This is a genomic window from Fusicatenibacter sp. (genome assembly GCF_050872605.1).
Classification (GTDB): domain Bacteria; phylum Bacillota; class Clostridia; order Lachnospirales; family Lachnospiraceae; genus Fusicatenibacter.
This window is the reverse complement of sequence record NZ_JBNMHD010000022.1, coordinates 1-49,444: the sequence shown is the minus strand read 5'-3', so window position 1 is coordinate 49,444 and position 49,444 is coordinate 1. Positions and strand designations below refer to the sequence as shown.

Here is a 49,444-nt window from a genome sequence, read left to right as displayed (position 1 = left end):
GGGCATCTTTCGATGCGGGCGAAGGAGCAGAAGGTGAAGATGACGGTGCGCGGAGAGAGCTGCCGCATCAAAGGAGCACGGCAGGTGCTTTATGAGATGATTTATAATCTTTGTGATAATGCGATTAAGTATAATAAAAAAGACGGTGAGGTTGAGGTTACGGTTTCGCGCGGAAGAAACGGACGGGCGATTGTGGCTGTGGCGGATACTGGAATCGGAATCGCAAAAGAAGACCAGGAGCGGATCTTCGAGCGCTTCTATCGCGTTGATAAGAGCCACTCCCGCGAGACGGGTGGTACTGGACTTGGACTTTCCATTGTGAAGCATGGAGCGATTCTTCATGATGCGAAGATTAAAATTGAGAGTACACTTGGAACCGGAACAAAGATTATTCTGGAGTTTTAAGTGAAAAACAGATACCGCAAAAGACAGCATGCGGGGACAGAACCTATATGGGAGGCTTGAAAAATTCATGATTTTTAAGTGCCCAGAGCGGTTCCGTCCCCGCATGCTGTCTTTTTAGGTATGGCTTTGCATCGTTACAAAAATGCAAATTCGTTGTTTTGAATAAACAGAGTATTCAATATTTGGTAAATATGATAAGAGGGTTGGGGGTTGTTTTTTGATGCAGAGTATGGTATGTTAAATATAACGAGTTCCGGAAACGTTACCGACACCGTTTCCGGAAATACAGACGAGATACCGACAGCCCTGTTTTTACGAAACAAAATGAGCTGGCGATAGGGGTTGCATAAGTTACAATTTGCTGCGTATCCGTGAACAGAAATGATGTATTTGTGGGGTCGGATGGATAGAAAAAACGACAAGGAGAAAGGGTTTAAAAATGAGAGAAAGTGGTATTTTACTTCCGGTAGCTTCGCTGCCGTCCCGATATGGTATCGGATGTTTTTCGAAAGAAGCGTATGAATTTGTGGATCGCCTGGAGGAGGCCGGCCAGAGCTACTGGCAGATTCTTCCGCTTGGACCGACGGGATATGGAGATTCGCCGTACCAGTCGTTCTCTACTTTTGCAGGAAATCCATATTTTATTGATCTGGAGACCCTGGTAAAAGAGGGACTTCTGACAGAAGAAGAGTGTGATGCGTGCGACTTCGGCGACAATGCAGAGTATATTGATTACGAAAAGATTTATCTGTCCCGTTTCAAAGTACTCAGAAAAGCATTTGAAAGATTTGCGGCAGATGACGTATATGATGCATTTGTATCGGAAAATGGTTACTGGCTGGAGGATTATGCGCTGTATATGGCGATTAAGGATGCACTCGGCGGAATCAGCTGGAGTGAGTGGCCGGCAGAATTAAAAGACAGAGAAGAAGCAGCACTGGATCAGAAACGGGAAGAGCTTGCCGGGGAGATTGCATTTTACAAATTCCAGCAGTTTATGTTCCTGAAACAGTGGAAAGCACTGAAAGCTTACGCAAATGAAAAGGGTATCCGTATCATCGGTGATATTCCGATTTATGTGGCATTTGACAGCGCCGACACCTGGGCAAATCCGGTTCTGTTCCAGTTTGATGAGGACAACCAGCCAAAAGCAGTTGCCGGATGCCCTCCGGATGCATTCTCTGCAACCGGACAGCTCTGGGGCAACCCGTTATACAGATGGGACTACCATAAGAGCACAGGTTATGCATGGTGGCTGTTACGTCTGGCCCACGTGTTCAAACTGTACGATACTGTCCGCATCGACCATTTCCGCGGATTTGATGAATATTATTCCATTCCGTTCGGTGATCAGACTGCAGAGCGCGGCCACTGGGAGAAAGGACCGGGCATGGATCTGTTCAACACCGTCAAAGAAAAGCTCGGCGATGTGGATGTCATCGCAGAGGACCTGGGATACCTTACCGAGAGCGTGATCGAAATGGTGAAAGAGTCCGGCTATCCGGGTATGAAGGTTCTGCAGTTTGCGTTTGATTCCCGTGAGGAGAGTGATTACCTGCCGCACAACTACGAGAGAAACTGTGTTGTCTACACCGGAACACACGACAACGATACGATTCTTGGATGGTATTATGTGATGAGCGAGGAAGACCGCGAATTCTCCAAAGAGTATATGGGAAATGCAAAGAGCACCGATGAGGAACTGCCGTGGGATTTCATCCGCATGTCTATGGAGAGTGTGGCAGATCTGGCTGTCACTCCGATGCAGGAGTTTTTAGGCCTTGGCACGGAGGCGAGAATCAACTATCCGTCTACGCTTGGAAATAACTGGAAATGGCGTCTGCTTCCGGGACAGTTTACACCGGAGCTGGCGAAGAGAATTAACCGGCTGACGAAAATTACAGCGCGTATCGCAAAATAAAGCGGTACCTATTGGGAGAACAGGCCGGAAGCACAGAAAGAAGCTAAAGGAGTGGCCTGGAACATGGAACAGGTAACGATTAAAGATATTGCCCGCAAATGTAAGGTAGGTGTGAGCACGGTATCGAGAGCGATGAACAATCACCCGGACATCAATCCGGAGACGAAAGAGATGATCTTGAAGGTGATTGCCGAATCGAATTACGTACCGAACAACAGTGCCAGAAACCTGAAACGGTCGAATGCAAAAGCGATCGCTATTCTGGTCAAAGGTATGGACAACATGTTCTTCAACAATATGATCAGTGTGATCGAAGAGGTTGTGAGCAAAAAGAAATACGCCTGCATCATTGAGCGAGTAGAGGAAAAGGCAAATGAGGTGGACTCCGCGATTGAAATCGTCAAAGAGAAGCGGCTGCGCGGCATCATTTTCCTCGGCGGAAACTTCACACACCCGCACGAGAAAATGGCGCAGATCCCGGTTCCGTACGTGATCAGTACGATCGGGGCAGTTTCGGACGGAGGAAAACCGTGCGCGAGCGTATCGGTTGACGACTACAGGGAAAGCTATAAGATGGTAGATTATCTCTGCAGCCTCGGCCACCGGCGCATTGCCATTATCACCGCCTGTGAGGACGACATCAGTATCGGACGGCTCCGGCTGGATGCGTACCGTCAGGCTTTACTGGATCACGGGATACCTTATGACCCTGATCTGGTATTTCACATGACGAAGGATGACACGTACTCCTTCGCCACGGGATACAAGATAACGAAAGAAATTCTGGAAAAGAAGACGGAATTTTCCGCGCTGTATGCCACCGCGGATACGCTGGCGATCGGTGCCTGCCGTGCCTTAAAAGAGGCCGGGCTTACCGTGCCGGACGATGTTTCCGTCGCCGGATTTGACGGAATCGATGCAGGAGAGTATTATATACCAAGCATCACAACGATCCGCCAGCCGGTGGAGCAGCTTGCCGCAGAGACGGCGAAGATGCTGTTTTCCTTAATTTCGGGGAAAGAAGAACCCTGCAGCAAAGTGTACGGCGGTGAACTTGTCGTGCGAGAATCCACAAAACCATACTGCGGAAAATAATGCCGCAGCAGTAAGGAGAAGAAAACAATGGAAGAAAGAATTCAGGCAATCTTAAAAGAGCGTTTTGGAAGAGATCTGGACAACTGCACAAAGAGCGAAATCTTTGAAGCCCTGATGGTGATCACCAAACAGGAGATGGCAGGTCGCAAAAGAAACACCGGAAGTAAGAAGCTGTATTATATTTCAGCAGAGTTTCTGATCGGAAAACTGCTGTCCAATAACCTGATCAACCTTGGCATGTACGAGGAAGTAGAAAAAGCACTTGCCGCTCATGGAAGAGAGCTGACCGAGATCGAGGAGATGGAGATGGAGCCGTCCCTTGGAAACGGCGGACTTGGCCGTCTGGCAGCATGCTTCCTTGATTCCATCGCAACACTGGGACTTCCGGGAGACGGTATCGGCCTTAATTATCACTTCGGTCTGTTCCGCCAGCTTCTGGTAGACCACAAACAGAAAGAAGTCAAAAACCCATGGATCACCAATGAGAGCTGGCTCGTAAGACAGCCGGTATCCTTTGCGGTTCCGTATAAAAACTTTACGATGCATTCCACTCTGTACGATATCGACGTTCCGGGCTACGACAGCGGCTGCAACCGTTTGCACCTGTTTGATGTGGATACCGTTGACGAGAGCATCGTTCCGTCCGACAGCATCAACTTTGATAAACATCAGATTCAGAAAAACCTGACTCTGTTTCTGTACCCGGATGACAGCGACCGTGCCGGACAGCTGCTTCGTATCTATCAGCAGTATTTCATGGTAAGCAACGGCGCACAGTTCATTCTGATGGAGTGCGAGCAGAAGGGCTACGATCTGCACAAGCTGTATGACCACGTTGTCATCCAGATCAACGATACCCACCCGTCCATGGTGATTCCGGAACTGATCCGTCTTCTGCAGGAGAGAGGTTTCACGATGCAGGAAGCCATCGATGTTGTCAGCAAGACCTGCGCTTACACCAACCATACCATCCTTGCCGAGGCACTGGAAAAATGGCCGATCGATTACCTCGAGGAAGTAGTTCCGCACCTGCTGCCGATCATCCACGAGCTGGATGCACAGGCAAAGAAGAAATACAAAGACGAGAAAGTAGCGATCATCGACAAAGATCAGCGTGTCCACATGGCACATATGGATATCCATTACGGATTCTCCGTCAACGGCGTTGCTGCCCCACCGAGATCCTGAAAAACTCCGAGCTGAAACCGTTCTACGATATTTATCCGGAGAAATTCAACAACAAGACAAACGGTATCACCTTCCGCCGCTGGCTGCTGCACTGCAACCGTGAACTGGCACAGTACATCGAGAGCCTGATCGGACCGGGATTCAAGAAAGATGCCGACGAGCTGGAAAAACTGCTGAAATTCAAAGACAACAAGAAAGTCCTTGCAAAACTCGAGGAGATCAAACACAACCGCAAAATGGACCTCAAACAGTTCCTGTATGAGACCCAGAACATCGCACTGGATGAGAACTCCATCATCGATGTACAGGTAAAACGTCTCCATGAGTACAAACGTCAGCAGATGAACGCTCTGTACGCTGTATACAAATACATGGACATCAAGAGCGGCAACAAGCCGAAAACTCCGATCACCATGGTATTCGGCGCAAAGGCTGCACCGGCTTATATCATCGCAAAAGACATTATCCATCTGATCCTGTGCCTGCAGGAGCTGATTGAGAATGATCCGGAGGTAAGCCCGTACTTCAAAGTCATCATGCTCGAGAACTACAACGTATCGAAAGCTGCAAAGGTGATCCCGGCAGCGGACATCTCCGAGCAGATCTCCCTGGCTTCCAAAGAGGCTTCCGGAACCGGAAACATGAAATTCATGCTGAACGGCGCTCTGACCCTCGGAACTGAGGACGGTGCAAATGTTGAGATCGGCGACCTCGTTGGAAAAGAGAATATCTACATCTTCGGAAAGAGACCGCAGGATGTCATCGACCTGTATGCAGACGCTGCTTACTGCTCCAAAGACATCTACGATGCTGATCCGCAGATTGCAAAACTCGTTGACTTCATCGTAAGCGACGAACTGCTCGCCATCGGCGACAAGGTCTGCCTGGAGAGACTCTACAACGAGATTCTGAACAAAGACTGGTTCATGACCCTGCTCGACCTGAAAGAGTACATCAAGACAAAAGAAAAAGTATACAAAGATTATGAAAACAGAGATGCATGGAACAAGAAGTGCCTGATCAATATCGCAAAAGCAGGCTTCTTCTCCTCCGACCGTACCATCGCACAGTACAACGAGGATATCTGGCATCTGGCATAAGTGCAGAACATGCATACAAAACGCCGCCGCAGACGATTCGGTTCGTCCGCGGCGGCGCTTTTTCATGCAATTTTTAAGAAAGATTCAGCCGTCTGCTTAAGATATAGCGGCAGATCAGGAACAGAACAACACAGAGCACCACGGTGATAACAAGCGTGGAAACTGAGGATGTGGTAACCACAGCGGCTGGTGTGGAGTCCTGGAAAACCTGGACAATACTGATTCCGCCGAAGATCTGGATTACGGTGGTCATGCCGATGTAAGAAAGGACAGCTGTCAGAACTTTATGGCTGGATACCAGGCTTCCGATGCTGATAGCGGCATAGAACAGAAGGATGCCGAAGAACAGCGAAGCGAAGAAGCCGACGATGGAAAACAGTGCCATGCCGATGTGGTTCGTGATGCCGATCAGGGAAAAAGCAGCATCGGCAACACAGGTAATCTGTGCCCAGAGATAGGACAGAAAATCGGAAAAGGTCATGGCCTTGTTGGAAAAAAGCAGGGTGTTTGCGGTAAAATACCGGATTGCGGACGGCAGAAGCAAAAAAGCGAAGGAAGCGAGAACGGAAAGTGCGTTTAAAATGCTCCATGCGCCGAAAACCAGCATTTTTGAGAGAATATGGTCCGTTGCCGATACCGGAAGGACGTTGGTCAGATACCCTTCGTCGGTAAAGAGATTTTTATAGTAGCGCTGGATCATCAGCACCTGCGTCATGACGGATGCGGCGATCACAATCAAAACGTACGCAAGCAGATAGAGGACGATCAGCAGATCCGGCAGCTCATAAAGGTGGGAAAAGAGGAAGCCGAAGCCTCCGAGAGCGCCCATGAAAATGGCAGCGCCGTTCAGCAGCGCCATGTTTTTCCAGCATGCTTTCCACTCATGTTTCAGACATTTTTTTAACATTTGAATACCTCCCTGAAATAAGAATCAATCGATTCACCCTCCTGCATCCGGATATCCTCAACGGAGGCGTGCAGTTTTAACTGGCCTTCCTGGATAAAGATAACCTCATCGAGAATGTTTTCAACATCGGAAATCAGATGCGTTGAGATGAGGATGGATGCGTCCGGTTCGTAGTTATTTAAAATCGTAGATAAGATGTAATCGCGCGCTGCCGGATCGACGCCTGCAATCGGCTCGTCGAGGCAGTAGAGCTTTGCGCGGCGGCTCATCGTGAGGATGAGCTGGACTTTCTCTTTCGTTCCCTTCGACATCGTTTTCAAACGGTCCTTCGGGCTGATTTTTAAGGATTCCAGCATGGCGTTGGCACGGGACATGTCAAAGTCCTCAAAGAAATCGCTGTAATACGTTAAAAGATCCGAGACGCGCATCCAGTTTCCGAGATACATTTTGTCCGGCAGATAGGAGACGATTTTTTTCGTTTCGACGCCTGGCTGATTCCCGTCGATGAGGACTTCACCTTCGCTTGGAGTCAGCAGTCCGTTCAGCAGCTTTAAGAGCGTTGTCTTTCCACTTCCGTTGGGTCCCAGCAGTCCGATGATTTTCCCGGAATCCAGGGAAATGTTGAGATGATCGAGCGCGGTGTGGTTTCCAAAGCGCTTCGTCAGGTTTTTACACGTTACAAGTTCACTCATGATTTTCTTCCTCCTCAATCGTTTCGGCAAGTAGCTGCCGGATTTCCTCCGGGGTTATGCCGAGCTGTTTCATATGGGCAACAAAAGCAGAGACTTCTGCGGCGGCAAGTTCTTTTTTCATTTGATGAATCAACTCCTTGTCTTCGGTAATAAAGCGTCCGCTGGTCCGCTGGGAATAAATCAGTCCGCTGCGTTCCAGTTCGGAAAGTGCTTTCTGCATTGTGTTCGGGTTGACAGCGGCCTCCTGTGCGAGATCGCGGACGGACGGAAGCTTATCGCCCGGCTGATAGCGCCCGGTGATAATGTCCATCTGTACCCGCTCGATGATCTGCAGATAGATCGGCCGCGAGGAATCAAGATTCCATGGCATATAGCATTCACTCCTTTTGTACTGCTGTATTAATTTGATAGTACAATCATACAATCGGTTTATGGATTTGTCAACAATTTTAAGAAAAAATTTTAGATTTAAAGATCAAATTGTGGTAAACTAAGCGTAAGTGCGGCACATTAAGATTAGAAGAAAAACCGCAGAAATTGTTTCGCCTCTGAAGGTGAATGAAGGGAGAATTATGGCAGAAATTAAACTGAAAAAAAGAGAAGAGATGGATCCGGCGTACTGCTGGGATCTTTCGAGTTTGTTTGGTAGTGATGAAGAATTTGAAAAAACAGAGCAGGAAATCGAGAAAAAAATAGAGGCGTTCCGTTCTAAACAGGGAACGATGAAAGAGAGCGCAGAAGCGCTGTATGACGTTCTTTCCGGTCTGGATGACATCAGCCGCGTCTTTTCCCGTCTGTATGTCTATGCAAGCCAGAAATATCACCAGGATATGGGCAATCAGAAGTATCAGGGCTATGCCGGAAAGATGGACAGCATGATGGCCGTTCTTGCGGATGCATCCTCTTTTGTGGAGCCGGAGATTCTCGAACTCGACGAAGAGACTGTAGCGAAGTTTGAAGAAGCGTATGAGCCGCTCCGCCTGTATGATCGTGTCTTAAAAGAAAACTTCCGCAAGAAAGAGCACATTCTCTCGCCGGAGATGGAGGCTGTTCTTGCAAAAGCCGGAGAGATGGCATCAAGCCCGGATCAGATTTTCTCTGCATTTTCGAACGCAGACCTCAGATTCCAGCCGGTCACGGATGAAGAGGGAAATCAGGTTCCGTTAAGCCACGGCACCTTCATCGGTTTTTTACAGTCGAAGGACCGCCGGGTCAGAAAAGAAGCGTTTGAGAAGTATTATGCGGAGTATGAAAAACACAAAAACATGCTCGCCGCAACGTTCGGTGCCAATCTGAAACAGGCCGCATTCTTTGCGGATGTGCGTAAATATCCATCTGCACTTGCCGCATCGCTGGACGGCGGAAATATCCCGGTTTCGGTTTACGACAAGCTGCTCGAGGCGATTCATGCGAAGATGCCGGCGATGTACCGCTATGTGGCACTGCGCAAGAAGCTGCTCGGTGTGGATGAGCTTCATATGTACGATGTTTATGTTTCTTTGACGAAAGAGTATGAGCAGAAGTATACGTATGAGCAGGCGACCGAGATCGTGAAGAAAGCGCTTGCCGTGCTCGGGGATGATTATGTGGCACTGCTGGACAAGGGCTTTTCGGAGCGCTGGGTGGATGTTTATGAGAACGAAGGAAAACGGAGCGGCGCTTACTCCTGGGGATCTTACGATTCCCATCCGTATGTGCTGATGAGCTTTAACGGAAATATCGACTCCGTTTTCACACTGGCGCATGAGATGGGCCATTCGCTGCATTCCTGGTATTCGAACCATACACAGCCGTTTACGTATGCGGAGTACCGCCTCTTTGTCGCTGAGGTGGCATCAACCTGCAACGAGGCGCTGCTGATCCGCTATCTGCTGGAGCATGCGAAAGAAAAAGAGGAGAAGATTTTCCTGCTGAATTATTTCCTGGATCAGTTTAAGGGAACGGTGTTCCGCCAGACGATGTTTGCGGAGTTTGAGAAGCGGATTCATGAGAAGATGGCAGAGGAAGGCACGCTGACGGCGGACGGTATTTCGGAGCTGTATCTGTCGATCAACAAGGAGTATTTCGGACCGGATATGATTTCGGATCCGCAGATTGCGCTGGAGTGGGCGAGAATCCCGCATTTTTATACACCGTTCTATGTGTATCAGTATGCAACGGGATTTTCGGCGGCGATTGCGATCAGCAGCAAGATCCTGGCAGGGGAGCCGGGTATCGTGGAGAAGTACAAACAGTTCTTAAGCGGCGGCTGCTCGATGGATCCGATCGACCTTTTGAAGATCTGCGGCGTCGATATGACGAAGCCGGAGCCGGTGGAAGAGGCGCTGGATGTGTTTGCTTCTTATGTGGAGGAGCTGGAGAAGCTGACCGCGGAAGCGTAAGCACAGGTTTTAAAGTTGCATAAATTTGATGGGAAATATGTGTGAAAAATATACAAAATTTGGCGCGTTTTTCCCTTGAAAAAGTTTTTGGATATGTTACAATATTATTACAGAGTAAAAATGGATGAGCTGGAAATTGAAAAATATTTGCGATTAAGAGGGAGAATTTCCGTATTTCTGTCGAATGCGGAAGATTAAACGTAAATTTTTCGGAATGCGGCTTTGCTCCTGGAAAAATGGGGAGCGGGCCGCGGCCGGCTTGATGGAAAAAACAGACGGATAGCAGATGAAGTAAGGGTGAGAGTATGAATTTATATGAGGCTATTTTTGTTAGAAAATCAGTAAGGAATTATTGTTTTGATACGCTTCCGCCGCAGACTTTGGATAAGATTTGGGAGCATTATAAGGAGATGCCGGCACTGTTTTCGGGCATCGGTGTGGATATGGCGATTCTGGACAACAGAAAAGGGCAGGAGAGAATGCTCAGTATGTTCAGTGTGAAGGCGCCGTATTATATGGCTTTTTATTCGGAGGAGTCGGAGCGGTATCTGATGAATGTGGGTTATATTATGGAGCAGATGGTGCTGTATCTTTGCAGTATCGGGCTGGGGACCTGCTTTATCGGGAGCAACCGGGTGAGAAAAACGGAGATGGAAAAGGACGGAAAGCGGCTGGTGGGGATCGTCGCTTTCGGAAAGAGCCATGGGGCGCATACGAGACGGCAGAGTGAGGCGAAGAGACTGCCGCTGGATGATCTTTGTGTGTTTAAAGAGGTGCCGCGTCAGTGGATGACGCAGATGCTGGAGGCGGCACGGCTGTCACCGTCGAGTATGAACAGCCAGCCGTGGAGATTCGTGGTGTATGATAACAGGATTCATATTTTCTCGAAGAAGCATAGTGTGGAGAAGCTTCGGAAGTGGGATGAGGTGAATTTTGGGATTATGTTTGCGAATATGATGGTGGCGGCGGAGGAGCTGTGGCTGGATGTCGACCTTATCCGGTTGGGAGATATTTCGCAGAAGAATTTTTCGAATAATCAGTATGTGTTGAGTGCGATTCTGAAGGCGTGACGGACGACCTCATGGAACTTCGTGTCTGCAGTGCGGAGGGCGAGAAAAAGAGGACGGAACTGTGGCATGGAATGGGCACGGAGAAACGGGAACCAACGCAATTCGCCAGGAAATCTTGATGATTTCCCGGCTCAGTGCGTTTTGAGATCTGGCGTTGAACACCCGATCTCATCCCGTTTCGCCGCACCCATTCCACGCTCACAGTTCTCGTCCTCTTTTTCTATGCCCTCCACCCCGCAGACACGAAGTTCCATGAGGTCTGAGCCTGGGGACGGACGGCACGGCGCCTGGGAGGGCAGCGTGACTGGGATAAAAAGAAAAGTTTGTTGGGGCGGGGAGGGTAAAAATGGGAAAATGTGGGAATTGTAGATGTTTTTGAAATTTTTTTGAAAAAAGTTGAAAATAGGTGTTGACAAATGGGGGAAGTTCGTGTATATTATCATTTGTAAGGTGTAGCGAGCACTTAACAAGATAAAAACTTAAAAATGCGCGAGTGGCTCAGGGGTGGAGTACAACCTTGCCAAGGTTGGGGTCGCGGGTTCGAATCCCGTCTCGCGCTCTACTGAAACCGGAATGTGTATGCATTCCGGTTTTTGCGTTGTGGAAAAGTGGAAGGTGTGAAATTATGTGGATACACGGAACGGACGAAGTATCTGCCATCGGTCTTGGCTGCATGGGCATCACCCACGCAAGCGGCGCACCGATGTCGATTGAGGATGGTGCAAAGGTGATGGAAACCGCACACGATCTCGGCTACACCCTGTTTGATACCGCAGAGTGCTACACCGGTGTTTATCCGCAAAAAAATACCGTTGATCCAAACACAAAAAGGATCAACGGTATTTTTTGACCGTAAAAGTTCCAAATTAATAATTGGCTTTATAGGAATTTCTCTTTTCCGCCGTCACACGGTGCATCCGCTCCGCCATTACAACCATGAGAATCAGAATGGCCAGCAGGAACACCGGATACAGTCCAAAGGAAATATGCTGTCCAAGCACACCGAAGATCGGCGGCATCAGGCAGGTTCCGACATAGGCGAAAGCCATCTGGATGCCGATGATTCCCTGACTTAAGTCAGCACCGAAGTTTGCCGGTGTCTCGTGAATGATGGAAGGATAAATCGGCGCACAGCCAAGTCCGATCAGGATGAGGCCGATAAACAGAATTGCGTCGCCGAGCGGCAGAAGCATCAGAATGGCACCAACTGCGATCACAGCCTGTCCGAGACGGATCATTTTCTGATCATTTAACTTCATGGTGATAAAGCCGCAGAAGAATCGTCCGATGGTGATGCCGACGTAGAACAGACTCGCCCAGCTTGCCGCGCGTTTTGCGTCGATGCCGCGGAACAGCGTACAGTAGCTTGCGGCCCACATGCCGGCGGTGGATTCTACGGCGCAGTAGCAGAAAAAGCAGATCAGAACCTCTTTGACGCCGGGAACACGGATCAGGCGGGAAAAACTTCTCTGTTCCGGAACAGATGTCTCATCGGCGGAAGCATCCGCAGACGGTTTCTGCCAGAGTGGAAGACTGAGAAAAAGAACGAGTGTCAGCACAATCTGAAACAGTGCGATGGTACGATAACCGTTGTTCCAGGTGGAATGATTGATGGCATATCCCATTACAACCGGGCCGGTGCTGCAGCCGACACCCCACATGCAGTGCAGCCAGCTCATGTGGCGGGCTTTGTAGTGCAGTGCAACATAGTTATTCAGTGCAGCATCAACACTTCCGGCGCCGAGTCCGTACGGAATGCCCCACAGACAGAGCGCGATAAAAGAGTGACTGATGGAAAAACCAAACAGTGCAACTGCCGTTGTGAGAACGCTCACTGCGGTGATTTTTCCGGTGCCGAAGCGGGTATTCAGACGGTCGCTGTTGAGGCTCGACACGATCGTTCCGGCGGCAATGATCATGGAGATGATACCGGCGGAAGAAACGGAAGTTCCAAGCTCCTGATACATGACCGGCCACGCCGAGCCGAGCAGGGAATCCGGCAGTCCAAGGCTGATGAATGCCAGATAAATAACGGGCAGCAAAAGTGAAACCATGGTAAAAACCTCCTCTTAAAAAAGATAACATAAGAATGGAGCGTTTGCTGCGTTTAACGCAAAACTAACGTCCATAAACAGCTTTACCGTATCATAATCGACAAAAAGAATCAATACTTTCTTTTCAGATCAAGGAAAAAGAGATATAGTATAGTTATAGAAGAAAAACGAAAGAGGAAAAAACATGGAAACCAGAGTATTGCGCTATTTTCTTGCGGTTGCGCGGGAGGAGAGCATCAGCCGTGCCGCGGAGGTACTGCATATCACACAGCCGACGCTGAGCCGCCAGCTGTCCCAGCTCGAGGAGGAGCTTGGCGTTACGTTATTCGAGCGCGGGGCACGGCGTATCCGCCTGACGGATGAGGGGATTCTGCTGCGCCGCCGTGCGGAGGAAATCATCGGACTGATCGATAAAACAGAGAAGGAGCTGACAGAGCAGGAGGCGCTGATTGACGGGCGCGTGTCGATCGGATGCGGTGAGACGAAAGCCGTAAATGTGCTGGCGGATCTGATCGAATCGTTTCATAAAAAATATCCCAATGTGACGTTCGATCTGCTGACCGGGACAGCGGATGTTGTGAAAGAACAGATGGACCGCGGACTCATTGACATCGCACTGCTGCTCGAGCCGGTCGACATTGGAAAATATGAGTTTGTGCGGCTGAAAGAAGGCGAACTGCAGCAGGTTCTGATGCGGGCGGACGACCCACTTACGCAGAAAGAAGCGGTGTGCCCGGAGGATTTGAAAAATCTGCCGTTGATCCTGCCGCGCAGACGCAATGTGCAGAATGAGATTGCCAACTGGTTCGGTGCGTACTATCAGTCACTGAATATTCTGTTCACCAGCAACCTGCCGACAAACGGGGCCAAAATGGTGATGAAGGGACTGGCTTATCAGATTACGGTGCAGGGGGCATCGGAGCTGTGGAAAGAAGAGAAAATCGTCGGAAGACCGCTTACCCCGCCGATCGTCAGCAACAGCGTCTTCGCGTGGAAGCGGGAGCAGCCGTTCAGCCTTGCGGCGACGAAGTTTATCGAGCATATCCGGGAATCTTTGTGAAAAAAGCTGTAAATTTATTTATTAATGTAGATTATTTTTTATATCAAATTTATTAGTTATACTTTACAGTACGGAGAAAAACGTGTTACACTAAACAAAGAGTCCCGGTCAGCCGGGAGATTCATTTTTATGGCACCAAAGGGAGAAAAAAATACATAAAGAGAGGTAGACAAGAAATGGGAGGCTTTTTTGGAGTTGCATCAAGAAAAGACTGTACACTGGAACTGTTTTACGGAGTAGACTATCACTCACATCTCGGCACAAGAAGAGGCGGTATGGCGACTTATGGAGCAAATGGCTTTTCGCGCGCCATCCACAACATTGAAAATTCCCCGTTCCGTACGAAATTCGAGCGCGACGTGGCAGAAATGGAAGGAAATCTCGGCATCGGCTGTATCTCCGACTACGAGCCGCAGCCGCTTCTGATCCAGTCGCACCTTGGAAGCTTTGCGATCACAACTGTTGGAAAGATCAACAACATGGATCAGCTCTTAAAAGAGGTTTACGGCAACGGCCGCACCCATTTCCAGGAGATGAGCACCGGCCAGATCAACGCGACTGAGCTTGCTGCATCCCTGATCTGCAGTGAGAAGACGATTCCAGAGGGCATCCGTCATCTGCAGGATGTCGTGGACGGCTCCATGACGCTGCTGCTTCTGACAAAAGACGGCATCTACGCCGCGCGTGATAAAAAGGGGCGCACCCCGCTCGTGATCGGTAAAAAAGAGGGAGCCTACTGTGCATCGTTTGAAAACTTTGCGTATCTGAACCTGGGTTACACCGATTACCACGAATTGGGACCAGGAGAGATCGACTTTATTACGCCGGAGAGCGTCGAGATGCTTGTGCCGCCGCAGGAAGAAATGAAGATCTGTTCGTTCCTCTGGGTTTACTATGGATACCCGACGGCGTCGTATGAGGGCATCAACGTCGAGGAGATGCGTTACCACTGCGGAGCGATGCTGGCGAAGCGCGATGCGGGAAGCGATGTCCACCCGGATCTCATTGCAGGCGTGCCGGATTCCGGAATTGCCCATGCAATCGGTTATGCGAATGAGTCCAAGGTTCCGTTTGCAAGACCATTCATCAAATATACCCCGACCTGGCCACGTTCCTTTATGCCGACGAATCAGGAGCAGAGAAATCTGATCGCCCGCATGAAGCTGATTCCGGTGCAGGCGCTGATTGATCAGAAGAAGCTGCTTCTGATCGACGATTCCATCGTGCGCGGTACCCAGCTCCGCGAGACGACTGAGTTCCTGTATCAGAGCGGTGCCAAAGAAGTCCATGTCCGTCCGGCATGCCCGCCGCTTCTGTATGGTTGTAAATTCCTGAACTTCTCCCGTTCCAAATCCGAACTCGATCTGATCACGAGACGGATCATTCTGGAAAAAGAAGGGGAAAATGCAGAGAAGACGCTGGAAGAGTACGCAGATCCGAAGAGCGACCGCTACGAATCCATGTGCCAGGAAATCTGCCGCCGCCAGAACTTCACAAGCCTCCGGTATCACCGTCTGGACGATCTCGTAGAGTCGATCGGACTGCCGAAATGCAAAATGTGTACCTATTGCTTTGACGGAAAAGAATAAACAGGTTACAATGGTTTTTAAACAGGCCAGCTGACAGAAAAATAAGAGTCTGTCGGCTGGCTTTTTTCTGTAGGAAAAAGAAGAAAAACAGAAAAAATATATTGGAGGCTTACCTATGGGAATTAGTATTCTGATTGTAGATGATGATAAGCTTCTGGTGGAAAAGCTGGAAGAAACCGTCAACTGGAGCGGAATTGGAATTGATATGGTATTTACGGCGAACAACATCCGCCAGGCGCAGAAGCTGCTGGAAGAGTATCCGATTGAAATGCTGCTGTGTGACATTGATATGCCGCAGGGCAACGGGCTGGAGCTTCTGGAATGGATCCGGTACAAAAAGCTGGATATTGAATGTACCTTCCTGAGCAGCTATGCAAATTTCGCGTATGCGCAGATGGCGCTGAAGCTGTCATCAAGGGAATATCTGTTAAAACCGATTTCCAATGCGGATCTGGAAACAGCGCTGCGCAGAATTGTCGGGATTGTGCAGGAAAAACAGCAGAAGCAGAAGAAACAGGAGCGCACAGGGGAGAAGGAAAAGCAGCTCTGGGAGGATCTTCTGGTTCAGTGTCTGCAGGAGGAGTATTGGATTGAAAGGGCAAAAAAGAGAGGATATTGTACTCCGGATGAGACCTTCCGTCTGATTTTGCTGCGGGTACTGGAAATTCCGGATAAGGAACATTATAAAAAAGAGATCAGCTTATACAATTTTGTGATTACAAATGTTCTGACGGAATATGTGGAAACAACAGAAATGAAACTGGAAACCGTGGTACATGTCAGCGATCTGGAATGGGCAGTTGTGTTGCGAAATCACGGAAGTGCGATGGGAACGCAGGAGGAACTGGCAGGACTGCGCACTTGTCTGGCGGGTGCGTTTCCGGCAAGATTCTGCATGTACATGGGAAAGCCGGCGGTACTGGATGAGATTTCAAAGAGCCGCGATCAGCTCGAAGAGATGGAAAAGTATGCGGTGCCGGATGAAACAGGGATTCTGTATGAGACACGCTGGTCCTTCGTAGAGCGTGATTACCAGGAAGTGCCGTGGAAAACGTATCTGGCTGAGATGGAGCGATCCGATTCCCTTGCGGCTGTGCGGGAAAAGCTGCAGCAATATCTGAGAAAGAGTGAGAAAAGCGGCGGTCTGCGAAAAGATTTCACGAGCCGTTTTTTTGAAGAAATGATACAGAATATATATGTTTATTTAAAAGAGAGCAATATCGTTTTCGGACAGGTTTTTGACAGTGAAGAGTATGAAACGAAACGGAGAGAGGCAGTTCTCTCTGTGGTAGGTGCCCATGCGTTCATCGATTATCTGTTTGATGTGCTGGAAGGTCAGAAAAAGAACGAATCCCGCAGTGACAATGTGGTGGAGCAGCTAAAGGACTATATCGAACAGAATCTGAACGAGGATCTTTCAAGATCCGTGCTTGCAGGAAAAGTGTTTCTCTCAGAGGACTACGTTTCCAAAATTTTTATGAAAACAACGGGAATGTCGCTTCCGAATTATATTGCTGAGCGGCGCATTGAGCGGGCAAAGGAGTATTTGCGCAGTTCATCGCTTCCGATTAGCAAAATTGCGATGGAAGTCGGCTATGGAAATTTTTCTTATTTCAGCAAAACATTCCGGGAGCTGGTCGGATGTACGCCAAATGAGTACCGGAGCAGGCAAAAATAACAAAAAAACGATGTCAATAACAAAAAAACGTTTTACTTAAAAAAGAGATGTGAAAAAAACATCTCTTTTTTAATATACAGACTGCCGGAAAATGATAGAAATACGCCCCTGATTTTTGTATAATATGTTCATCGGTTGAAACGAGAGCATGAAAAAGAAAAATGGTAACTGTTTCAGAGCCATGCGAAATGAAAGAAAGATCGCGATGGAGATCTGAATCGTTACAAAAAATCTAAAGGAAAGAAGGGATGATATGTGAGCACCAACCATAGTAAAACCAAAAAGAAAAGCTCCATAGGATTTGTAGAGGAAGTGAGAAGAAGCAGGCCATTATATTTACTGATGCTTCCTTCCATTATCATTTTTGCACTGTTTACGTACTATCCGATGTACGGAATTGTGATTGCATTTAAAAACTTTACACCTGCGGAAGGCATTATGGGAAGCAGCTGGGCAGGACTGAAATACTTCAAACAGTACTTTAACTCCTATCAGTTTGGTCTGACCATCAAAAACACAATCATCATCAGTCTTTACACCATTGCGGTAACATTCCCGCTTCCGGTTATCATGGGACTGCTGGTTAACCAGATGAAGGCACAGAAGTTTAAAAAGTTCTTCCAGGTATCAACCTACCTGCCGCACTTCATCTCTACCGTTGTTATGGCCGGAATGCTGATCCTGTTCCTCTCCCCGAGTACAGGTATTATCGCAAAGCTGGTCGGACTGCTTGGATTCAAGCTCCCGAACCTGATGGGAAGTGCAAAAGCATTCCCACACATTTATGTATGGTCTGAGGCATGGCAGCATGTAGGATGGGACAGTATCCTCTATATCGCAACACTTTCCTCTGTAGACCCGACCCTGTATGAAGCGGCAACAATGGACGGTGCCAACAAATGGCACAAAATGATCCACATCGACGTTCCGGCTCTGCTGCCGACGGCAACCATCATGTTTATCATGAGAATGGGAAGCGTGATGAGCATTGGATTTGAGAAGGTTTACCTGTTGCAGAATACACTGAACAGTACTTCAAGTGAGATCATTTCCACCTATGTGTATAAGATGGGTCTTGTGAGCAGCCAGTACAGCCTTTCCGCTGCAATTGGCCTGTTCAACAACATTATCAACCTGATTCTTCTTCTGGCAGTCAACTTCATTTCCAGTAAAATGAGTGATACCTCGCTGATCTGACAGAATTTTGAGCCTACATAGGAATGGAGAGCAAAAATATGAGTAAAGCAAAAGCAGTATCAACAAATAAAGTAAAGAAATCCAGAGAAGACTGGATTTTCGATATCATCCTGTATACGATCGGCGTGCTTCTGATCATCATCACCCTGTATCCGATGTACTTCATCATCATTGCATCGTTCAGTGATCCGGCAGCCGTATCCAACGGACAGATTATGTTCCTTCCGAAAGGAGTTAACTTCAAAGGATACAAACAGCTGGCGAGCTATGCAAAGCTGTGGACCGGCTACCGTAACACGATTGCTTACGTAATTATGGGAACACTTGTGACAATTGTTGTCAATATTCCGGCTTCCTACGCGCTTTCCAGAAAGCATTTATATGGAAGAAAATTCTTCACGGCATTTTATCTGATCCCGATGTTCTTCACCGGTGGTCTGATCCCGACCTACCTGGCAGTACAGAGATTTCATCTGCTGGATACCTTCTGGGTTATGGTTGTTCCGTTCTCCGTTGTAACGTATTACATCATCGTAGGACGAACGTTCTTCAACAACAGTATCCCGGAGGATCTCTGGGAGGCGGCGCAGCTGGATGGATGTGGATACCTTGGATTCTTCTTCAAGATTGTGCTTCCGCTTTCCAAAGCCGTTATCGCTGTTATTGCCCTGTGGGCAGCAGTAGGACAGTGGAACTCCTACTTTAATGCATTGATTTATATCCGAAGCGAAAGTCTGCAGCCGCTGCAGATTGTCCTTCGAAGCATTCTGGTCGGCAATCAGACCATGAGTGCCATGAGTACCGGCGCTGCAGCCGTTGAGGCAAAGCAGATGGCCGATCTTATCAAATACGCGATCATCGTGGTTTCCTCCGCGCCGATCATGTGTATGTACCCGTTAGTGCAGAAATACTTCAATCAGGGTGTTATGCTCGGATCACTGAAAGGCTGATCCTGCGGACAGGAGAGAAGTATTGCAAATAAAAAAATCATAAAGGAGAGATGATGATGAGAAAGAAAACAAAAATGGCCTGGAGCGTTGCTCTTTCGGCCGCAATGGCAGCCGGACTGCTTGCAGGATGTGGAAGTAATGGAGGAGCGGAAAGTACGAGTGGAAGCACTGCAGCAAGTTCTGCCAAGACAGAATCTTCTGCCGGCGATACAGCAGATACCAGTGACCGCCCAACCTACAAAATTGCAACGGTAAGATGGACCGATACCTGGCCGACCGATTTCCTGCATGAAGGCGTCATGAAAGAAATCGAGGACAAGATGAATATCAACATCGACTGGCAGGTTTATTACAACAGTGACTGGTCCGAGCAGAAATCTCTGCTGCTGGCTTCCGGAGACCTCCCGGATGCATTTCTTGGCTCCATCTGCTTAACACAGGCAGATATGGCACAGAACAAATCGGCATTCCTGGATCTGACAGATCTGATCGAAAAAGATATGCCGAACCTGAAAGCAGCCTTTGAGGCTGATCCGGAACTGAAAGCAGTCTGCACCAGCCGTGACGGAAGAATCTACAGCTTACCGAAGAAGCTTCCGCTTCGTCCGAAGGTTTGCGGCGATGTTATGTGCATCAACCAGGAATGGCTGGATAACTTAGGACTGGAAACACCGAAGACCTATAAAGAGCTGGAAGAGGTTCTGGTTAAATTTGCAACAGAAGATGCTGATGGTGACGGGGATCCGACCAACGAAATCGGTATCACAAATTCAGCAGGCAGCGGACTGTTAAGCGGTGATCTGCGCCACATTCTTTCCCCGTTCGGAACCATGGTAAGCCGTGACGGAAACTACATGGGACTGAATGGCGAAGGAAAACCGGTCTTCATGCCGATGGAAGAAAATTACAAAGAAGCAGTAAAATGGATGCGTCAGTTATGGGAAGAGGGCGTTGTTGACCCTGAGTACTTCACACAGGATGGCTCCATGAAGACAGCAAAACAGCAGGCAGATGGAGGTTCTCAGGTAGGTCTTATCTTTGGATGGACTGCAGATGCTGAGGCTGGCCCGAACGTAAATCAGTTTAAGACCCTTGAGGCAGTAGAAGGCTACGATGGAAACCACTACGTAGAAGCAGCAACCAATTACCTTGATATCTCCGACCGTGAGCTCATGATCTCCAAAGACTGTAAAGATCCTGACACCCTGCTGAAATGGGCGGATGAATTTTACACCGATCTTGCATCGTTACAGACCTTCTATGGTACGATCGGAAGCCAGATCACAGACAATGGCGACGGAACCTACAATGTAGATGTGCCAAGCGATGGATCTTCTCTGGATACTTCCGCATGGTCCAACTCCTTACGTGACTTCGGACCAAAATACATGAACGAGGATTTCTATGACAAAGTTTCTCTTCCGGAAGATCAGGGTGATGGTATCAAACTGGCAGACGATGCAATCAACGAGAAATATGTTGATACTGAGAAAAACTGCGGATTCCCGATGGTTCAGTATACAGACGAAGACCTTTCCAGAATCACTGCAATCGGAACCGATATCTACAAATATGTAGAAGCACAGTATGCTCACTGGGTAGTAGACGGCGGCATCGATGATGAGTGGGATTCCTACATTGATCAGCTCAAAGCTATGGGCATTGACGAGTTCCTCCAGATTCAGACAGATGCTTACAATGCATACAAAGAAAATCTGGCAAAATAAACAGAAAAAAAATATTACCTGTAAGAAGCAGGTGTTGATCCGGCGGGTCAATGTCTGAGGTGCAAAACAGCAGGAGAAACGGCAGGTCAGAAATGACCTGCCGTTTTTGACAAAAGGAGGATTTTTACATGTTTTTGGAAAAAGAGGGTAAGTTAATTTATTCTTACGATGGCGAGACCGTCTGCATCGAAGCGTGGGGGAAAGATGCACTGCGTGTGCGTGCGACAAAAAATCGAAGCTTTACCGGCCGTGACTGGGCACTGGAAGCAAAGGACGCGCATGCGGGAGAGGTTGAAATCTTTGAGGATCCATCAGCAAAAGGCGGAGCCTTTGCCAATATGTACGAGGGAACGGATACTTCCTACGGAAAAATCACAAACGGAAAGCTTCAGGCGGTGATCGATTCCGGCAGTGTCATTACGTTCTATCATGAGGATGGAAGAGTTCTGCTAAAGGAGCATTTCCGCCGCCTGCGCGACGAGGAAAGCATGCCGCTCAACATCATGGGACGCGAGTACAGCAACGGTGTCGGGGATAATTTCCGTATTGTGGCGCGTTTTGTGGCAAGAAAAGGCGAGAAAATCTTCGGAATGGGACAGTATCAGCAGCATGAGCTGGATCTGAAGGGCTGCATGCTGGAGCTGGCACAGAGAAACTCTCAGGTCAGTGTTCCGTTCTATCTTTCCAGTATCGGCTACGGCTTCTTATGGAACAACCCGGGTGTCGGCCAGGTGATGTTTGCTAACAATGGAACGGAATGGGTAACGGAATCCGGGAAAGAAATCGATTATCTTGTGATTGCCGGTGATACGCCTGCAAAGATCGAGGAGAATTATATGACGCTGACCGGAAAACCGCCGATGATGCCGGAATACGGCATGGGCTTCTGGCAGTGTAAGCTCCGCTACTGGAATCAGGAACAGCTTCTGTCTGTAGCAAGAAAATACAAAGAGCTTGGCGTACCGCTTGATGTGATTGTCGTCGATTTCTTCCACTGGACGAAGCAGGGCGAGTTCAAATTTGATCCGAAATACTGGCCGGATGTGCCGGGCATGTGCCGCGAATTAAAGGAGATGGGAATTCAGGTTGTTGTGTCGGTATGGCCGACCGTTGACATTTATTCCGAAAACTTCGAGGAGATGAAAGAGAAGGGGTATCTGGTTCGCACGGAGCATGGTGTACCGCTGACGATGCTCTGTGGTGGAAATGAAGTTTTCTTCGATGCGACGAACCCGGATGCAAGAACATATGTCTGGGAGAAGATCAAGAAAAATTATTACGATCAGGGCGCCAAACTCTTCTGGCTGGACGTGGCAGAGCCGGAATACAGCGTTTATGATTTCAAGAACTACCGTTATCAGCTCGGAAGCGTACAGGAGGTCGGAAATATTTATCCGAAATATTATCTGAAAGCGTTCTATGACGGCATGACGGCAGAAGGCGATACCATGCCGATCAGCCTGATCCGTTCTGCCTGGGCAGGCAGCGCGAAATATGGTGCACTCGTATGGTCAGGCGATATTGTAAGTACCTTCGAGTGCTTCCGGCGCCAGGTACAGGCAGGTCTTAACATGGCGATTGCCGGTATTCCGTGGTGGACCACCGATATCGGCGGTTTCCACGGTGCCAGAACCGATGACCCGGATTTCCATCGTCTGTACATCCGCTGGTTTGAGTACGGATGCTTCTGCCCTGTCATGCGTCTGCACGGAAACCGCAACCCACAGGAGGGCTACGGTGCAGAACAGATCGGATCCGGCAGTGACAATGAGATCTGGAGCTTTAGCGATGAGGCATATGAGATTTCAAAGAAATACATTTTCCTGCGTGAGCGCCTGAGAGATTATATCCGGGTACAGATGAAGAAAGCACATGCGGACGGAACCCCGGTGATGCGGCCTGTTTTCTATGATTTCCCGACAGACCCGGAAAGCTGGAATGTGGAGGACGCTTATCTGTTCGGACCGGATCTCTATGTTGCACCTGTAATGGAGGATCACGTAACGGAGCGTGAGGTTTATCTTCCGGCCGGAACGGCATGGTTTAATGCATGGACCGGAGAGAAGTATGAGGGAGGACAGAAGGTAACGGTTGCTGCTCCGATGGATACCATTCCGGTATTCGTAAAGGAAGGAGCAGATACCGAACATTTGCTGAATATTTTCTCTGAATAAGAGAATGTTCCCGTTCACCGGTACCAGGCGAACAGGAACAGAGAATCCTGTTCTTGCCATGTGAAACACGGACTCTGCATGGACAAAGCCGGAAAATATGGTATAATGGGCTGTGTTACAAAGAACATAGCTGCAAATACATTCCGAGAGTGTAAAAGGACTGCCGGAGCTGCGAGATAAGGTGCGGCGTCCGGCAGTCGCTCTGCAGACAGAAAAAAAAGGAGGGGTGGATGCGCTTATGAATCTCTGGCAGAAAGGAAAACGAAGGATGCTGCGCAGCGTTCGAATACGCAGTTTGAAGGATACGTCCCTGCGGCTTGGAACTCCGGTTTTTCTGGTTCTGATGGGGCTTGTTGTCTGTCTTCTCTGGGGCGTTTGGGAAAACCGCAAGCTGGCAGATAAATATATTGCCGATACGGCAAAGCTCTATGTCGATCAGATCAACCGTGATATGTCGCAGATCAACAGTGAACTGATCTATCTGCTGGATTCTGACAGCAACATCAAAGAAATCCCGGATCAGATAACATCGACAGATGCTCAGTATTATGAAATGGAGCAGACGCTGCGGGAGCGAAACCGTGTGCTGAAAATCCGTTACCATGAGGTGCAGACCTTCTTTGTCTACGGTCAGAAAGCCAATGTTCTGATTACGGACAGCGGAACTATGTTTACCGAGAGTAAGGGAATGACAACACTGAATCAGATGCTGATGTCATATCTGCAGATTATGACATCAAAGGATTCGATCAGCACACAATGGACTGTGATTACGTTTGGCGACGACGACTATATTGTCGGCTGGTACGCGAAAAACAAAAAAGTTATCGGCTGTGTCATCAATCTGAATCTGATTTTCCGGACCATCCGCGCCAAAACAGAGGAGTATGATGTCATTCCGTTTATGGTAGATGCCAGAGGTCGTGTCATGACGCAGGCAGATACATCGGAAAAATATAAAAATGAGATTATCGATTTTTCCAAAGCGGGAAAGAAAAAGGAGAAAAATGCGACGGTCTATTCCTACCAGCTTGGCACGGTCGGAAAGATCAACCTCATGGTTCTGCCGGGAGGCGGTATTCTTGAGAATGTGCTGATTATGCAGATTGCATTCGTCATCCTGATCGCAATTCTTCTGATTGTCTGCGCACTGGAAATTACAGCATATTACCACCGGATTCTGGAACCGCTGGAAAAATTCGGACAAAAACTGGAGGAGCTGGAAAAAGAGCAGAGTCTGAATGACGATGGAAGCAATAATCTGTTAGAGCTGGAGTCTGTGAGTGGTAAATTTAAGGAACTGTTGCGGAAAATACAGGGATTGAAAATTGCGATTTACGAAAAAGAGCTTGCCGAACAGAAAGCAGAGCTGGAATACACGCAGGAACAGATCAAGCCACATTTTTTCCTGAACTGCCTGAGCCTGATTCATGGCATTGCAGATAAGAATAATGAGGGAGAGATTGTGGAAATTACAACAGTTCTGTCGGCTTATATGCGCTATATTTTTCAGGATTCCAAAAAACAGCGGAATGTAGAGGAAGAACTGGAGCATATTGAGGCATATATCCGCATCCAGAAGCTGCGGTACGGGGAAGAAGCCTTTTCCTTTGAAGCGACGACGGACGGTGATATCGGAGAATGGAAGGTTCCGTCTCTTCTGCTGCAGACACTGGTGGAAAACTCCGTGGTACACGGTGTATCCCTGGACCGGAAGAGTGAGATTTCCCTGTATCTGACAAATGAAACGTATGAAGACGGTGAATATCTCTACATCTGTATTTCCGATACCGGAAACGGGTTCTCAAAAGAAGCATTGGATGCGATCGAACATGACACGCCGATTATCTATCACGGCCGCCATCATGTCGGCATTTCCAATATCAAACGCCGTCTGGCACTGATGTACGGCGAACGGGCAAGTATTACGTGCTCCAATATGGATGAAAATTACGGAGCCGTCGTAGAGGTGCGGCTGCCGAAAACAGAATAAAGCGAAAAGAAAAAAGGCGGGAACCCGGAGAAACATAGAGGGTTCCCGCCTTTTTGCGTGAAAAAACTGTTTTCTGTATTAGATACGGGAAACTCCGTCATCGGTATAGCGCTCGTAGGAAGCACCTTCGTATCCGATCATCTGGATTGTGCTCTCGTCGATTTCTGGTACGGACTCTGCGAAATCGGCAACCGGGATTGCGCAGCCTTTGCGGATGAAGAGCGGAACCTCGTTCAGGGCAACTTCTACATAGCGGATGCCTTTTTCCAGAACTTCCTGATGGATCGTTCCGTCGCCGAGGAATTTTACGAAGATCATCTCTTCCGGCAGGTATACGTAGCGGCCGATCGCATTCTGGGTGTAAACCGGTGCAATCATGATCTCGTTACCGATCATCAGCTGATCTTCTGTATTTCTTGCCAGCTTGTCATCCGGATAAACGAAGGCAAGCGGTTTAAAGTACATATCATCGTTTAAAGCAGCCTTCATGTACTCGCTGTACAGATACGGAACAAGGCGGTAGCGGACACCGATGACATTGCGGAAGTCCTCGATATGCTCAAACTGGTAAGGTTCCTGCTCGCGTGTTCCGAGTGCGGCATGGTTTCTCATCAGAGGAGTGAAAACACCAAGTGCCAGCCAGCGGAGCAGCAGGTCTCTTGTGGTATTTGCACCGAATCCGCCGAGGTCGGCTCCGGTATAGAGGAAACCGCACATGTTGAGGGACGGCATCATCTTCAGGTTCAGCAGGATGTGTGACCACCACGAGCAGTTGTCTCCGGTCCAGATTCCGCCGTAACGGTGCATGCCGATGTAGGAAGAACGGGAGAACATCAGGATTCGCTTATCCGGGGAAATTCGTTCAAAAGCTTCACCGGCAGAACGGGTCATGTTGTAGCCGAACAGATTGTGTACCTTGTCGTGGCGGACCTGTTCGCCGTTTACGTTGTGATAGAAGCGTTTATAGTCCTCATGGTTATTTGCAAGTGCCTGGAGTTTTCCGCCTACCATAAAGTGCGGAACCTCCGGGTCACCTTCCACATATTTCTTTGCAGTCTCCCTGAAATCAGCAAGGCCTTCCTGGGAATAGAAGATGGATGGCTCGTTCATGTCATTCCAGAAGGCATCGATTCCCCTGGAAACGAGAACATCGTATTTGTCGCCAAACCATTTTCTGGCATCTGCATTTAAGACATCCGGGAAATGAGTCCAGCCCGGCCATACAGTAGCTTCGAAGTAGGATCCATCCTCACGGCGGCAGAAGTAGCCTTTTTCACAGCCCTCTTCGTAAATGTCATAACCCTTTTCGACTTTCACACCGGCATCGATGATCGGAACGAGATGGATCTTTTCTTTTTTCATATCCTGTACAAATCCCTCGAAATCCGGGAAACGTTCTTCATTTACGGTAAAGTCCTTGTAATCCTGCATGTAGTCAATATCCATGTAAACCATATCGAGCGGTACATGGTTTTCGCGGTATTTTTTTACTACCGTGCGGAAATCATCCTCTGTTTTGTAGCCCCAGCGGCTCTGGCCGTAACCGAAAGCAAACTTCGGAGCAATGTAGCTGCGTCCGATGATGCCACGGAACTGTTTTACGATATCAAGATCGGAATCACCGGTGATCATGTAAACGTAGAGATCGGCGTTTTCGCAGGAAACGGTCATCGTATCGGAAGTTGTGTAGCCGATATCGAAACGCAGGGTGCCCGGATAATCGAAGAAGAATCCTACGTGTGTCTTGCCGGAGATGATGATGAAGTTGTGTGCTGCATACAGAGAGGTTTTGCTCTCTACGTGATTCGGATCATCGGCGCAGTCACTGATGTAAAGAAAGCCGCGTTTGTTGATACCGCGGTTGGCTTCACCAAGTCCGAATACCATGTCATCGTCAGCAAGTTTGGTGGTGAAGGAGAAGCCGTTCTCGGTGGAGAAGGTACCGTAATCCGGGTTTCCTTCGGAAGCCGGGATCTCTTTTACAACAGCTTCGGTCTCAAATGGGGTTCCGTAGACAAATTTTTTAATCATGTCATCCTCCTTATAAAATGAAATTAAAAAATATGATGTTTTGGTGAGGTTTAGCGCAACACCTTGGTAACTTTATTATAACAGAGATGGGAAAAATGTCTAGCACAATTCCTGTCTTTTTTTTACAAAAAAGCGTGAAATAGAAAAATTAAGTTTCGTCGGAAGGTTCCGCTGTCTTTTTCTCCTCTGCCCGCTTCCGGAAATCCCGTGGTGTGCAGTTGTAGGTACGCAGGAAAATCTTGGAATAATAGCTCTGGTGATTAAACCCGCATGCCGTACAGATTTCCGCGATCGACAGCTTTGTGGTGTTTAAAAGATGACAGCTCACCTCGAGCCGGTAGTGATTCAGAAAATCGATCGGGCTCTGGTTCAGATAACGGCGGAAAATCTGGCAGCATTTGTTCCTGCAGACTTTTCCTGCGGCGGCAATCTCGTCGAGGTTGATGGATTCGCTGTAGTGGTTGTAAATATAGGAAACCATATCGCGCTGCACGAGAAGGTCTGGCTCCTGCGGTTTTGCGGCCGTTTCGTCTGGCATCATCGGATGGCTGCGCAGAAGACGGCACCATAAAAGTGACAGAAGTGCGGCAGCTTCCATTTCATAGGCCGCCGGATGATCCTTTTTGATGCGGAGAATTTCAGGCAGAAGCTGCAGCGCTTCGCTATCCTCCGGGTGATATGGCTTTAAGTGAAGATATTCCAGCGACGGATTTGACAGAACCGGTGTGATGTACGACTGGTACAGGACACTGTTCGTTGTAAAAATTTTCGGATGGCACAGAATGCAGATGAAATCACAGTCCTGCCCGCTCTCGGAGTACCCGTAGTGCATCTGGCGGGAATTGACCATGATGGCTTCGCCTTCTTTTAAGAGGACACGTTTTCCGTTAATATAGTAGTTCATCTGACCGGAGCGGACATACAGCCACTCAATATCTTCGTGCCAGTGGCAGAGTGCCCGGTGGTCCGGGTAGGCGGAAAGGAGTCCTTCCTGGATATAAAGCGGAATGCCGACCTCGTCGTAGCGGACAACTTCGGACGCATCCTGCATGATTTTTGTAATAGGATCATTGACCATAAATACATCCTCTTTCGTTTTGTCTAAAAAGTACAATAATGATAAAAAATAAGGAATATTGTCGTAGAAAAAACGCTAAACCTAAGATAATATGATTATAACATATACGTGTATGGAATAAAACAGGAAAAAGGGGAAAAGCATGAAAAATCAGAGAAGAACGAGGGAAAAAGATCCGGAATTTTATCCGAAACTGCTGGCGCTCCTCGTTCCGATGGTGATCCAGAATGTGATGAATGCGCTCGTCAGTGCATCCGATGCCCTGATGGTCGGCACGCTGGACCAGAGCTCGCTGTCGGCGGTCTCTCTTGCCACGCAGATCACGTTTGTGCTGAGCCTGTTCTATGCGGCCATCACCATTGGAACGACCGTCATGGCGGCGCAGTATTGGGGCAAAGGGGATAAAACAGCCGTGGAAAAAATTATGGCGCTCGCTTTCCGGCTTGCAGCAGTCATTTCCGTCATCTTCTTTCTGGCATGTTTTTTTGCCCCGCAGCTTCTGATGCGGATTTTTACGAGTGAGGAGGATCTGATCCGGCTTGGCAGCAGCTATCTGAAAATTGCCGGCTGGTCCTACCTGCTTTCCGGAATTTCACAGGTTTATCTGTGCATCATGAAAAATACGGGAAGAACAACGCGGAGCACAATTTACGGCACGAGTGCCACCGTGCTGAATCTGATCCTGAATGCGATTTTTATCTATGGCTTGTTTGGGGTTCCGAAAATGGCGGTTGCCGGAGCGGCAGTGGCAACTCTGCTGGCACGTATCGTGGAGTTTGGTCTCTGTTTCATCGAAAATATGCGGACCGATACGGTAAAGGTCAGAGTGGAATATCTGCTGAAAAACAGTGGGCTTCTCGGAAAGGATTTTGCACGCTACACAACGCCGATCCTTGCCAATGAGCTCGCCTGGGGCTGCGGGTTTACCATGTTTTCCGTCATCCTCGGCCACATGGGAAGCGATGCGGTTGCAGCGAATTCCATTGCCAACATCACAAAGAACATTCTTCTCTGTGTGGCGTTCGGAATCAGCGGCGGAAGCGGCATCCTCGTGGGAAATGAGCTTGGCGACGGAAATCTGGAAAAAGCGAGAGAGTACGGCGACCGGTTATGCCATCTGGCACTGGCAACGGGAATTATTTCCGGCCTCATTCTGCTGGCGGTAAGTCCGTTGATTGTCCGGGCATGTACGACGATGAGTCCGACGGCAAAAGGCTATCTGCAGGGGATGCTGTTGATCTGTGCCTACTATCTGATCGGAAAGACGATGAATGCGACGGTGGTCGGCGGAATCTTCTGTTCCGGCGGAGACACCCGGTTTGGCATGATCTGCGACACGATCACTCTGTGGGTGATTGTCGTACCGATCGGAGCGCTGGCAGCGTTTGTGTTCAAAGCGCCGGTCATGGTCGTATATTTCTTATTAAATCTCGACGAGATGATCAAACTGCCTGCCGTTTATAAGCATTATAAAAAATATCAGTGGGTGAACAACATTACCAGGGAGGACATGGAATCATGAAAAATGTAGACAGAAGAGATCAGCAGTTACCGTATATTTCCGATGCAGAGGTGATGGAGCAGCAGATGAACGCAAGAAGACTGACCCAGAGGCTCAACACGATCGACCGTTCCGATTTCGACGGGATTGCGGCAATTGTAAAAGAACTGTTTGGAAAATCGGAGGGCGCTTTTGTTAATCCGCCGTTCTACTGCGATTATGGTTCTCATATCGAGGTTGGCAAAAACTTTTTTGCAAATTATAACTGTACGATTCTGGATGTGGCAAAAGTAAAAATCGGTGATAATTGTCAGATGGCGCCGAACGTAGCAATCTATACGGCAGGTCATCCGGTTCACCCGGCGGCCAGAAATTCTGCATATGAATATGGCATTGAAGTGACGATTGGAGACAATGTATGGATCGGCGGAAACACCGTGATTCTGCCGGGCGTGCATATCGGAAATAATGTTGTCATCGGCGGAGGAAGCGTTGTAACAAAAGATATTCCGGACTGGACAATCGCGGCAGGAAATCCGTGCCGTGTCATCCGGAAAATTACAGAAGAGGATAAAAAGTATTATTTCAGAGACCGCAAATTTGATGATGAGGCATGGGAGGTCATCAAAGATCTGTAGGAATCTGAGAGGAAAGGATTTCTTATGGCAAAAACAATGAAAGACAGAATCCGTGAAGGATATCTGTTTACGGATATGTGTGAGGGAATGCCCGCAGAGCGGACGAAAGCAAAACTGCTGATGAAAGCGTTCAATGAGACATCGGCGGAGGAGATTGACAAACGGTTTGAACTGATGGAGCAGATCTTCGGAAAGAAAACAGGCGCATGGATTGAGCCGCCGCTGTATTTCTGCTATGGCACACACATTTCTATTGGGGATGGATGCTACATTAATTTCAACTGCAATTTCGTCGACGACGGCCAGATCACCATTGGTGAACGTGTTATGTTCGGACCGGCGGTTACGATTGCAACAGTTGGTCATCCGATCAATCCGAAAATGCGCGAGTACATGTATACGGATCCGGTGACGATCGGCAATGACTGCTGGATCGGCGGAAACGTAACGATCTGCCCGGGGGTGACAATTGGAGATAACACCGTGATCGGCGCAGGAAGCGTTGTGACAAAAGATATCCCGGCCAACTGCGTGGCAGCCGGAAACCCGTGCCGCGTGATCCGCGAGATCAACGAAAATGATGAGAAGTATTACTACAAAGACCGCCCGATTCTGGCAGAGGATCTGGCGGAAGAGGCGGAACTTCGGAAGAATCCGTAAGTGCTGTCCGGGCAGTGATGCTGATAAAAGAAAAACTCTGTACCGTATTCGGATAAAAATCCGGTGCCGGTGCAGAGTTTTTTGACGTGTATGCTGATTTTGAGCAACAAAAAAATGCCCAGAGCCGGAATCGAACCAGCGACACGAGGATTTTCAGTCCTCTGCTCTACCAACTGAGCTATCTGGGCATTTTGATTTCCTGTTGGAAACCTTTGTTAATATAACATGAATTCACGAAAATTGCAACTGTTTTATCCGAAATCATGAAAAATTTTTCTGCTTTGGAGGGAAAAAGATGATTTCAGAAAAAGGAGTTTTAGGTGGTCTGTGATTTTTTCATGTTTTTGGCGGAATGGCGGTGTATTTTCCCACAAGAATGTGGTAGTATAAAAGGTATGCAAAGAGGAAGCAAGGAGAAAGATTAGAAGTATTATGAAAATTATTCTGACTGCGGTCAACGCAAAATATATTCATTCCAATCTCGCAGTTTACACGCTGCAGGCGAGCGCGGAAAAAGCCGGTGTGTTCCCGGAAATCCGTGAGTTTACGATCAATCAGTCGAAAGATTCCATGCTGCGGAGTCTGTTTCTGGCGCATGCGGATGTCGTCTGCGTTTCCTGCTATATCTGGAATATATCCATCGTCGAGGATTTGATTACCGAATATCACAAAATCAGTCCTAAGACGAAGATCTGGCTTGGCGGACCGGAGGTGTCGTATCATGCGGAGGAGATGCTGGAGCAGTATCCGTTCCTTGCCGGAATTATGAAAGGCGAAGGTGAAGTGACGTTCCGTGAACTGGCCGTATATTATCAGAATCAGGAGAACGGCACAGAAGGGAAAACGTTAACGGAGATCCATGGTATTACATACCGTGATGCAGACGGAGCGATTAAAAGCAACCCATGGCGTCTGGTCATGGATCTGTCCGAAGTGGATTTCCCATACGCGAATCTGAAAAAATTTGAGAACCGCATCATTTATTATGAGTCGAGCCGCGGCTGTCCATTTTCGTGCAGCTACTGTCTTTCCTCGATTGACAAGCGGCTCCGCTTCCGGAATCTGGATCTGGTCAAAAAGGAGCTTGCCTTTTTCCTGGAACAGAAAGTACCGCAGGTCAAATTTGTGGATCGTACGTTCAACTGTAAGAAAGACCACGCGATGGCGATCTGGAAATTCATTGCGGAGCATGACAATGGAGTGACAAATTTCCACTTTGAAATTGCTGCCGATCTGATTACCGAGGAGGAGCTGGAACTCTTAAATACCCTGCGTCCGGGGCTGGTACAGCTCGAGATCGGCGTGCAGTCTACGAATCCGCAGACGATCGAGGCGATCCACCGGAAGATGGACTTTGGAAGAGTGACAGAGATTGTAAACCGGATTGCGAAGGGAAGAAATATTCATCAGCATCTCGATCTGATCGCAGGACTGCCGTACGAGGATTATGCAAGCTTCCGCCGTTCGTTCGCAGATGTCTATGCACTGCGGCCGCAGCAGTTACAGCTTGGATTTTTAAAAGTGCTGCGCGGTTCTTTCATGTATGAGCATACAGCGGAGTATGACTGTCATTATCAGGAGCGCGAGCCATATGAGGTGCTGTACACGAAATGGCTGCCGTATGACGATGTGCTGAAACTCAAAGACGTTGAGGAGATGGTGGAGGTCTACTACAACAGCGGCCAGTTTGTCCATACGCTTCCGATGATCGAGCGTCTGTATGAGAATCCGTTTGATTTCTTCCAGGAGCTCGGCGATTTCTACCGGGCAAAAGGCTACAGCGAAACGGCGCACAACCGGATTGGGCGGTATGAAATTCTGCTCGAATTTTTAAGAGACGAAAAACAGCAGGACGAAGCATTCTTCCGGCAGATGATGGTGCTCGATCTGTATGCGCGTGAAAATATGAAAACACGGCCGCGCTTTGCAAAGGACCCGTCGGAATGGAAAAACGAGTCGCGTGACTTTTATCAGAAGGAAGCCGAAACGAGAACGCTTCTGCCATCGTATACGACATACGATTGGAAGCAGCTGCAGCGCATGACGCATGTGGAAGTTTTTGATTACGATGTGCTCGGAAACGGGGAAAAGGCGCGTATGGTACTCCTGTTTGATTATCAGAAGCGCGATCCGCTGACAGGAAATGCGGAGATGATCGACTGCAGTGAGCTTTTTTACGCTTGACATTTCAAAAGAACATGAGATACTAGAAAAGGTAATAAAATATGAAAATACAAGATTTTGTAGTGCTCGATCTTGAGACAACGGGTCTTTCTGTAAAGGAAGACCAGATTCTGGAGATCGGTGCAGTAAAAGTGCAGGGCGGAGAGGTCACGGCATCGTATGAGACCTTCGTCAATCCGGGCAGAAAAGTGCCGGAGCGGATCACGGAACTCACCGGAATCCGGGATGAGATGATTGCGGATGCGCCCGATGTGGAGAATGCTGTCCGCGGCTTTCTGGATTTCTGCGGCGGCCTGCCGCTTCTGGGGCATAATATTTTGTTCGATTACAGCTTCATCAAGCAGGCAGCGATAAATGCCCGTCTGGACTTTGAAAAAGAAGCGTGGGATACGTTGAAAATTGCACGGAAAGCCCTCCCGGATCTGGAGAGCAGAAGCCTTGAAGCACTCTGCGGCTACTATCAGATCCCGCGGGAACACGCACACCGTGCAATGGACGATGTGCTGGAAACGCTGGCACTGTTCCGAAAACTGGAAGAAGGATTTTCGGAAGATCACCCGGAATGGTTTGCCGCAGCGCCTCTGAAGGCCAAAATGAAACGTGAGGTTCCGGCGACGGAGGCACAGAAAAAATATCTGGCGGATCTGATCCGGTACCATGAGCTGGATCTCGAACCGGAGTGGGGAGCACTCACAAAAAGCCGTGCATCCCGCATGATCGATCAGATTATTCTGGCACATGGAAGAATGGAAAAACGACAGAGAACTGAGAAAAAATAGAAGAAAAAAAGAAAGGATGGAACGATGAGTAATAAAGTCAATCGAAAAGCCCCGACAGAGGCACAGAAAAAGAAGAAAGATCCGCTGGCAAAGAAGAGAAATGCAGCAAAGATGCTGGCATTGATTCTTGCAGTGGTTATGGTGCTTGGTATGGTTCTTCCAGCACTTTTATGGCTGGTGTAAAGAGATTCTGTAAAAGACAGATTGAAATGGGAAACGGATCAAGAAGAGGCACAGTATGAAAAACAGCAGAAAAATGAGAGTCCTGCTGGTGATGCTTATCGCATTCGCATTCTGCTTTCTGGCAGAACCAGTCAAAGCGGATGACCGGACAGCGCTGGACGGAATCTATGTAGAAGACATTTCCGTCGGCGGTATGACCGAAGAGCAGATCACACAGGCAGTAAACGACAAAATTGAACAGTTAAAACCCTCGGTTATCAACCTGTCTGCCGGAGAGCAGAATGCACAGGTGACAGCAGGGGATCTCGGACTTTCCTGCGCCAACCCGGAGGTGGCAAGAGAAGCCGTCACAATCGGGCAGGAAGGCAATGTACTGAAGCGGTTCCTGACACAGAACCGGCTCAAAAAGGGAGAGACGGTGACGTTTTCCCTGAAATATACAGTCGATGGCGAGGCAGCGCGCCAGGCGGTAGAAAACAACACGGCCGTGCTGAACCGCGAGGCAACAGATGCAACGCTGACCCGCGAAAACGGCGAATTTATCGTCAATCCGGGCCAGACCGGATGCAGCGTCAACGTGGATGAGTCCACGGCGAAGGTTGTCAATTACCTGACGACAAGCTGGCGGGGCGGCATCGGCGGCGTAGAACTGGTAACAGAAGAAACACCGGCAGGCGGCAATCCGGAGCAGCTTGCACTTGTCAAAGATCTGCTCGGCGAGGGTACGACGGAGTATGGCAACGGTACGAGCGGCAGAAAACAGAATGTCGCAGTCGGCGCAGAGAAGATTAACGGAACGCTGGTACAGCCGGGCGAGGAATTTTCCGTAGAGGCGGTCGTTGTGCCGTTTGATGCGGAAAATGGTTATGCACTGGCGGCATCATATGAGATGGGCAAGGTCGTCGATTCGTACGGCGGCGGTATCTGCCAGGTTTCCACAACGCTTTATGTTGCGGTTCTGAAAGCGGAACTTGAGGTGACGGAGCGGTACAGCCATTCCATGATTGTCCACTATGTGGATCCGTCGATGGATGCGGCGATTGCAGAAGGATTGAAAGACCTGAAATTCGTGAACAACACCGATGCGCCGATTTACATTGAGGCGAGCGCGGATGGAAGCACCCTGCATTTTGCCATCTATGGCCATGAGACGAGAGATCCGAACCGCACGGTCCGCTATGAGAGTGAGACGACAAGCACGGAGGATCCGACGCCGAGCCTGACGGAAGATGCGAATACATCGTTTGGAACAATTGAACAGACATCGTACGGCTATCAGGGTTCGACGGCGCGGCTGTGGAAGATTGTGAATGACAATGGAAATGAGAAGAAGGAGCAGGTGAATTCCAGCACTTACCGCATGACATCGAATGTCTATACCGTGGGAACAAAGACGGACAATGCAGCGGCGCGTGCGGAAATGCAGGCGGCGATTGCGGCAAATGATCTTGCAAAAGCAAAGGAAGTTGCAGCGAAATACAGCCAGAGCAGTTCGTCATCGAGTTCTTCGGAGAAGAAGGAAGACAGCAGCGATGATTCGGATTCGGATGATACGGAAAAGACGGACGACAGCAGCAATACAGAGAAAACGGAGGACGATGAGGACTAGGCGTTTTCTGGTTACTGTTCGCTGGGAACCAGTGAACTGTAACATTTTCCGTGAAAAATGGGAAAGCAGAGGGAAAAGGAGTACGGATTCCGTCTGCTTTTTCGTTGAAACAGGAAGTTCGAGGAGGACAAGGGATGCGAAAGGGTAAATTACAGCAGAGCGTGCTGGTGCGCTCGGTGTTTAAGATGCTGGGGCAGAAAAGAGAGGACGCAGCGGGGCCGGCGGTCGGACGCGGGGTATCGGCAATTGCAGGAGAAAAGGAGATGCAGGTGTTTTCGTGTGTGCCGGTGCTGGTGAAGGATCCGGAGGACGCGGTGCTCGCGGTCTGCCGGGTGTGCAACAGTGTGGCTGCGGCGGGGGCATCGGCAAAAGGAGTGCTGGTGTCGCTGATGCTGCCGGAGGCGATGGAAGAAAAGGATTTAAAGGAGCTGATGCGGGCGGTTGACGGTGCGTGTGTGCGGTATGGAACTGCGGTGATTGGCGGGCATACGGAGGTGACGGGCGGGGTTTCGTATCCGGTGCTTACCGTGACGGCGGCAGGCGGGACAACGCGTGCGGGGCTGTTTGATCCGTCGTGTGTGACAGCGGATTTGGATCTTGTCGTGACGAAGGGGATTGCGCTCGGCGCGGTGTCTTATCTGGCAAAGACAAGAAGGGATGAGCTTCTGACGAGATTTTCTCCGGGATTTATCCATGGGGCGGCGGATTTTTCGGAGGATTACTCTGTCTGCCGTGAGGCGGAGATTGCGGTCGAGCACGGTGCGGCTGCGATGCAGGATCTCTCGGAGGGCGGGATTTTCGGGGCGCTCTGGGAGATGGCGGACGGCGCGGGTGTCGGGCTTGATGTGGCATTGAAGAGGATTCCGATCCGGCAGGAGACGGTGGAGATCTGTGAGTTTTTCGGGGTGAATCCGTATCAGATGCTTTCGACGGGATCGCTGCTGATTGCGGCGGCGGACGGCGAGGGGCTGGTGCAGAAAATGGCACTCGAAGGGATTCCATCGGCGGTGATTGGACGGACGACATCCGGGAAGGACCGGATTCTCCGGAATGGGGAAGAGGTCCGGTATCTGGACAAGCCGCAGATGGATGAGATGTACCGGGTTGGCAGATAAGGCTTAAATATACGACAGGAGTGATTGGTAAAATGGCACATTTGAATATTGTTCTTCATGAGCCGGAGATTCCGGCAAATACAGGCAACATCGGACGGACGTGTGTGGCGACGGGGACGAGGCTGCATCTGATTAAGCCGCTGGGGTTTGATATTTCGGACAAGGCGGTGAAGCGCGCGGGGTTGGATTACTGGCCGAAGCTGGATGTGACGGTGTATGAGAGTTACGAGGATTTTCTGGAGAGAAATCCGGGGGCGAAGATTTACTATGCGACGACGAAGGGGCCGCAGACGTATGTGGATGTGCAGTATGAAGAGGACTGCTTTATTATGTTCGGGAAGGAAAGTGCGGGGATTCCGGAAGATATTCTGTATGACAATCAGGAGACGGCGGTGCGGATTCCGATGATTAATGATATCCGGTCGCTGAACCTTTCAAATTCCGTGGCGATCGTACTGTACGAGGCACTGCGGCAGAATAACTTTGACCATATGCAGCTCGCGGGGCATTTGCGGACGCATGAGTGGAGGTAGACGGACGGGACTCTGGTGATCGTAGACGGAGCTGCATTCTTTTTATAAGGAAGAAGTTAAGATCATTTCCAATTCGGCGAAGACCTGCTCGGCGTAAAGCTGTTTGATTTCGTGGCGGGTCATGCTGGAGACGTTGGTCTGGAAGGTGAAGGTGTGGGCTTGGGCTTTGTATAAAATACAGAAGTAGACGACGCCCTGTACGCTGTCAGCGTTGTTGGGGTCGAGATTTCCGGTTGTGCCGGTGATTCCGATGGCGATGGCGGTGTGCAGGTTTTCTTGTACTGTGCGGGCCATGGCTTCGGCGCATTCGGGGGAGTAGACGCCGTGGATTTCGATGACGGAAGGGTCGACGCCGACGAGGACTTTGGTTTCGTTCAGATACGTTACGTAGCCGCCGGGGAAAATGGCGGAGGCGCCTTCGGTGTCGGTGATCAGGGAGGCGATCAGGCCGGAAGTGCAGCTTTCCATGGTGGAAATGGTGGTGTGGGATGCAATGAGCTGTTTGATGATGGAATCAATGGTGTTTGGGTTCATAGTGAAAATTACCTCCAGAGTTAGTTTGATATGTCTGGCAAAAAAGCCCCTCGGCGGAGGGGCTTATTTTGGTGCTTCGCCTTTGGCGAGTGTAAAGATAAATTCCGTACCAACGCCCTCTGTACTGATGACATTGATATTCTGGTTATGCGCAGCGATGATCTCTTTGACGATCGAAAGTCCCAGTCCCGTTCCTTTGCGGTCTTTTCCGCGGGAGGCATCGAGCTTGTAGAAGCGCTCCCAGATTTTGGTAATGCTTGCCTTTGGAATGCCGCAGCCGGTATCCTTGACGGAAACGAAGACTTTTCCGTGCTTCTCCGTTGTCTCGACCGTGATGGTGGAATCGTTGTTGCTGAATTTGATTGCATTATCAATCAGATTGTACAGCACCTGCTGGATTTTTCCCATATCGGCGCAGACATACAAAGTACGCGATGCGAGGATCAGTGAAATGGAAATCCGCTTTTTCGTGCAGGTTCCCTCAAACGAAGCGGCGGTATCCTTGATGACGGCGTTGATGTCAAACGAGGTCAGATCGAGCATATTCCCTTTATCGTCGATGTCGTTCAGCGTCAGCAGGCTCTGCGTCAGCTTGTGCAGCCGTTCTGTCTCAAACAGAACGATTTTCAGATATTTTTCCTGCATTTCCGGCGGAATCGTTCCGTCGAGGATTGCCTCCACGTAGCCTTTGATCGAGGTCAGCGGTGAGCGGAAGTCGTGAGAGACGTTCGCCACAAATTTCCGCTGGTATTCGCCGGTCTTGTTCAGCTCGCCGGACATGTAGTTCAGCGTGGAAGCGAGATACCCCATCTCATCGTGAGATTTAACATCAATTTTGTGGGTCAGGTTGCCGGAGGCATACTCCTTTGCACCGTTGATGATCTTTTTCAGCGGCCTGTACACGACGAGGGAGAAAAAGATCAGAATCACAAACGAGAGTCCGAACACGAGCAGGAACAGAAAATCAATCCGCGCCAGCAGACTTTCCCTCTGCTGATAGACGTCCTGCAGCGGAAGGTGGATGGCGACATAGCCTTTGATCCGCAAATTGGAGGTGACGGGAACCATGACGCTCAGCATCTTGTCTTCAAAATAGCCGAAAAACGTTCCCGTGCTGTAATACTCGCTGCCGAGCGCAACCGGATCAAAACCGTCGATGATCTCCGGGTTTTCCTCATCGAGTGCAGCTGCCGTGTTCAGCAGAATTTCCCCGTCTGCGCTGATGAGCCAGATCCGGGAATTGTGATAGGAAGCCAGTGCACTGAGCGAATTGTAAAGATCCGTCAGGGAACGCTCACTGTGGTAATAAAGGTCGCCCTGTCTGGAAGCGATCTGCGTGGCCTCCCGGTACAGACTGGTGCTCGCGCTGGAGACCAGACTGTCCTCCACCATGCGGGAGCCGACCGTTGAGATCAGCGTAAAGCCGGCAATGGCGAGAATGACATAAATGAGAATTAATTTCCGGTAAAGCGTGCGTCGCATTATTTTTTGACCTCAAACTTGTAACCGATGCCCCAGACCGTCGTGATGGCCCAGGAGGCATGGTCCTTGATTTTTTCGCGGAGACGTTTGATATGAACGTCTACCGTGCGGGTATCGCCGATGTACTCATAGCCCCAGATATGGTCGAGGAGCTGTTCCCGCGTAAAGACCTGGTTTGGTGAGGAAGCAAGGAAGTAGAGAAGCTCCAGTTCCTTCGGCGGCATATCGACGGTGCGGCCCTGGTAAATGACGGAATAGTTCGTCTGGTTGATGATAAGATCCGGGTACTCGACACATTTTCCTGCGGTCGCGGACACCGGGATCGTGCGTGATGGCTGAAATCTCCGCAGCACTGCTTTCACACGGGCAACGAGCTCCTTGGAATCAAATGGTTTGATGATGTAGTCATCCGCGCTGAGCTCCAGGCCGAGGACTTTGTCGAACACCTCGCCCTTTGCCGAGAGCATGATGATCGGAACATCGGAATCGTGCCGGATTTCGCGGCAGACCTGGTAGCCGTCCATGCCGGGCAGCATCAGGTCGAGCAGAATCAGGTTCGGCTGGAAGGAGTGAAACTCCCGGACAGCCTCTTCTCCATCGTTTACAATTTTTGTGTCATAGCATTCCTTGGTCAGATAGAGAGAAATCAGTTCTGCGATATTGTTATCGTCATCGACGATCAGAATTTTCTGTTTGGAAGCCATAAAAGATTCTCCTTCACTGGGGACAGGACGAAACCGCATACAGTATGCGTTCCGTCCCATATTTTCCTGAGTTTTTATTTCTTAAACGTAACAATCGTAACGCCGGCATCGCCCTCGCCGAATTCCGCTAAATGGAAGTCCGCTACGTGTTTCTGGCGGCGCAGATAATTGTGAATGCCTTTCCGCAGTGCGCCCGTTCCTTTGCCGTGGACAACGCGGACACTCGGCAGATGGGAGAGATAAGCGTCATCGAGATATTTGTCGAGTTCGGCAACCGCTTCATCCACCGTTTTTCCGAGCAGATTGATTTCGGTAGAAATCGTGGCAGCCTTGGAAAGCTTCGATTTTCCGCTGCTTGTGCGGGAAATGGACGGGCCGGTGATGACAGCCTCGTCGATCAGCACAAGGTCGGAGATATGCACTTTGGTCCGCATGATACCCATCTGGACGAAGAGATTTCCCTTCGAATCCGGGCGGGTGCTGACAGTACCTTTGAGATTCATGCTTAAGACTTTGACGGCATCGCCGAGATGAAGATCCTGCGGGCGGAGATTTCCGGTGCGCTTCGGCACTTCCTTCGCCTTTTTCTTATCGAGCTTGTTCATCTTTTCACGCAGAGCGGTACGTTTCTGCTCCATTTCGCGGACGGAAACATTCTCTTTTCCAAATTTCTGGAAATCGCGCATCGTCTGGTCGGCGTATTCCTTCGCCTCGCGGAGAATTCTCTGTGCCTCCTCGGTTGCATTGGAGATCATCTTTTCTTTTCTTGCGTCGATCTGTTCCTGATTCTTGGCAAGGCTCTGCTTCAGGGATTCGACTTCCGCGCGGGTGCGGGCAAGCTCTTCTTTTTCGCGTTCCAGCGTGATCCGGTTCTGCTCGAGAGTGGTCAGAACGTCCTCAAACGATTCATCCTGCTCGCTGATTTCGTCTTTTGCCTTGTTGATGATGTAGTCCGGCAGGCCGAGTTTGCTGGAAATCGCAAACGCATTACTCTTTCCAGGAACGCCGACGAGCAGGCGGTATGTCGGGCTTAAAGTCTCGACATCGAATTCACAGCAGGCATTCTCCACGCCCGGTGTGGATAAGGCATAGATTTTCAGTTCACTGTAGTGTGTCGTTGCCATGGTGCGGATGCCGCGCTCGTGGAGCGTAGAGAGGATCGCGATGGCAAGCGCCGCGCCCTCTGTCGGGTCGGTACCGGCGCCGAGCTCATCGAACAGGACGAGGGAATTGCGGTCTGCCTTGTCGAGGAAGGAAACCACATTCGTCATGTGGGAGGAGAAGGTACTCAACGACTGCTCGATGCTCTGCTCATCACCGATATCGGCGTAAACCTCGTCGAAAACGGAAAGGGAGGAGCGGTCGAGTGCCGGAATGTGAAGTCCGGACTGGCCCATCAGTGTTAAGAGTCCGACCGTCTTTAAGGAAACCGTCTTACCGCCGGTATTCGGTCCGGTGACGATCAGAAGGTCGAAATCTTCGCCGAGCGACAGATCAATCGGAACGACTTTTTTCGCATTGATCAGCGGGTGGCGTGCCTTGCGCAGGTGGATTTTACCTTCGGTGTTGAAGATCGGCTCATTGGCGTTCTGCTCCATTGCAAGAGCGGCGCGCGCGAAGATGAAGTCAAGCTCCACCATGTTTTCGAGGTCGTAACGGATCTCATCGCGGTGCAGGTCTGCCTGGGCACTCAACGTAGAGAGGATGACCTCGATTTCTTTTGATTCTTCGATTTCCAGCTCACGGATATCGTTGTTCAGTTTGACAACGGCCATCGGCTCGACAAAGAAGGTGGAACCGGTCGAGGACTGGTCATGTACCATGCCAGGAACCTGGCCTTTGTACTCGGATTTGATCGGGATACAGTAGCGGCCGTCGCGCATCGTGATGACGGCATCCTGCAGATACGTGCGGTAGGAACCGTTGACGAGCGAGATTAACTGGCTGTGGATTTTTTCCTCACACGATTTGATGGAACGACGGATGCGGCGCAGATTCGGGCTTGCATCATCGCTGATTTCATCCTCGGAGAGAATACAGCGGCGGATTTCCGTGGAAAGCAGCGTCAGAGGCTCCAGTGTTTCGAAGAGATCTTCGAGGCTGTCCGGCGTCTGGTCCGCATTTTCGCGGCGGCCGTACGCTTTGACGCGTGCCGTGTTTTCCAGAAGTGCGGCGGTCTGCAGAAGCTCCGTGATGTTCATGGAGCTGCCGATTTCGAGACGCTTTAATGCGCCGCGGATATCTTTGGCATCACCAAAGGAAATGTGGCCTTTTTTAAAGAGCCGGGTGAGCGCGTCGTGTGTCTCGTGCTGCATCCGCGTAATCTGGGAGAGGGAAGAAGAAGGAACGAGCTCCAGACATTTCTTCCGGCCCAGCGGAGAACTGGCATACGAAGCCAGTTGTTCGATAATTTTGTCGTATTCGAGCGTTTTTAATGCTTTCTGATTCATAATACTTACCTTTTCGTAATTCATAATTCAGTCATTGTCTACAGATAATGCGGTATTTTTGATGCAATACCGCACGGATCTGATGTTACAGTTTACAGGTACCCTGCGAACTGTAACATTCGCAGCCCTCATTTAAAGTTTTGCTTCGCAAAAGGAGGGCTGCTCACACCTGAATCACTTTCTTACGCAGCGAAACAGCAAGTGTTTCACTGCTGAGTGAACAGTAGCGATCTGATCATATATCTGCACGGGAAGTACAGACCGGAAGTGGAATGTGGGTCACAGGTTTTTCCACTCCACCAATTATACCTTAAAAAAGAAAAGAAAGAAACCCCAAGAACGAGAAAATCAAGGATGTTGCGCAAATGAGAAAAAAATGTAACAGTCTTCATAAAATGTTCATATCTATCTGGTAAAGTTTTTATATATGTGAAGATTGCGGAAGCGCATATGCGCAGAGCAGTTCGGTATGGAATACAGATGTATGGAGAAAGAAATGTATGGAAAATGACCCAAAACCTTACAAATTCATGAAAGAGAGCATCAAAAAGCAGCCGCCCGACTGGAAAAAGATTGTTCTTCTGATTGCCGGATGGCTGGCACTTGCGGCGCTTGGCGGTCTGGTTGCGGCCGCAGTATTTGCGGTGACAGAGCCAAAGATTGCAGAAGCAGTTACCAGGGAAGAGCCGCCGGCGAAAGTGGATATCCCGGGAGATGAGGATCCAAACAGCGGACAGGAGCCGGATGAGACAATTACCGCATCTTCGGCGAGTGCGTCGGTAGACAGCAGCGGCTCCGGTTCGGAAATCAGCAGTTCTACAGTGGATAGCAGTACTTCAGAAAGCAGTGTATCCGAAAGTACGGTTTCTGAAAGCACAGAGGAGAACGGAGCGGCAGAGGGAACGGAAAGCAGCCTGAAAAATTATGAAGCGCTCTATCAGGATATGCTGGGAGTAACGGAAAAACCAAAACGAGCTCTGGTCACCGTCATCGGCATTACCAATCAGATGGACTATTTTAACCAGAACTACGAAAATCAGCAGCAGATTTCCGGTCTGATTGTTGCGGACAATGGACAGGATCTCTTCATTCTGACGGAATACCGCATCGTGGAAAATGTAGAGCGGATTCAGGTTACCTTCTGGGATGAGACGATGGTGGATGCCACATACCAGCGCCACGATCCGAGCACCGGCCTTACGATTGTGAAGGTGGACGAATCGAAGCTGGATGAGGGAACACGGGACGGTCTTGTAGTTGCGCCGCTCGGCAGTTCATATCTCGTCAGCCAGGGCGACCCGGTCGTTGCGGTCGGAAGTCCAGTCGGCTACAGCGATTCGATTGCGTACGGCGTGGTGACTTCGGTTACGAACAAGATTTCCGCGCTGGACAATGAGTACAATCTGCTGACCACCGACATCCTCGGCAGTACGGACGGCAGCGGCATTCTGGTAAATCTCGACGGTGAAATCGTCGGTATTATTGCGCAGAGTTACAGCGCCAAGGGAAATAACGTGGTGACGGGCATTGCGATTTCCCAGATCAAAAAGCTGATCGAAAATCTTTCCAATAACGTGAGCCGCGCATATATCGGCATCCGCGGACAGGACGTCACAGAAGAACTTTCCGATAAAACCGGCATCCCAAAAGGCGTTCTCATCAGCCGCGTCGCAGACGATTCTCCGGCGATGATGGCGGGCATGAAAGAGTACGATGTGATTGTAAAGCTCGGGGAGCACAAGGTTGAGACGATCAAACAGTACCATGAACAGCTTGGCAAATACAGCACAGGAGACGTGGTTACTGTGACGGCGATGCGGAAAGGCGCCGAAGGGTATGCGGAGATGACGTTTGATGTGACGATTGGGGAAGTATAAAAAACAGAGGCTTTCGGGAGCAGAAAAAGCCGGTTTCAGCCGGTGGGGCTTCCGGAAGCTTTTCTTTTCGAATGGTTTTCCACTGGCGGATGAAAAAATACGTGCATTCTGCAGGAAAATCTGGTAGAATTGGTAAGGCATGCAGGAGCACAGGCTTTGCATCATAAAAACGGCATCATAGAAACAAAAACGGAACACTGTGTCCGCATTTATTTTAGAAAAAGAGGATTTATTTTTATGAAGTATATCAACGAACTCCGGGAAGGAAACCGCATTTCCGGAATTTATCTCTGCAAACATAAACAGTCGGCTGTTACCAAAAACGGAAAACAGTACGAAAACGTGATCTTACAGGATAAAACCGGTACGATCGATGCGAAAATCTGGGATCCGAATTCTATGGGAATCCGTGAATTTGAAGCACTGGATTATGTAGATATTATGGGAGATGTTTCCAGTTTCAATGGAGCACTTCAGGTTTCCATTAAAAATGCAAGAAAAGCGGAAGAGGGCGAATATAATCCGGCGGATTATCTGCCGACGAGCCGTTACGACGTCAATACGATGTATCAGGAGCTGCTCTCCTGGATCGGAACGGTGAAAAATCAGTATCTCTCCGAACTGCTGACGTATTATTTCATCCAGGATCAGGAGACCGCAAAACGGTTCCGCATGAGCTCTGCGGCAAAAAGCGTGCATCACGGATTCGTCGGCGGCCTTTTAGAGCATACGTTAAGTGTCACCCGTTTCTGCGATTTTATGGCAAAATCGTATCCGATTCTGAACCGTGATCTGTTGATTACAGCGGCAATTCTGCACGATATCGGAAAAACGAAAGAGCTCTCATTATTTCCGCAGAATGATTACACCGACGACGGACAGCTTCTTGGCCACATCATGATCGGTGCGGAGATGGTACACGATGCGGCGCAGAAGATCGACGGTTTCCCACAGGAACTCGAGAATCAGTTAAAGCACTGCATTCTGGCGCACCACGGCGAGCTGGAATACGGTTCCCCGAAAAAACCGGCAATGGTAGAGGCGGTAGCGCTGAACCTGGCGGACAATGCCGATGCCAAAATGGAAACCCTGACCGAGCTGTTTGACGCAGCGCCGGCCGGCAATGAGTGGCTTGGCTACAACCGGTTCTTTGAGTCCAACATCCGCAGAACAGGAGACTTTTCATGAGCTATCAGAAAAATGATGTACTGACGGTGAAAATTGAAGATATGGGACACGACGGAGAGGGTATAGGCAAATGTGAGGGCTATACCCTCTTTGTCAAGGACACCGTCATCGGCGATCTTGCCGAGGTAAAAGTGATCAAAGCAAAGAAAAATTACGGCTACGCGCGGCTGATGCGATTGATCAAGCCCTCGGAACACCGCGTCGAGCCAATCTGCCCGGTTGCACGTCCCTGCGGCGGATGTCAGCTTCAAATGCTCGACTACGCAGAACAGCTGCGGTTTAAAGAAAAAAAGATCGCTGAAAATCTTCAGCGCATCGGAGGTATGATCGAAATACCGATGGAGCCGATTGTAGGGATGGAAACTCCGTTCCGCTATCGAAATAAAGCACAGTTTCCAATCGGCCAGGATAAAAACGGAAAACGGATCACTGGATTTTATGCGGGAAGAACGCATCAGATTATGGAAAACCGGAATTGTTATCTTGGAGTGGAACAAAATGAAGAAATCCTGAACCGTGTGCTTACGTGGATGGAAGAGAACCGTGTTTCGGCATACAACGAAGAGACCGGCAAAGGCCTGGTACGTCACGTTCTGATCCGGTTTGGATTTACAACGAAAGAGATTATGGTCTGTCTGGTTGTGAACGGAAAGAAGCTGCCGGCAGAGGAAAAACTGATCGGCTCTCTGACGGAACTGAAAGGAATGACGAGCATTTCACTTAGCGTAAACCGTGAGCGAACCAACGTTATCATGGGGAAAGAAATCCATTGTCTTTGGGGACAGAGCTATATCACCGACTATATAGGAAATGTAAAATACCAGATTTCCCCACTGTCGTTTTACCAGGTCAATCCGGCCCAGACCGAAAAGCTGTATGGCCTTGCCCTGGAATATGCGGGTCTTACCGGTAATGAAACCGTTTGGGACTTGTACTGCGGCATCGGAACAATTTCGCTGTTCCTTGCACAGAAAGCAAAAAAAGTTTACGGTGTGGAAATTGTCCCGGAAGCGATTGCGGATGCAAAAAATAATGCAAAAATCAATCAGATCGAAAATGCAGAATTTTTCGTTGGAAAATCCGAAGAAATACTTCCGTCCTATTACAACCAGTACGCCAAAGACCACCCGGGCGAACAGGCGCATGCCGATGTCATTGTCGTCGATCCGCCGCGCAAAGGCTGTGAAGAAAATCTCCTCCACACCATGGCCAGCATGCAGCCGGACCGGATTGTGTATGTCTCATGCGATTCCGCGACACTCGCACGTGATGTGAAGGTGCTCGGGGAACTGGGGTATGAAGTGAAGAAGGTAAGAGGGGTTGATCAGTTTCCGATGACGTGCCATGTTGAGACGGTTGTCTTGCTTTCCAAGGGTGAGGTCGACTCGAAAAAGATTCGGGTTGAGTTCTCTTTGGAAGATATGGATATGTCCGAATTTCAGGATGGGGCAACCTACACCCAGATTAAGGACTATGTGCTGGAGCATAGCGGGTTAAAGGTATCCAACCTGTATATCTCACAAATTAAGCGAAAATGTGGGATTGGGGTTGGTAAGAATTATAATTTGCCGAAGTCCGAGGATTCCAGACAGCCACAGTGCCCACCGGAAAAAGAGAAAGCAATCCGAGAAGCATTCAAATATTTTGGGATAATCTAACATCCCGCAGAATGGAGGTTTCTTATGGATAGATTGATTTCTTGTGAGTTCAACATGGATACCGCCTGTGTAGAACTGAAATTCTTAGATGGCAGCATGATTGCCATGGATACCATTGCTGTCGAGAATGAGGTTGCCGACAATATGTATCAGCGGTCAGAGCTGGACTATCTGATCTACAATGACCCGATTGGATATGCAGACCTTATCTTGAACGGCGATCCCGAAACTTATTTGAGAACCGTCACAGAATATAAACCTTTGGATAGCTGACAACACGTTACCCGCAGGAGAAAATCCTGCGGGCGTTTTTCCGTTTATATTATTTCCCTCCGTTGGATCTCAATTTAGGAAAGAAGATGACAATCTTGAAGCCCTTTCCCCACTGGGAAGCTGCTTCCAGATGAAGATTTAGATCGTCGGCCATCTTCTTAACTAGGTAAAGTCCCATACCGGTAGCCTTCTTTCTGCTGTCAGTAGAATCCCCGGTAAAGCCCTTTTGAAAAATGTACGGCAGATCATATTTTTTTACGCCAATGCCGTTATCTTCAACAGAAAGGATATCTGCGGTCTCCGAATGTATCATGGAAATCGTAAGCATGGGACTATCGCTGCTATATTTGATGGCATTGCTAACGATTTGTCCCAACATAAACTGAAGTCCTCTACGGTCTGTATAGACTGTTTCAGATTGCAGTTTGTTGAGAATGACAAAATGCTTCTCTTCAAGAAGTGGGGCATAGTCCTCCAGAACTTCACCCAAGCAGTCATTCAAATTGACATCCTCAAATCGGTAATCCTTTGTACTGCTCTTCAACCGGGCATAGTACAGCATCTGCGTGACATCCTCCTGAAGCTGACTGCGGACATAATCCAGCTTTGCTTGCAGGGAAGGAGAGATTTCATCGTTCCGGTTATCCAAGAGCATGGTCAGCAACGATAGGGGCGTTTTCGCTTCATGTGCCCAGCCCTCCACGTATTCTTCATAGTCCCGTAGGGCATCCGCCATATTGTTACTCTCGTTTTTGTATTCCCGTAAAACCGAAGCCAAAAATCGGACAGATTCTCCTTCTTTCTGACTAATGGCACTGAGCAGCCGTTCTTCATTGCAGATGGTAGGATCACTGAGGAAATCCCGGAACAGTTCCATGTGGGTGTTCTCCCTCTTGTTTAGTACAAACAGAATCGCTGAAAACAAAAGGATGCTCGTCAGAACTACTAACCCGATCAAGGTTTGAAATGCCTGAATGTCAGAAATCCAAAGAATGACAGCACAAAAGCAATCCACGCCCAGCAGCAACAGAAGCCAGGGGTAGTACCGTTCTATCATGTGCCAAAGCTGCTTCATAGAGACACCTCCGCTTCCAAACGGTAGCCCATTCCTCGAACTGCAACGATTCGCTGCTTCATTTCAAGGGCGGACATCGTTTTTTTCAGCCGGGTCAGGTTAACCTGCAAGGCATTTTCATCTATGTATTCCGTAGTTCCCCACAGTGCCATGCAAAGCTGCTCCGTTGTAACCAGTGCATCACCACTTGCCAAGAGAGCAACCAACAGTTTTCCCTGATTTTTTGGAAGCACCACAGAGGTGTTATGAATATAAAGTGTGTAGGTCTGCTGGTCCAACAAGAAGTCCAATCCCTCTATGAGGTTGGTACGACCTTCATACCTTTTGAGAATATTGGATACCCTGGCGAGAAGTCGGTCTTTTCTGCACGGCTTCGTCAAATATTCATCTGCACCCAACTGGAACGCTTGCAGTTCATCCTTTACCTGATCTCTGGAAGTCAGCACCAGGATGGGGATAGCGGTTTTATTCTTTAACTCCTGGCAGATTTGAAAGCCACTGATTTCTGGTAAATTCAGGTCTAAGATCACGAGGTCAGGACGGAGGGCTGCCAAGAGCCGAGCGGCATCTTCAAACTCGGTGATTGCCTCCACAAGATACCCGTCCTTTTGGAGCATATTGCAGAGTTCTTCCCGCATATAGACTTCATCTTCCACAACAGCAATTCTTTTCACGACAGCACCTCCTTCCAAATTATTCTTCTCTCTGTGG

Annotated in this window: 39 protein-coding genes, 2 tRNA genes and 1 pseudogene; 29 read left to right on the top strand and 13 right to left on the bottom strand. The window is 49.2% G+C overall.

Going from position 1 to position 49,444, the window contains the following annotated elements; all coding sequences use genetic code 11:
• From ACY2VT_RS08280 to ACY2VT_RS08265, 4 genes and pseudogenes are all read left to right on the top strand, one after another.
• A partial coding sequence (locus ACY2VT_RS08280) for a sensor histidine kinase (protein WP_461879539.1) occupies positions 1–405 on the top strand: 405 nt, incomplete at its 5' end.
• Between the two features lie 439 nt (positions 406–844).
• Positions 845–2,326, top strand: coding sequence for a 4-alpha-glucanotransferase (gene malQ, locus ACY2VT_RS08275; protein ID WP_461879537.1), 1,482 nt, complete (start codon positions 845–847; stop codon positions 2,324–2,326).
• 63 nt (positions 2,327–2,389) lie between these two features.
• On the top strand, positions 2,390–3,421 hold the full coding sequence (locus ACY2VT_RS08270; protein WP_461879536.1) for a LacI family DNA-binding transcriptional regulator: 1,032 nt from the start codon (positions 2,390–2,392) through the stop codon (positions 3,419–3,421).
• A 27-nt stretch (positions 3,422–3,448) separates the two neighbouring features.
• Positions 3,449–5,709 (top strand): annotated as a pseudogene (locus ACY2VT_RS08265) (glycogen/starch/alpha-glucan phosphorylase).
• Positions 5,710–5,782: 73 nt separating this feature from the next.
• Here the strand turns inward: ACY2VT_RS08265 and ACY2VT_RS08260 are convergent.
• Genes ACY2VT_RS08260 through ACY2VT_RS08250 form a run of 3 tightly spaced genes read right to left on the bottom strand, consistent with a single transcriptional unit; the run spans position 5,783 to position 7,678 of the window.
• Positions 5,783–6,616 carry a hypothetical protein gene (locus tag ACY2VT_RS08260; protein ID WP_461879535.1) on the bottom strand — a complete coding sequence of 278 codons (834 nt, stop codon included), beginning with the start codon at positions 6,614–6,616 and terminating at the stop codon, positions 5,783–5,785.
• Complete coding sequence (locus ACY2VT_RS08255) at positions 6,610–7,308, bottom strand: ATP-binding cassette domain-containing protein (protein WP_461879534.1); 699 nt, start codon at positions 7,306–7,308, stop codon at positions 6,610–6,612. The genes ACY2VT_RS08260 and ACY2VT_RS08255 overlap by 7 nt, the downstream gene beginning before the upstream one ends.
• The gene (locus ACY2VT_RS08250) at positions 7,301–7,678 is read right to left on the bottom strand and encodes a GntR family transcriptional regulator (RefSeq protein WP_022462266.1); all 378 of its coding nucleotides are present in this window, start codon (positions 7,676–7,678) and stop codon (positions 7,301–7,303) included. Before ACY2VT_RS08250 ends, ACY2VT_RS08255 begins: the two co-directional genes overlap by 8 nt.
• Before the next feature lie 202 nt (positions 7,679–7,880).
• Here ACY2VT_RS08250 and pepF point away from each other — a divergent pair, with 202 nt between their 5' ends.
• From pepF to ACY2VT_RS08230, 4 genes are all read left to right on the top strand, one after another.
• Positions 7,881–9,689, top strand: a complete 1,809-nt coding sequence (gene pepF / locus ACY2VT_RS08245) for an oligoendopeptidase F (RefSeq protein WP_461879533.1) — start codon at positions 7,881–7,883, stop codon at positions 9,687–9,689.
• A gap of 305 nt (positions 9,690–9,994) precedes the next feature.
• Positions 9,995–10,759 carry a nitroreductase family protein gene (locus tag ACY2VT_RS08240; RefSeq protein WP_461873472.1) on the top strand — a complete coding sequence of 255 codons (765 nt, stop codon included), beginning with the start codon at positions 9,995–9,997 and terminating at the stop codon, positions 10,757–10,759.
• 487 nt (positions 10,760–11,246) lie between these two features.
• Positions 11,247–11,318 (top strand) — tRNA-Gly (locus ACY2VT_RS08235).
• Positions 11,319–11,384: 66 nt separating this feature from the next.
• The gene (locus ACY2VT_RS08230; protein ID WP_461879532.1) at positions 11,385–11,609 is read left to right on the top strand and encodes an aldo/keto reductase; all 225 of its coding nucleotides are present in this window, start codon (positions 11,385–11,387) and stop codon (positions 11,607–11,609) included.
• 16 nt (positions 11,610–11,625) lie between these two features.
• Here the strand turns inward: ACY2VT_RS08230 and ACY2VT_RS08225 are convergent, their stop codons facing one another.
• Positions 11,626–12,813 (bottom strand): MFS transporter, encoded by a 1,188-nt coding sequence (locus ACY2VT_RS08225; RefSeq protein ID WP_461873474.1) that lies wholly within the window; start codon positions 12,811–12,813, stop codon positions 11,626–11,628.
• 184 nt (positions 12,814–12,997) lie between these two features.
• Here ACY2VT_RS08225 and ACY2VT_RS08220 point away from each other — a divergent pair, with 184 nt between their 5' ends.
• The 8 genes from ACY2VT_RS08220 to ACY2VT_RS08185 all read left to right on the top strand — a co-directional run bounded on the left by ACY2VT_RS08220 (position 12,998) and on the right by ACY2VT_RS08185 (position 25,181).
• The gene (locus ACY2VT_RS08220; protein ID WP_461879531.1) at positions 12,998–13,873 is read left to right on the top strand and encodes a LysR family transcriptional regulator; all 876 of its coding nucleotides are present in this window, start codon (positions 12,998–13,000) and stop codon (positions 13,871–13,873) included.
• A 176-nt stretch (positions 13,874–14,049) separates the two neighbouring features.
• Entirely contained in the window at positions 14,050–15,462 is a 1,413-nt protein-coding gene (locus tag ACY2VT_RS08215) for an amidophosphoribosyltransferase (RefSeq protein WP_461873476.1), read from the top strand.
• Between the two features lie 115 nt (positions 15,463–15,577).
• A complete protein-coding gene (locus tag ACY2VT_RS08210; protein WP_461879530.1) occupies positions 15,578–17,140 on the top strand; it encodes a response regulator transcription factor in 1,563 nt (520 codons plus the stop codon).
• Positions 17,141–17,482: 342 nt separating this feature from the next.
• Positions 17,483–18,337 carry an ABC transporter permease gene (locus ACY2VT_RS08205; protein WP_117813793.1) on the top strand — a complete coding sequence of 285 codons (855 nt, stop codon included), beginning with the start codon at positions 17,483–17,485 and terminating at the stop codon, positions 18,335–18,337.
• A gap of 38 nt (positions 18,338–18,375) precedes the next feature.
• The gene (locus ACY2VT_RS08200) at positions 18,376–19,287 is read left to right on the top strand and encodes a carbohydrate ABC transporter permease (RefSeq protein WP_117760703.1); all 912 of its coding nucleotides are present in this window, start codon (positions 18,376–18,378) and stop codon (positions 19,285–19,287) included.
• A 56-nt stretch (positions 19,288–19,343) separates the two neighbouring features.
• On the top strand, positions 19,344–21,014 hold the full coding sequence (locus ACY2VT_RS08195) for a type 2 periplasmic-binding domain-containing protein (RefSeq protein ID WP_461879529.1): 1,671 nt from the start codon (positions 19,344–19,346) through the stop codon (positions 21,012–21,014).
• 128 nt (positions 21,015–21,142) lie between these two features.
• On the top strand, positions 21,143–23,188 hold the full coding sequence (locus ACY2VT_RS08190; protein ID WP_461879528.1) for a glycoside hydrolase family 31 protein: 2,046 nt from the start codon (positions 21,143–21,145) through the stop codon (positions 23,186–23,188).
• A gap of 238 nt (positions 23,189–23,426) precedes the next feature.
• On the top strand, positions 23,427–25,181 hold the full coding sequence (locus ACY2VT_RS08185) for a sensor histidine kinase (RefSeq protein WP_461879527.1): 1,755 nt from the start codon (positions 23,427–23,429) through the stop codon (positions 25,179–25,181).
• A 78-nt stretch (positions 25,182–25,259) separates the two neighbouring features.
• Here ACY2VT_RS08185 and ACY2VT_RS08180 read toward each other — a convergent pair whose 3' ends face one another.
• Positions 25,260–27,212 carry a glycoside hydrolase family 31 protein gene (locus tag ACY2VT_RS08180; RefSeq protein ID WP_461879526.1) on the bottom strand — a complete coding sequence of 651 codons (1,953 nt, stop codon included), beginning with the start codon at positions 27,210–27,212 and terminating at the stop codon, positions 25,260–25,262.
• A gap of 148 nt (positions 27,213–27,360) precedes the next feature.
• Complete coding sequence (locus tag ACY2VT_RS08175; RefSeq protein ID WP_461879525.1) at positions 27,361–28,290, bottom strand: helix-turn-helix domain-containing protein; 930 nt, start codon at positions 28,288–28,290, stop codon at positions 27,361–27,363.
• 142 nt (positions 28,291–28,432) lie between these two features.
• On the opposite strand from ACY2VT_RS08175, the gene ACY2VT_RS08170 reads away from it, so the two are divergent.
• Genes ACY2VT_RS08170 through ACY2VT_RS08160 form a run of 3 tightly spaced genes read left to right on the top strand, consistent with a single transcriptional unit; the run spans position 28,433 to position 31,089 of the window.
• Positions 28,433–29,812: an MATE family efflux transporter gene (locus tag ACY2VT_RS08170; RefSeq protein ID WP_461873485.1), complete on the top strand. Its 1,380-nt coding sequence runs from the start codon at positions 28,433–28,435 to the stop codon at positions 29,810–29,812.
• Positions 29,809–30,429, top strand: a complete 621-nt coding sequence (locus ACY2VT_RS08165) for a sugar O-acetyltransferase (protein WP_461879524.1) — start codon at positions 29,809–29,811, stop codon at positions 30,427–30,429. The genes ACY2VT_RS08170 and ACY2VT_RS08165 overlap by 4 nt, the downstream gene beginning before the upstream one ends.
• A 24-nt stretch (positions 30,430–30,453) precedes the next feature.
• Entirely contained in the window at positions 30,454–31,089 is a 636-nt protein-coding gene (locus ACY2VT_RS08160; RefSeq protein WP_461876647.1) for a sugar O-acetyltransferase, read from the top strand.
• Positions 31,090–31,204: 115 nt separating this feature from the next.
• On the opposite strand, the gene ACY2VT_RS08155 is transcribed toward ACY2VT_RS08160, so the two are convergent.
• Positions 31,205–31,277 (bottom strand) — tRNA-Phe (locus tag ACY2VT_RS08155).
• 244 nt (positions 31,278–31,521) lie between these two features.
• Here ACY2VT_RS08155 and ACY2VT_RS08150 point away from each other — a divergent pair.
• The 6 genes from ACY2VT_RS08150 to trmL all read left to right on the top strand — a co-directional run bounded on the left by ACY2VT_RS08150 (position 31,522) and on the right by trmL (position 37,492).
• The gene (locus ACY2VT_RS08150) at positions 31,522–33,273 is read left to right on the top strand and encodes a B12-binding domain-containing radical SAM protein (protein ID WP_461879523.1); all 1,752 of its coding nucleotides are present in this window, start codon (positions 31,522–31,524) and stop codon (positions 33,271–33,273) included.
• Positions 33,274–33,314: 41 nt separating this feature from the next.
• A complete protein-coding gene (locus ACY2VT_RS08145; protein WP_461879522.1) occupies positions 33,315–34,052 on the top strand; it encodes a 3'-5' exonuclease in 738 nt (245 codons plus the stop codon).
• A 24-nt stretch (positions 34,053–34,076) separates the two neighbouring features.
• Positions 34,077–34,235 (top strand): hypothetical protein, encoded by a 159-nt coding sequence (locus ACY2VT_RS08140; RefSeq protein ID WP_156327578.1) that lies wholly within the window; start codon positions 34,077–34,079, stop codon positions 34,233–34,235.
• A gap of 55 nt (positions 34,236–34,290) precedes the next feature.
• The gene (locus ACY2VT_RS08135; RefSeq protein WP_461879521.1) at positions 34,291–35,844 is read left to right on the top strand and encodes a VanW family protein; all 1,554 of its coding nucleotides are present in this window, start codon (positions 34,291–34,293) and stop codon (positions 35,842–35,844) included.
• Between the two features lie 134 nt (positions 35,845–35,978).
• Positions 35,979–36,959, top strand: coding sequence for an AIR synthase-related protein (locus tag ACY2VT_RS08130; protein ID WP_461879520.1), 981 nt, complete (start codon positions 35,979–35,981; stop codon positions 36,957–36,959).
• A 32-nt stretch (positions 36,960–36,991) separates the two neighbouring features.
• Positions 36,992–37,492 (top strand): tRNA (uridine(34)/cytosine(34)/5-carboxymethylaminomethyluridine(34)-2'-O)-methyltransferase TrmL, encoded by a 501-nt coding sequence (gene trmL / locus ACY2VT_RS08125; protein ID WP_173815752.1) that lies wholly within the window; start codon positions 36,992–36,994, stop codon positions 37,490–37,492.
• Between the two features lie 42 nt (positions 37,493–37,534).
• Here the strand turns inward: trmL and ACY2VT_RS08120 are convergent, their stop codons facing one another.
• From ACY2VT_RS08120 to ACY2VT_RS08105, 4 genes are all read right to left on the bottom strand, one after another.
• Positions 37,535–38,026, bottom strand: coding sequence for a CinA family protein (locus ACY2VT_RS08120; RefSeq protein ID WP_173841114.1), 492 nt, complete (start codon positions 38,024–38,026; stop codon positions 37,535–37,537).
• 63 nt (positions 38,027–38,089) lie between these two features.
• Positions 38,090–39,508, bottom strand: coding sequence for a HAMP domain-containing sensor histidine kinase (locus ACY2VT_RS08115; RefSeq protein WP_461879519.1), 1,419 nt, complete (start codon positions 39,506–39,508; stop codon positions 38,090–38,092).
• Complete coding sequence (locus ACY2VT_RS08110) at positions 39,508–40,212, bottom strand: response regulator (protein ID WP_461879518.1); 705 nt, start codon at positions 40,210–40,212, stop codon at positions 39,508–39,510. The genes ACY2VT_RS08115 and ACY2VT_RS08110 overlap by 1 nt, the downstream gene beginning before the upstream one ends.
• A gap of 74 nt (positions 40,213–40,286) precedes the next feature.
• Positions 40,287–42,662 carry an endonuclease MutS2 gene (locus ACY2VT_RS08105; protein ID WP_461879540.1) on the bottom strand — a complete coding sequence of 792 codons (2,376 nt, stop codon included), beginning with the start codon at positions 42,660–42,662 and terminating at the stop codon, positions 40,287–40,289.
• 500 nt (positions 42,663–43,162) lie between these two features.
• On the opposite strand from ACY2VT_RS08105, the gene ACY2VT_RS08100 reads away from it, so the two are divergent.
• The 4 genes from ACY2VT_RS08100 to ACY2VT_RS08085 all read left to right on the top strand — a co-directional run bounded on the left by ACY2VT_RS08100 (position 43,163) and on the right by ACY2VT_RS08085 (position 47,658).
• Complete coding sequence (locus tag ACY2VT_RS08100; RefSeq protein WP_461879517.1) at positions 43,163–44,539, top strand: S1C family serine protease; 1,377 nt, start codon at positions 43,163–43,165, stop codon at positions 44,537–44,539.
• Between the two features lie 237 nt (positions 44,540–44,776).
• Entirely contained in the window at positions 44,777–45,727 is a 951-nt protein-coding gene (locus ACY2VT_RS08095) for a 3'-5' exoribonuclease YhaM family protein (protein WP_461879516.1), read from the top strand.
• Entirely contained in the window at positions 45,724–47,385 is a 1,662-nt protein-coding gene (rlmD, locus tag ACY2VT_RS08090) for a 23S rRNA (uracil(1939)-C(5))-methyltransferase RlmD (protein ID WP_461879515.1), read from the top strand. Before ACY2VT_RS08095 ends, rlmD begins: the two co-directional genes overlap by 4 nt.
• Before the next feature lie 24 nt (positions 47,386–47,409).
• A complete protein-coding gene (locus ACY2VT_RS08085) occupies positions 47,410–47,658 on the top strand; it encodes a DUF6061 family protein (RefSeq protein WP_176933997.1) in 249 nt (82 codons plus the stop codon).
• A gap of 49 nt (positions 47,659–47,707) precedes the next feature.
• Here ACY2VT_RS08085 and ACY2VT_RS08080 read toward each other — a convergent pair whose 3' ends face one another.
• Both ACY2VT_RS08080 and ACY2VT_RS08075 read right to left on the bottom strand, forming a co-directional pair.
• Entirely contained in the window at positions 47,708–48,733 is a 1,026-nt protein-coding gene (locus tag ACY2VT_RS08080; RefSeq protein WP_461879514.1) for a sensor histidine kinase, read from the bottom strand.
• Positions 48,730–49,407 carry a response regulator transcription factor gene (locus tag ACY2VT_RS08075; protein WP_085531196.1) on the bottom strand — a complete coding sequence of 226 codons (678 nt, stop codon included), beginning with the start codon at positions 49,405–49,407 and terminating at the stop codon, positions 48,730–48,732. Before ACY2VT_RS08075 ends, ACY2VT_RS08080 begins: the two co-directional genes overlap by 4 nt.
• Between the last annotated feature and the right edge of the window lie 37 nt (positions 49,408–49,444).

Excerpts from the sequence above, each read along its gene's own strand:
- malQ (WP_461879537.1), top strand. The coding sequence starts at position 845 with ATGAGAGAAAGTGGTATTTTACTTCCGGTAGCTTCGCTGCCGTCCCGA.
- ACY2VT_RS08270 (WP_461879536.1), top strand. The coding sequence starts at position 2,390 with ATGGAACAGGTAACGATTAAAGATATTGCCCGCAAATGTAAGGTAGGT.
- ACY2VT_RS08260 (WP_461879535.1), bottom strand. The coding sequence starts at position 6,616 with ATGTTAAAAAAATGTCTGAAACATGAGTGGAAAGCATGCTGGAAAAAC.
- ACY2VT_RS08255 (WP_461879534.1), bottom strand. The coding sequence starts at position 7,308 with ATGAGTGAACTTGTAACGTGTAAAAACCTGACGAAGCGCTTTGGAAAC.
- ACY2VT_RS08250 (WP_022462266.1), bottom strand. The coding sequence starts at position 7,678 with ATGCCATGGAATCTTGATTCCTCGCGGCCGATCTATCTGCAGATCATC.
- pepF (WP_461879533.1), top strand. The coding sequence starts at position 7,881 with ATGGCAGAAATTAAACTGAAAAAAAGAGAAGAGATGGATCCGGCGTAC.
- ACY2VT_RS08240 (WP_461873472.1), top strand. The coding sequence starts at position 9,995 with ATGAATTTATATGAGGCTATTTTTGTTAGAAAATCAGTAAGGAATTAT.
- ACY2VT_RS08230 (WP_461879532.1), top strand. The coding sequence starts at position 11,385 with ATGTGGATACACGGAACGGACGAAGTATCTGCCATCGGTCTTGGCTGC.
- ACY2VT_RS08225 (WP_461873474.1), bottom strand. The coding sequence starts at position 12,813 with ATGGTTTCACTTTTGCTGCCCGTTATTTATCTGGCATTCATCAGCCTT.
- ACY2VT_RS08220 (WP_461879531.1), top strand. The coding sequence starts at position 12,998 with ATGGAAACCAGAGTATTGCGCTATTTTCTTGCGGTTGCGCGGGAGGAG.
- ACY2VT_RS08215 (WP_461873476.1), top strand. The coding sequence starts at position 14,050 with ATGGGAGGCTTTTTTGGAGTTGCATCAAGAAAAGACTGTACACTGGAA.
- ACY2VT_RS08210 (WP_461879530.1), top strand. The coding sequence starts at position 15,578 with ATGGGAATTAGTATTCTGATTGTAGATGATGATAAGCTTCTGGTGGAA.
- ACY2VT_RS08205 (WP_117813793.1), top strand. The coding sequence starts at position 17,483 with ATGCTTCCTTCCATTATCATTTTTGCACTGTTTACGTACTATCCGATG.
- ACY2VT_RS08200 (WP_117760703.1), top strand. The coding sequence starts at position 18,376 with ATGAGTAAAGCAAAAGCAGTATCAACAAATAAAGTAAAGAAATCCAGA.
- ACY2VT_RS08195 (WP_461879529.1), top strand. The coding sequence starts at position 19,344 with ATGAGAAAGAAAACAAAAATGGCCTGGAGCGTTGCTCTTTCGGCCGCA.
- ACY2VT_RS08190 (WP_461879528.1), top strand. The coding sequence starts at position 21,143 with ATGTTTTTGGAAAAAGAGGGTAAGTTAATTTATTCTTACGATGGCGAG.
- ACY2VT_RS08185 (WP_461879527.1), top strand. The coding sequence starts at position 23,427 with ATGAATCTCTGGCAGAAAGGAAAACGAAGGATGCTGCGCAGCGTTCGA.
- ACY2VT_RS08180 (WP_461879526.1), bottom strand. The coding sequence starts at position 27,212 with ATGATTAAAAAATTTGTCTACGGAACCCCATTTGAGACCGAAGCTGTT.
- ACY2VT_RS08175 (WP_461879525.1), bottom strand. The coding sequence starts at position 28,290 with ATGGTCAATGATCCTATTACAAAAATCATGCAGGATGCGTCCGAAGTT.
- ACY2VT_RS08170 (WP_461873485.1), top strand. The coding sequence starts at position 28,433 with ATGAAAAATCAGAGAAGAACGAGGGAAAAAGATCCGGAATTTTATCCG.
- ACY2VT_RS08165 (WP_461879524.1), top strand. The coding sequence starts at position 29,809 with ATGAAAAATGTAGACAGAAGAGATCAGCAGTTACCGTATATTTCCGAT.
- ACY2VT_RS08160 (WP_461876647.1), top strand. The coding sequence starts at position 30,454 with ATGGCAAAAACAATGAAAGACAGAATCCGTGAAGGATATCTGTTTACG.
- ACY2VT_RS08150 (WP_461879523.1), top strand. The coding sequence starts at position 31,522 with ATGAAAATTATTCTGACTGCGGTCAACGCAAAATATATTCATTCCAAT.
- ACY2VT_RS08145 (WP_461879522.1), top strand. The coding sequence starts at position 33,315 with ATGAAAATACAAGATTTTGTAGTGCTCGATCTTGAGACAACGGGTCTT.
- ACY2VT_RS08140 (WP_156327578.1), top strand. The coding sequence starts at position 34,077 with ATGAGTAATAAAGTCAATCGAAAAGCCCCGACAGAGGCACAGAAAAAG.
- ACY2VT_RS08135 (WP_461879521.1), top strand. The coding sequence starts at position 34,291 with ATGAAAAACAGCAGAAAAATGAGAGTCCTGCTGGTGATGCTTATCGCA.
- ACY2VT_RS08130 (WP_461879520.1), top strand. The coding sequence starts at position 35,979 with ATGCGAAAGGGTAAATTACAGCAGAGCGTGCTGGTGCGCTCGGTGTTT.
- trmL (WP_173815752.1), top strand. The coding sequence starts at position 36,992 with ATGGCACATTTGAATATTGTTCTTCATGAGCCGGAGATTCCGGCAAAT.
- ACY2VT_RS08120 (WP_173841114.1), bottom strand. The coding sequence starts at position 38,026 with ATGAACCCAAACACCATTGATTCCATCATCAAACAGCTCATTGCATCC.
- ACY2VT_RS08115 (WP_461879519.1), bottom strand. The coding sequence starts at position 39,508 with ATGCGACGCACGCTTTACCGGAAATTAATTCTCATTTATGTCATTCTC.
- ACY2VT_RS08110 (WP_461879518.1), bottom strand. The coding sequence starts at position 40,212 with ATGGCTTCCAAACAGAAAATTCTGATCGTCGATGACGATAACAATATC.
- ACY2VT_RS08105 (WP_461879540.1), bottom strand. The coding sequence starts at position 42,662 with ATGAATCAGAAAGCATTAAAAACGCTCGAATACGACAAAATTATCGAA.
- ACY2VT_RS08100 (WP_461879517.1), top strand. The coding sequence starts at position 43,163 with ATGGAAAATGACCCAAAACCTTACAAATTCATGAAAGAGAGCATCAAA.
- ACY2VT_RS08095 (WP_461879516.1), top strand. The coding sequence starts at position 44,777 with ATGAAGTATATCAACGAACTCCGGGAAGGAAACCGCATTTCCGGAATT.
- rlmD (WP_461879515.1), top strand. The coding sequence starts at position 45,724 with ATGAGCTATCAGAAAAATGATGTACTGACGGTGAAAATTGAAGATATG.
- ACY2VT_RS08085 (WP_176933997.1), top strand. The coding sequence starts at position 47,410 with ATGGATAGATTGATTTCTTGTGAGTTCAACATGGATACCGCCTGTGTA.
- ACY2VT_RS08080 (WP_461879514.1), bottom strand. The coding sequence starts at position 48,733 with ATGAAGCAGCTTTGGCACATGATAGAACGGTACTACCCCTGGCTTCTG.